Annotated in this window: 38 protein-coding genes (2 of these 38 only partly in view); 17 read left to right on the top strand and 21 right to left on the bottom strand. The window is 71.2% G+C overall.

The window, feature by feature from the left end:
• Positions 1-923, bottom strand: partial view of a vitamin B12-dependent ribonucleotide reductase gene (locus WME95_RS02105; RefSeq protein ID WP_437906782.1) — the 5' end (the start) only. 2,488 nt of this gene lie to the left of the window's left edge; 923 of the gene's 3,411 nt are visible here — the first part of the coding sequence; the start codon lies at positions 921-923; the stop codon falls past the left edge of the window.
• A gap of 518 nt (positions 924-1,441) precedes the next feature.
• Entirely contained in the window at positions 1,442-3,250 is a 1,809-nt protein-coding gene (gene sppA / locus WME95_RS02100; RefSeq protein WP_437549066.1) for a signal peptide peptidase SppA, read from the bottom strand.
• Between the two features lie 360 nt (positions 3,251-3,610).
• Here sppA and WME95_RS02095 point away from each other — a divergent pair, with 360 nt between their 5' ends.
• From WME95_RS02095 to WME95_RS02085, 3 genes are all read left to right on the top strand, one after another.
• Positions 3,611-5,302 carry a ribonuclease J gene (locus WME95_RS02095; protein ID WP_437549065.1) on the top strand — a complete coding sequence of 564 codons (1,692 nt, stop codon included), beginning with the start codon at positions 3,611-3,613 and terminating at the stop codon, positions 5,300-5,302.
• Positions 5,299-6,387: a CHAD domain-containing protein gene (locus WME95_RS02090; RefSeq protein WP_437906781.1), complete on the top strand. Its 1,089-nt coding sequence runs from the start codon at positions 5,299-5,301 to the stop codon at positions 6,385-6,387. The genes WME95_RS02095 and WME95_RS02090 overlap by 4 nt, the downstream gene beginning before the upstream one ends.
• Before the next feature lie 171 nt (positions 6,388-6,558).
• The gene (locus WME95_RS02085; RefSeq protein ID WP_437906780.1) at positions 6,559-7,659 is read left to right on the top strand and encodes a hypothetical protein; all 1,101 of its coding nucleotides are present in this window, start codon (positions 6,559-6,561) and stop codon (positions 7,657-7,659) included.
• Positions 7,660-7,720: 61 nt separating this feature from the next.
• On the opposite strand, the gene WME95_RS02080 is transcribed toward WME95_RS02085, so the two are convergent.
• The 4 genes from WME95_RS02080 to WME95_RS02065 form a co-directional block, all read right to left on the bottom strand.
• The gene (locus WME95_RS02080; protein ID WP_437549059.1) at positions 7,721-8,290 is read right to left on the bottom strand and encodes a peptidylprolyl isomerase; all 570 of its coding nucleotides are present in this window, start codon (positions 8,288-8,290) and stop codon (positions 7,721-7,723) included.
• A 160-nt stretch (positions 8,291-8,450) separates the two neighbouring features.
• Complete coding sequence (locus WME95_RS02075) at positions 8,451-9,662, bottom strand: thiolase family protein (protein ID WP_437549057.1); 1,212 nt, start codon at positions 9,660-9,662, stop codon at positions 8,451-8,453.
• A gap of 218 nt (positions 9,663-9,880) precedes the next feature.
• The gene (locus tag WME95_RS02070; protein ID WP_437906779.1) at positions 9,881-10,669 is read right to left on the bottom strand and encodes a TPM domain-containing protein; all 789 of its coding nucleotides are present in this window, start codon (positions 10,667-10,669) and stop codon (positions 9,881-9,883) included.
• Between the two features lie 14 nt (positions 10,670-10,683).
• Positions 10,684-11,310 (bottom strand): LemA family protein, encoded by a 627-nt coding sequence (locus tag WME95_RS02065; protein WP_437906778.1) that lies wholly within the window; start codon positions 11,308-11,310, stop codon positions 10,684-10,686.
• Positions 11,311-11,524: 214 nt separating this feature from the next.
• Between WME95_RS02065 and WME95_RS02060 the strand changes: the two genes are divergently transcribed.
• From WME95_RS02060 to WME95_RS02040, 5 genes are all read left to right on the top strand, one after another.
• Positions 11,525-12,061 carry an ureidoglycolate lyase gene (locus tag WME95_RS02060; protein WP_437906777.1) on the top strand — a complete coding sequence of 179 codons (537 nt, stop codon included), beginning with the start codon at positions 11,525-11,527 and terminating at the stop codon, positions 12,059-12,061.
• Between the two features lie 14 nt (positions 12,062-12,075).
• Positions 12,076-12,912: a TrmH family RNA methyltransferase gene (locus tag WME95_RS02055; RefSeq protein WP_437906776.1), complete on the top strand. Its 837-nt coding sequence runs from the start codon at positions 12,076-12,078 to the stop codon at positions 12,910-12,912.
• A gap of 13 nt (positions 12,913-12,925) precedes the next feature.
• On the top strand, positions 12,926-13,612 hold the full coding sequence (locus WME95_RS02050) for a hypothetical protein (protein ID WP_437906775.1): 687 nt from the start codon (positions 12,926-12,928) through the stop codon (positions 13,610-13,612).
• A 191-nt stretch (positions 13,613-13,803) separates the two neighbouring features.
• Complete coding sequence (locus tag WME95_RS02045) at positions 13,804-16,185, top strand: (Fe-S)-binding protein (protein ID WP_437906774.1); 2,382 nt, start codon at positions 13,804-13,806, stop codon at positions 16,183-16,185.
• Positions 16,186-16,564: 379 nt separating this feature from the next.
• Complete coding sequence (locus WME95_RS02040) at positions 16,565-16,720, top strand: hypothetical protein (protein ID WP_437531283.1); 156 nt, start codon at positions 16,565-16,567, stop codon at positions 16,718-16,720.
• A gap of 70 nt (positions 16,721-16,790) precedes the next feature.
• On the opposite strand, the gene WME95_RS02035 is transcribed toward WME95_RS02040, so the two are convergent.
• The gene (locus WME95_RS02035) at positions 16,791-19,154 is read right to left on the bottom strand and encodes an autotransporter assembly complex protein TamA (RefSeq protein ID WP_437906773.1); all 2,364 of its coding nucleotides are present in this window, start codon (positions 19,152-19,154) and stop codon (positions 16,791-16,793) included.
• A gap of 245 nt (positions 19,155-19,399) precedes the next feature.
• Here WME95_RS02035 and WME95_RS02030 point away from each other — a divergent pair, with 245 nt between their 5' ends.
• The 3 genes from WME95_RS02030 (at position 19,400) to gspC (ending at position 23,052) form a co-directional block, all read left to right on the top strand.
• Positions 19,400-19,987 (top strand): ubiquinol-cytochrome c reductase iron-sulfur subunit, encoded by a 588-nt coding sequence (locus tag WME95_RS02030; protein WP_437906772.1) that lies wholly within the window; start codon positions 19,400-19,402, stop codon positions 19,985-19,987.
• Positions 19,984-21,777: a cytochrome b N-terminal domain-containing protein gene (locus WME95_RS02025; protein WP_437906771.1), complete on the top strand. Its 1,794-nt coding sequence runs from the start codon at positions 19,984-19,986 to the stop codon at positions 21,775-21,777. Before WME95_RS02030 ends, WME95_RS02025 begins: the two co-directional genes overlap by 4 nt.
• Before the next feature lie 315 nt (positions 21,778-22,092).
• A complete protein-coding gene (gene gspC / locus WME95_RS02020; protein WP_437906770.1) occupies positions 22,093-23,052 on the top strand; it encodes a type II secretion system protein GspC in 960 nt (319 codons plus the stop codon).
• A 26-nt stretch (positions 23,053-23,078) separates the two neighbouring features.
• On the opposite strand, the gene WME95_RS02015 is transcribed toward gspC, so the two are convergent.
• Both WME95_RS02015 and WME95_RS02010 read right to left on the bottom strand, forming a co-directional pair.
• Positions 23,079-24,680, bottom strand: a complete 1,602-nt coding sequence (locus WME95_RS02015; protein ID WP_437906769.1) for a serine/threonine-protein kinase — start codon at positions 24,678-24,680, stop codon at positions 23,079-23,081.
• Positions 24,681-24,848: 168 nt separating this feature from the next.
• Positions 24,849-25,451 (bottom strand): hypothetical protein, encoded by a 603-nt coding sequence (locus tag WME95_RS02010; RefSeq protein ID WP_012232997.1) that lies wholly within the window; start codon positions 25,449-25,451, stop codon positions 24,849-24,851.
• Between the two features lie 457 nt (positions 25,452-25,908).
• Between WME95_RS02010 and treS the strand changes: the two genes are divergently transcribed.
• Positions 25,909-29,304 (top strand): maltose alpha-D-glucosyltransferase, encoded by a 3,396-nt coding sequence (gene treS, locus WME95_RS02005; protein WP_437906768.1) that lies wholly within the window; start codon positions 25,909-25,911, stop codon positions 29,302-29,304.
• Between the two features lie 16 nt (positions 29,305-29,320).
• Positions 29,321-29,899 (top strand): hypothetical protein, encoded by a 579-nt coding sequence (locus WME95_RS02000; RefSeq protein ID WP_437910941.1) that lies wholly within the window; start codon positions 29,321-29,323, stop codon positions 29,897-29,899.
• A gap of 48 nt (positions 29,900-29,947) precedes the next feature.
• Here the strand turns inward: WME95_RS02000 and WME95_RS01995 are convergent, their stop codons facing one another.
• From WME95_RS01995 to WME95_RS01960, 8 genes are all read right to left on the bottom strand, one after another.
• Positions 29,948-31,579 carry a protein kinase domain-containing protein gene (locus WME95_RS01995; protein ID WP_437906767.1) on the bottom strand — a complete coding sequence of 544 codons (1,632 nt, stop codon included), beginning with the start codon at positions 31,577-31,579 and terminating at the stop codon, positions 29,948-29,950.
• A 576-nt stretch (positions 31,580-32,155) separates the two neighbouring features.
• Complete coding sequence (locus WME95_RS01990) at positions 32,156-33,082, bottom strand: alpha/beta fold hydrolase (RefSeq protein ID WP_437906766.1); 927 nt, start codon at positions 33,080-33,082, stop codon at positions 32,156-32,158.
• A gap of 14 nt (positions 33,083-33,096) precedes the next feature.
• Positions 33,097-33,303 (bottom strand): hypothetical protein, encoded by a 207-nt coding sequence (locus WME95_RS01985; RefSeq protein ID WP_437906765.1) that lies wholly within the window; start codon positions 33,301-33,303, stop codon positions 33,097-33,099.
• A 494-nt stretch (positions 33,304-33,797) separates the two neighbouring features.
• On the bottom strand, positions 33,798-35,444 hold the full coding sequence (locus WME95_RS01980) for a fumarate hydratase (RefSeq protein ID WP_012232992.1): 1,647 nt from the start codon (positions 35,442-35,444) through the stop codon (positions 33,798-33,800).
• 132 nt (positions 35,445-35,576) lie between these two features.
• Entirely contained in the window at positions 35,577-36,350 is a 774-nt protein-coding gene (locus WME95_RS01975) for a thioesterase II family protein (protein ID WP_437906764.1), read from the bottom strand.
• 42 nt (positions 36,351-36,392) lie between these two features.
• Entirely contained in the window at positions 36,393-37,343 is a 951-nt protein-coding gene (locus WME95_RS01970; RefSeq protein ID WP_437906763.1) for a hypothetical protein, read from the bottom strand.
• A gap of 187 nt (positions 37,344-37,530) precedes the next feature.
• Positions 37,531-38,523 carry a PEGA domain-containing protein gene (locus tag WME95_RS01965; RefSeq protein WP_437906762.1) on the bottom strand — a complete coding sequence of 331 codons (993 nt, stop codon included), beginning with the start codon at positions 38,521-38,523 and terminating at the stop codon, positions 37,531-37,533.
• The gene (locus WME95_RS01960; protein WP_437906761.1) at positions 38,520-40,214 is read right to left on the bottom strand and encodes a serine/threonine protein kinase; all 1,695 of its coding nucleotides are present in this window, start codon (positions 40,212-40,214) and stop codon (positions 38,520-38,522) included. Before WME95_RS01960 ends, WME95_RS01965 begins: the two co-directional genes overlap by 4 nt.
• A gap of 199 nt (positions 40,215-40,413) precedes the next feature.
• On the opposite strand from WME95_RS01960, the gene WME95_RS01955 reads away from it, so the two are divergent.
• Positions 40,414-41,910, top strand: coding sequence for a hypothetical protein (locus WME95_RS01955; protein ID WP_437906760.1), 1,497 nt, complete (start codon positions 40,414-40,416; stop codon positions 41,908-41,910).
• A gap of 171 nt (positions 41,911-42,081) precedes the next feature.
• Here WME95_RS01955 and WME95_RS01950 read toward each other — a convergent pair whose 3' ends face one another.
• The 4 genes from WME95_RS01950 to WME95_RS01935 form a co-directional block, all read right to left on the bottom strand.
• Complete coding sequence (locus WME95_RS01950) at positions 42,082-44,040, bottom strand: 4-alpha-glucanotransferase (protein WP_437906759.1); 1,959 nt, start codon at positions 44,038-44,040, stop codon at positions 42,082-42,084.
• A 112-nt stretch (positions 44,041-44,152) separates the two neighbouring features.
• Positions 44,153-46,024, bottom strand: a complete 1,872-nt coding sequence (locus WME95_RS01945; protein ID WP_437906758.1) for an ATP-binding protein — start codon at positions 46,022-46,024, stop codon at positions 44,153-44,155.
• A 25-nt stretch (positions 46,025-46,049) separates the two neighbouring features.
• Positions 46,050-47,138, bottom strand: coding sequence for an FIST signal transduction protein (locus WME95_RS01940; RefSeq protein ID WP_437549013.1), 1,089 nt, complete (start codon positions 47,136-47,138; stop codon positions 46,050-46,052).
• Between the two features lie 624 nt (positions 47,139-47,762).
• Positions 47,763-48,845, bottom strand: coding sequence for a hypothetical protein (locus WME95_RS01935; RefSeq protein ID WP_437906757.1), 1,083 nt, complete (start codon positions 48,843-48,845; stop codon positions 47,763-47,765).
• Positions 48,846-48,875: 30 nt separating this feature from the next.
• Here WME95_RS01935 and WME95_RS01930 point away from each other — a divergent pair, with 30 nt between their 5' ends.
• From WME95_RS01930 to WME95_RS01920, 3 genes are all read left to right on the top strand, one after another.
• The gene (locus tag WME95_RS01930; protein ID WP_437906756.1) at positions 48,876-50,117 is read left to right on the top strand and encodes a class I SAM-dependent rRNA methyltransferase; all 1,242 of its coding nucleotides are present in this window, start codon (positions 48,876-48,878) and stop codon (positions 50,115-50,117) included.
• 642 nt (positions 50,118-50,759) lie between these two features.
• Entirely contained in the window at positions 50,760-51,341 is a 582-nt protein-coding gene (locus tag WME95_RS01925; RefSeq protein WP_437549007.1) for a cupin domain-containing protein, read from the top strand.
• A 548-nt stretch (positions 51,342-51,889) separates the two neighbouring features.
• A protein-coding gene (locus WME95_RS01920) for an amino acid adenylation domain-containing protein (protein ID WP_437906755.1) crosses the window boundary here: on the top strand, positions 51,890-57,671 show its start. 5,783 nt of this gene lie beyond the right edge of the window; only the first 5,782 of its 11,565 coding nucleotides appear in the window; it begins with the start codon at positions 51,890-51,892; its stop codon lies off the right edge, out of view.

Raw genomic sequence — 57,671 nt, 5'->3', positions numbered from 1 at the left:
AGGAAGCTCATGAGCCCCGAGCTCGTCCCGCCGCCCGAGAGCTTCTCCTGCTTCCCGCGGATCGCGCTGAAGTTCGTCCCCGTCCCGGACCCGTACTTGAACAGCCGGGCCTCGCTCTTCACGAGGTCGTAGATGCTCATCAGGTCGTCCTGGACCGCCTGGATGAAGCACGCGGAGCACTGCGGCCGCTCGTAGGCGTTCCGGGTCTCGACGATGTCGTCGACCGCGCCCGCCCCGTTCGTTCGAGGCGCCGACGCCTTCCCGTTGGCGCTCCCGTTCCCCGCGTCGGCCGAGGCCTCGTTCCAGGCGTAGTTGCCGCCCGACCCCTCGATACCGTACCGGTGATAGAGCCCGCAGTTGAACCAGACGGGCGAGTTGAACGCGCCGTACTGGTGGACGAGCAAGTAGGCGAGCTCCGCCTCGAAGGTGTCCGCGTCCTTCGCCGAGGCGAAGTAGCCACCGAAGTGCTCACCCGCCTCGCGGATGGTGCGCGCCAGCCGGTGGACGACCTGGCGGACGCTGGTCTCGCCTAGCTCCTTCTTGCCGTGGATCCCCGCCTTGCGGAAGTACTTGGAGACGACGATGTCGGTCGCTAGTTGCGACCAGCCGGCGGGGATCTCGGCCCCTTCCATCTTGAAGACGACCGAGCCGTCGGGGTTGGTGATGACGCTCGATCGGCGCTCCCAGGTGACCTCATCGAGCGGATCCGCGGCCCGGTGCGTGAACCGCCGGTCGAACCCGAGCCCGCGGGCGCGCGAGGCCCCTTTCTTGGCGCCCTTCTTCGAGGCTGCGCCGTCGACCTGCGCCTTGGCGGCCCCCCCGGTCACCGGACGAGCCCCCCCCTCTTCCTTCGTCCGTGCCGTCATCTTGCCGTTCCCGGCGGGGAGCTTACCGCCGTCACCCACAACTGCCGACTGGGCCATTTCCAAGTCCTCCTGTGAACCACCGCACCTGGCGGTGACCCGGGTCCTACCGAAAGCACAAAGAGTTCCCTGGAGAACGACGAGGCCTCATCGCCTCGATCTCCACAGGTCTCGTCGCTTCTCCCCTACTACCTGCTCAAACGTTCCGTCTTCAGACCAGTGAGCATAGTTTCAGGTGCCATGCCTGAAAGGCGTGCGCCGACATGCGGGAGCGCCTGACCGCTTGCTATCCAAACTCGCGAACGGTCCGTGCGTCAAGGAGAACCGCTACATGTTGGGATCTCCCTCCGAACAGGGCCCACATATAGGGCCTCTCTGTCCGGTACGGGATTCCTAGCGATCCGTGATCAGTTCTGAACAGGTGCTACCCACCGCGCGCACAGATTACGCACAGCTTCTCCCGCGAGAAAATCCGTCTCTTCCCGGGAATGCGCCTAACCAACCACCGGCTCCTCCATCGAGCCAGGCGTGGCATGGGCGCGCGCCGGGCGCGCTGGGGCCCCGCCGGCCGTCGCCGTCTAGTCGAGATCGTCGGCCTCAGCGCAGTACGCGAGCACCCGCTCCCCCTCGCAGTGGATGGCGAGCGCCACCTCCTGGGCGATCCCGCGGAGCCCGACGAGCTCGAGCAGCGTGGGCACCGGCGCCGGCAGCAGCGGTGGAGGTGGGATGTACCGCGACGCGCGCACGATGGCGGGCTCGATGGCGGCCGCCTTGGGCCCGATCATCTGGCGCAGCTCGTGGAGCGCCCGCTCGAACCCGCCGAGCATGTCGACGAGGCCGCGCGCCTGCGCGTCGGCGCCGCTGTAGACGCGCCCCTGCGCGAGCGGCTCGATCTCCTCGACCGGGCGGCGGCGGCCGCGGGCGACGACGCGGAGGAACGCCGCGTAGATCGCGTCGAGCTCGCGCTCCACCACCGCCCGCTCCCCCGCGTCGAGCTTGCGCGACGGCGAGAACAGATCGGCCCGCGCGCCGCGCTTCACGACGTCGGTCGAGATGCCGAGGCGCTCGAGCAGCGGACCGAGCGCGAAGCGCGCCGAGACCACGCCGATGCTCCCCGTGATCGTCTGCGGCTGCGCGACGATCGCGTGCGCGGCCGCCGCCACGTAGTAGCCGCCGCTCGCCGCCACGTTCGACAGGCACGCGACGACGGGCTTCACCTCGGCGAGGCGGGTGACCTCGTGGTGGATCCTGTCGGACGCGAGCGCGGAGCCGCCCGGCGAGTCGACGTGGAGGATGACCCCCTGGACGCGCGGGTTCTGCCGCGCCGCGCGCAGGCTCGCGACGAGCCGCTCCTCGCTGGCCAGGGAGGCGCCCCGGAAGCGGGCGCGGCTGACGATCGCGCCGTGCACCTCGATGACGCCGAGGACGGGCCGAGGCCACACCGGCGTCATCGAGAGGGCGCGCCGCGCGCCCAGGTAGCGGCCCGCCGACACGAGGCGCTTCTTCGAATGCCGCGCGGCATCAAGAGCTCCTGCGCCTCCGCCGCCCGATGCGCGGTCCGCGTTCTCCGCGCCGATCTCGGCGCGGCGCGGCGCCGCTGTCGCGCAGGGGAGCGACCCCGCCGCGAGCATGTGCTCGAGCTCGTCCTCGTACGCGACCGCGTCGACGATGCCTCGCGCGACGGCCTGCACCGCGCCGAAGGGCGCCTCGTCGATCCACAGCGCGGCCGTCTCGCGATCGACGCGGCGCCCCTGGGCGAGCGCCGCGGTCAGGTCCCCGAGGCGCCCGTCGAGCAGGGCGCCCACCTGCTCGCGCTGCGCGGCGCTCATCGTGTCCCGCACGAGCACCTCGCCGGCGTTCTTGTACATCCCCTTCGCGAACACCTCGGGCTCGACGCCGACCTGCTCCAGCGCGCGGCGCACGTAGCGGCCCTCCACCGCGAACCCGAGCGGCGACACCATCGTCTCGGGCCCGACGACGATGGCCCGCGCGGCCGAGGCGAGCAGGAGCATCGTGGTGTCGGCGCCCATCGGCAGGTAGGCGACGATGTCCTTGCCCCCGGCCCGGATCTCGAGGAGCGCGTCCCGCAGCGAGGCCGCCACCGCCGGCCCCGCGTGCACCGACCGCATCCGGAGGAGCAGCCCCGCCGGGCGCGGATCCTTCATCAGGTGCTTGCCGAGCTCGCGGACGCGCTCCACCGAGAGCGGAGCCCTCTTCCTCCGACGCCACGGGAGCGCGAGGCGGACCCGGGGGGGCTGCAGGTCGACCACGCGGCCATCGATTTCGAGGACGACGTACCCGCCCCGGGGTGCAGCAAACGCCCAGCGGAGCGCGCTGACGGGGAGCAGCAGCAGGCGGAGGAGATTGACGAGCAGGGCAGCGATCACCGGAGGCTCCTCGGAATCAGGGGATGGGCGACGGAAAGGCGGCTCGGCGTCCGCCGGCGGTCACGATGGGGTGGGGGGAGACGGGGGTGGGGGGAAACAGGGTGTGCAGGAACCGGTCCGCGCGGCACGAGATCCGGTGGTGAGGTCGGCGCCGCCTGGCCCCGGCGCTGGAACTGGAAAGAGAGAGCGTGACGCAAGGGGCCACCCTGTGGCTACACTGTCGCTCCAAGTTTCGAAGGGGACGGCGAGCCGATGTGGGTTACGTCTTGAAGCAGTCGTCCTCTCTCTTTCAGACCAGCTCAGCAAGCCGCGGGCCGTAGGCCCCCCGGCGCCCTGGGTGGCAGACCCCCTCCATCGAACGTGCATCCCGAGCAGAGCGCCCCCGCCCCGAGCCAGCTCCCCCCGCCAGCGCCGTCCACCCTGCGGCTCGTGCCCCTCGGCGGGCTCGGCGAGGTGGGGATGAACTGCCTCGCGCTCCAGCAGGCCGATGGGCTGCTGCTCATCGACTGCGGGGTGACGTTCCCGAGCACGGACCTCGGCGTCGACGTGTATCACCCGCGCTTCGATCACGTGCTCGCGCTCCGTGATCAGGTGCGCGGCATCGTGCTGACGCACGGCCACGAGGATCACATCGGCGGGCTGCCGTTCCTCCTGCGTCACCTCGACGTCCCGGTCTGGGGCCCGCCGCACGCGCTGGAGCTCGTGCGCTACCGGCTCGCGGAGCACGCGCTCGAGGACAAGGTGCGCCTGCTGCCCACGCAGGTCGGGCGCGAGGTCGCGATCGGCGGCTTCGTCGTGGAGCCGCTCCGGGTGACGCACTCGATCGTCGACGCGACGGCGCTCGCGATCCACACGGCCGCGGGGCTCGTCGTCCATACCGGGGACTTCAAGCTGGACCCGACGCCGCTCGACGGCGAGCCGACCGACGAGGCCCGCTTCCGCGCGCTCGGCGACGCCGGCGTCCGGCTGCTCCTGTCCGACAGCACCAACGTGGACTCGCCCGGCGAGGCGGGGAGCGAGCGCGCCGTCGCCCACGCGCTGGCGGAGCTCGTCGAGACCGCGCCGGCGCGCGTCGTTGTCGGCGTCTTCGCCTCGAACGTCCAGCGCCTCCTCGCCCTCGGTCAGGCCGCGGTCCGCGCGCGCCGCAAGATCTGCCTGCTCGGCCGCAGCGTGCAGACGCACGTGCGGGCCGCGCAGACCGTGGGGAGGCTACCGTGGCCGAGCGACCTGCTCGTCCCGCCCGAGGTCGCCTCCTCGATGCCGCGCGAGCGGCTCCTCGTCATCGCGAGCGGCACGCAGGCCGAGCGGGCCTCCACGCTGACGCGGTTCGCCTCGGGGACGCACCCGCTCCTGCGCCTCGAAGAGGGGGATCGGGTCGTGCTCTCGAGCCGCGTCATCCCGGGCAACGACCGCCCGGTCGTCGACATGATGGCCGGGCTGCTCCGCCTCGGCGTCGAGCTCGTGACGTGGTCGACGGATCGGCGCGTCCACGCGAGCGGGCACGCGCACCGGACGGAGCAGGCGCGCATGATCGACCTCACCCAGCCGCGCAGCTTCCTCCCCGTGCACGGCGCGCTGCACCACCTGACGCGGCACGCTGAGCTCGCGCGGGAGCGCGGCGTGTCCGAGGTGCTCGTCGCCGAGAACGGCCACGTCGTCGAGATCGGCAAGACGCAGCCGCTCGGCCGGAGCGGCCGGGCCGTCACCGGCCGGGTGGCGACGGCGGGCGGCGAGGAGCTCGGGGAGGAGGTCCTCCGGGAGCGAGCGAACCTCGGTCGCTCCGGGGTGGCCTTCGTGTCGCTGGTCGTCGATGTGCACGGCGCCCTCGCGGCGCCGCCGCAGGTCCTCGCCCGCGGGGTCACCGGGGAGCTCGAGGGCGGCGCGCTGAGGGCCGCGGCGCGCGCGGTCGCGCAGGCGGTGAACGACTGCGAGCCGCGCGCGCGGCGCCGCGACAACGACATCATCGAGATCGCCCGGCTCGCGGCGCGCCGGACGCTCGAGGCGAAGCTCGGGAGGCGCCCGCTGGTGACGGTGGCGCTCACGCGCCTGTGACGGCGCTCGAGGGGAGCCCCCCGCCCTCGGGCGGCGATGGCGCCGGAGCCAGCGACGGCGGCGGCGGCGCGAGGCTCTCCGCGCGAGATTTCCTGGGTCCGGTGCTGCTCTCCCACATCGAGCGCGTCCGCGCCGATGCGCGGCGCGTCGTCGCCGCGAGCGAGCAGGGCGAGAGCGCGGAGCCGGACGCGGAGGCTGTGCACGACTTCCGGGTCTCGCTTCGCCGGCTCCGGACGCTGCTCAAGCCGGCGCGACGTATCTACGGCAGGAGGCGGCTCCGCCCCGTGGCCGAAGGGCTCCGCGAGTTCGCCCGGGCGACCGGCGCGCTGCGCGACGAGGAGGTGCTGCGCGAGACGCTCACCGCGCTCGATCTGGACGAGGCGGCCCGGGCAGCGGTCGCAGGATGGGTCGCGCAGCGCGCGCGCCGCGAGCGCGAGGCGAGGGCCCACATCGTCGAGCTGCTCCGGCAGGATCGCCCGGACGACGCGGGCGCGAGGCGGGCCGACGCGCCGGCCGCGGGCGACGCGGGCGCGACGCAGGTCGAGGCGCCGGCCGCGGGCGAAACGGGCGCGACGCAGGTCGACGCGCCGGCCGCGGGCGAGCGGCTCCGGCTGGAGCCTCACCTCGCGCGCCTCGAGCGGCGCATCTCGCGCCGGAAAGCGAGGAAGCGCGGCGCCGAGGCGCTCGCGAGGCGAGCGATCGGTGATGCCCTGGACGACGTGAGCGCGCTCGCCGCGAGCGACCCGGGCGACGGCGCGGCCATGCACGCGCTCCGGATCCGCTTCAAACGGCTGCGCTACTCCGCGGAGACGTTCTCGCCGCTCTTCGGAGAGCGCGCCGAGCGCACCGCGAAATCCGCGTCACGGATGCAGCGCCGCCTCGGCCAGCTGCACGACGCCGACGAGGCGCTCGCGCAGATAAGGAGCGCTGAGGAGCTGCCGCCCGGCGCGCTCGCTGCCGTCATCGAGGCGCTCGCCGCAGAGCGGGCGCGGCTCGCTCACAAGGCGACGGAGGAGCTCGCGCGGGAGCTCGAGACGCTCACATCGCTCTGGTCGGGCGATCCCCGCGCGCTCCCGAGCGGATGACGCAGCGCACGGGGCGCGGTGCAGCAAGGAGCGCCGCAGCAGGCGCGCTTCTCACGGGGCGAATGGTCACCGGGATAGCCGGCTGCGGAGCTCGCCGTGCGGGCAGGCGCTTCGTGATACCGTCGGTCGGGCTCCTTCGAACCGAGGCGAAGCCCGCCGATCCCGGAGGTCGTGTTGCGCCGCTCTGCGTTCCAAAGCGTCACCGCGCTCGTCGCTCTCCTCGCGGCGAGCGCCTGCACCCAGGACTTCGACCAGTTCGAGCCCGAGCTCTTCCCGGGACCGTCCGGGAGCGGCTCCGGCGGGGCCAGCAGCTCCGGCGGAGCTGGAGGAGGCCAGACATCGGCTGGGAGCACCACGAGCAGCGGCGGCGCCGACGGCGGCGAGCAGTGCACCAACGGCGATGATGACGACGGCGATGGCACCGTCGACTGCGCCGACGACGACTGCGGAGGGTTCGCCTGCGTCGCCGTGCCCGAGGACTGGCAAGGGCCCGGCCTCCTGTACCAGGGCCCCGAGGCCGCGGACGTCGCCTGCCCCGAGGGCTTCTCCGAGCGGGTGGACGTGGGCGGCCGCGATCCCCTCGACACGCCCGCGACCTGCAGCCCGTGCGCGTGCGGCGCGCCGACCGTGGAGTGCGAGACGCCCGCGGTCACGGTGTACACGCGTGGCGCGTGTGGCGGGGGAGGCGCGACGCTGCCGGTGCAGACGACGGAGGACTGCATCAACATCGGCGGCATCGAGGCCGGCAGCTACAGCGGCGAAGCGCCCGGCGTGGATTCGGCGGCGTGCGCCGCGTCGGGTGGCGACGCGATGTTGCCGCCGCCGCGCTTCGGTATCGAGGGGCTCGTGTGCGCCCCTGGGTCGGACGCCGGCGGATGTGAGGCCGGCGAGGCCTGCGCCCCGCGAGAGATCGATGCGCCGTTCGAGCAGGGCGCCTGCGTCTGGCGCGACGGCGAGCGGAGCTGCCCCGAGGGGTTCGGCGAACGACACGTGTTCGCGAGCTCGCTGGTCGACAACCGCGGCTGCACGCGGTGCACGTGCGACACGGACGGCGTGCGCTGCGGGGCGACGCTGACGCTCTTCGAGCAGAGCCGCTGCCGGGGGCCCGGTGAGACCGTGCCGTTCAACGGGGCCTGCGTCGACGATCCGCCCCCCGCCGCCTCGGTGACGATCGAGGTGACCGTAAGCGGCAGCTGCCAGCCGCGCGGCGGCGACCCCACAGGCGAGGTCGAGGAGGGCGACGACAGGATCACCGTCTGCTGCGCCCGCTGAACGAGCGAGGCATCGCGCTGGCCGCGCGGCGCTGAACGGCGCCGCGCGGCGCGCAGCGCGCCTACTGCCGGAAGATCTCGACGCGCTCGAGGACGACGTCCTGGTTGGGCCGATCGCGCGTGGTCGCCACGTTGGCGATGCGGTTCACGATGTCCTGCCCGCTCACGACCTTGCCGAACACCGTGTGGCGGTTGTCGAGGTGCGGCGTCGGCCCGTCGGTGATGAACCACTGCGCGCCGTTCGTGTTCTTGCCGGCGTTGGCCATGGAGAGCACGCCGGCGCCCTCGTGCCTCAGCGAGGGGTTGAACTCGTCGGCGAACTTGTACCCGGGGCCGCCCGTGCCCCAGAGCTGCGCCTTGTCCGGGTAGCGCGAGAGCGGGTCACCGCACTGGATCATGAACCCCGAGATCACGCGGTGAAAGCGGACGCCGTCGTAACAGGGAGTCCCCTGCATCCCCTGCCCGGTCTTCGGATCGGTCCAGTTGATGGCGCCCGTGGCGAGGCCGACGAAGTTCTTGACCGTGTTGGGGGCGCCCTCCTCCTCGAGCCGGACCGTGATGTCACCGAGCGAGGTCTTGAGCCGAGCGTGAAGCTTGCCGGTGCCGGGCACGTTGATCGGGGGGAATTCCATCAGGCCTTCTCCTTTTCTTGGCCGCCGAGGCGGCGCCGTCAGTTCTTGGCCGCCGAGGCGGCGGCGTCAGCCGAGGGAGGTGAGCCGCGGGCCCCCCTTCCTGCGTCCTGCTGCGGCGGTCTTATCTCATCTGGCGCCGCGAACGAGCGGTGAAATGACCTCACGCACGCTCGAAGAGCGTCGCGATGCCCTGGCCGACGCCGATGCACAGCGAGGCGACCCCGACCTTGGCGCCGCGCGCGCGCATCGCATGCACGAGGGTGCACGCGATGCGCGCGCCCGAGCAGCCGATCGGGTGCCCGAGCGCGATCGCTCCGCCGCGGACGTTGACGCGCGCCGGGTCGAGCTCGAGCGCGCGCGAGCACGCGAGCGCCTGCGCCGCGAACGCCTCGTTGAGCTCGAAGAGGTCCACGTTGGGGACGCGCAGCCCGGTCCGCTGGAGGAGCTTCTTCACGGCCGGGATCGGCCCCTCCCCCATGAGGTTGGGATCCACCCCGGCGGTCGCCGTCGCGATCACCCGCGCGCGCGGCGTCGCGCCGGCGGCCTGCACGGCGTCGCCGGAGGCGAGCAGGAGAGCCGCGGCGCCGTCGTTGAGGGGCGACGAGTTGCCCGCCGTGACGGTCCCGCCCTCGCGGAAGGCGGGCTTGAGCTTCGACAGCGCCTCGAGCGAGGCGTCGGCGCGCACGCCCTCGTCGCGCTCGAACAGGACGGGATCGCCCTTCTTCTGGGGGACGAGCACGGGGACCACCTCGGCGGCGAAGCCCCCCGACTCCCAGGCGAGCGTCGCGCGCTCGTGGGAGAGGAGCGCGAACCGATCCTGGTCGTCGCGGCTGATGCCGTGCTTCTTGGCCACGTTCTCGGCCGTCTCCCCCATCGACTGGAGCTCGAACCGCGCGGCCATCCGCGCGTTCGGATAGCGCCAGCCGAGGGTCGTATCGTAGACGGTCGGCGCGCTCCGATCGAAGCGCTCGGCCTGCTTGGGCATCGTGAACGGCGCGCGCGTCATGCTCTCGACGCCCCCCGCGATCGCGCAGTCGGTCTCCCCGGTGGCGATCATCCGCGCGGCGTCGGCCACCGCCTCGAGCCCCGAGCCGCAGAGGCGATTCACCGTGACGCCCGGGACCTCGTAAGGGAGGCCGGCGAGCAGCGCGGCCATGCGCGCGACGTTGCGGTTGTCCTCTCCGGCCTGGTTCGTCGCGCCGAGGACCACGTGATCGAGGCGCGGCGCAAGCGAAGGATTGCGACGCACGAGCGCGTCGAGGACGTGCGCCGCGAGGTCGTCGGGGCGGACCGTCGCCAGGGCGCCGGCGTAACGGGCGATCGGGGTCCGGACAGCGTCGACGACGAAGACAGGGCGCAGGGCAGCAGCCATGACGAGAGCGTAGCGTCGCCTGGTCAGCGCGCAGCGGGAGATCGCGCGCGCCCTGGAATCTCCGCTCGGTTCGACGCGCGCCGCGTCGGCGTCGATGTCGTGTGTGCCCGCCCGGTCACGCCAGGGGTGAGCCCAGCGGTCGATCGAAAGGCCGGCGCGGACGCCGATCGATCGGCCGGATCCGTCCTGCACAGGGTGAAGAGGCGGCGCGCAGCGGCTCAGTAGCTATCGCTGGATCCGCCCCCGCCGGAGCGACCGCCGCCGCCGCCACCGAACCCGGATCCGCCGCCGCTGCGGCCACCGCCGCCGCCTCGGAAGAGGAGCGCCTGGAGGACGAGCCACAGGAACCAGCGGAAGGAGGGTGAAATCAGCGCGAGCACGAGCGCCGCCACGATGGCGATGACCGTCACGCCGACCTTGATCGGCGAGACCGGAGCGGGCGCCGGCCGGGCGTCGGGCGCCGGGCGCCGTTCCTCCTCGGGTGTCCCGGCGACGAGCGTCCTGGCGATCTCTGCCGTTCCCTGGTCGATGGCGTCGCGGAATCGATCCTGCCTGAGCAGCGGGTTGATGGTCTGCCGGATGATGTCGTTCGACTGGAGATCCGTGAGCGCTCCCCCCACGCCCTTGCCCGTCTCGATCCGGACGCGCCGCTCGTTCGGGGCGATCACGAGGAGAACGCCGTTGTCGGCCCCGCGCTGGCCGAGCTGCCAGGTGTTGAAGGCCTCGTAGGCGACGTCCTCGATCGTCTCGCCTTCGAGGGATCCGGCCACGAAGGCGACGATCTCGAACCCTGTCTCGCGGCGGATGCGATCGAGCTTCGCGTCGAGAGCGCGGAGGTCGGGCGGCTCGAGCCGCCCAGCGGTGTCGACGACGTGCCCCGTGAGCGCCGGCGGCGTGAAGTCGGCCAGGGCCGGCCGCGCGACGAGCGCGCAGACCAGCGCGAACGCGGCCGCGACGGCCCTGGCCACGGCCCGCAGCCGCGCCCCGCTCGTGCCGACCCGTCGCATCGCCGCGCACCTCATCAGAACGAGACCTTCGGCGCCGACTGGACCTCGGGAGAGGCGGTGAAATAGACGCGCGGCTTGAACGGCTGGCCCGTCGCCTTGTTCACCACCTGGCCCCGGATCTTCAGGAGCTCCGCGTTGTACTCGCGCGCCGCCTGGTTGTACTCCTGGCGCGCTCGGAGGATCCGGTTCTCGATCCCCTCCAGCTGGACCTGGAGGCTGTGGAAGCCCTGGTTCGCCTTGAGATCAGGGTATTGCTCCTGCACCACGAGGAGCCGCGAGAGCGAGCCGCTGAGCTGCTCCTGCGCCTTCTGGAAGGCCTGCACCTTCTCCGGATCCGTCAGATCGTCGGCCTTGAGCTGGACGCTGGTCGCGCGGGCGCGCGCCTCGGCGACGCTCGCCAGCGTCTCCTCTTCGTGCTTGGCCGACCCCTTCACGACCGCCACCAGGTTCGGCACCAGGTCGTAGCGCCGCTGGAGATCCGCCTCGAGATCGGACCATTTCTGGGCCGCGATCTGATCTTTCTCGACCAGCACGTCGTAGCGCTGGCAGCCGACGACGGACGTCATGACGGCGAGCACCGCCAGGAACAAGAAGGCCACCGCGAGGCGCTTCCGAAATGTCGATTTGTGAACAATCCGCATGACTGGCTCCAGGGTCGCTTGCATTACCCGTCGGGGTTGCGTCGCGAGGCCCCTTGCAAAACCCGGCCCCATGGCGCTCGCGGCGAGCTGGCGTCCTGCGGCGCGCCCGCGACGTGATACCCTTTCCCTGTCGTGCCCTCGGCCGGCGCGCTCCATGCGCCGCGCAGGAGAGCCTCAGGGAAGTCCCACGCGTGGCACACCGCCACAGTCGCCCATGACGATGAGCCACCGCCCGCGCATCGCAGCCCATTCGCTCAGCCCCGCAGCTTATGCGCCGTATGGCGACATCCTCATGGCCTCGCCGCACGGCGAGCCCGGCAGGCCTGCCAACCAGGGAACGGCGCGGCGCTTCGATCACCTCGCCGCGATCGAGAACCTCCGCCCCGGGCACGCCTCGCTGAACGTCTCGGTGTTCCGCTGCGCCCCGCGCTCGAGCTTCCCGCTCCCGATCGCCCTGCTCGAGAAGCACCCCGGCTCGACCCAGGCGTTCGTGCCGATGAGCGCGCGGCGCTACCTCGTCGTCGTGGCCCTCGGCGGCGACAGGCCCGAGCTCACGACGCTCGGCGCCTTCATCGCCCACGGCGCCCAGGGCATCACGTATCGCCCCGGCGTGTGGCACCACCCCATGATCGCGCTCGACGCCGAGGCCGACTTCGTCTGCCTGTCCTGGGAGGACGGCTCTCCCGGCGACTGCGCCGTTGTCGAGTACGCAGACAGCGAGCGGATCGCGGTCGCGATCGACCTGCTATAGAGGCGCCCCTCGCCATGCGCCGCTCGACCCCCAATTGCTCGTTCGTCGCGCAGGAGCAGCGAAGGCTGCTCGCCGCGCTCGACTCCCTCGACGTCGCCGACGTCGCCCGCATCCTCGAGGAGTTCGTGACGAACGAGCGCAGGGCCCGGCTGCGCGGCGTCATCGCGGCGCGGCTCGACGCCGTCACCGTGGCCATGGATGCGCCGCACGATCCGCACAACGGGGCCGCCGTGCTCCGCTCCTGCGACGCGTTCGGCTTGCAGCGCCTGCACATCATCGAGCGGGCCGAGCAGTTCCTCGTCTCGAACACGGTCTCGCGCGGCTCCGAGCGCTGGGTCGACGTGCGCACGCACGCGACCACCGAGGCCGCGATCGCCGCGCTCCGCGCCTCGGGGCACGAGCTCGTTGCGACGCACCCGGAGGGCGAGCTCACCCCGCGCGACCTCTCGAGCATCCCCCGCCTCGCGCTGGTGCTCGGCAACGAGCGCGACGGCATCCGCCCCGACCTGGCCGCCGCCTGCGCCCGCGCCGTGCGCGTCCCCATGCGCGGCTTCGCGGAGAGCCTCAACGTGAGCGTCACCGCGGCGATCCTGCTCGAGCACGCGACGAACGGCCGTCCCGGCGACCTGCCGGAGCCCTACCAGATCACGCTCTACGCGCGCGCGCTCGTGCTCACCGTCCCCCACGCGGCGGAGATCCTGGCCGCGCGGGGCATGCACCTGCCCCTGCCCCTCGGAGGAACGCCGCCCCCTCCCCCGATGCCGCGCGGCCCCAAGCCGCGGAAGCCGCCCGCGCCGCCCGTGCTCGAGGCGCGCAGCGCCGGCGCCCCGCGGGAGCCCGAAGGCGGATAACATGCAGCCCCCCATGCGAAGCCCCGGTCCCCCGCGGCGCTCGCCGCGCGCTCGCCTCGCCGCGCCGCGCCTGCCGGCGTCTCACGGCCTCCGCGCGCGCCTCGCCGGCGCGGCGATCGACGTCACGCGCGCCGCCGCCCTCGCCCTGCTCCTCGCCGGCTGCATCGAGGTGCCGCCGCCCCCACCTAGGCCGCCCCTCCAGCCGAAGGACATCAAGGTCTCCGAGGGCGTCGGGCTCGAGATCGCCTGCACACCGACGGGCGTCGAGCTCTGCTTCGACGCCCGCGACAACAACTGCAACGGCGTGATCGACGAGGGCTGCGGGCTCCACACAGGGATCCTCCAGTTCACGATCGCGTGGGAGGAGCCCGAGGCCGACGTCGATCTCAACGTCTATGACCCGGCGGGAGAGCTCGCGCGCGTCGGAGAGCCCACGGCGAGCGGCCTCATGAAGGACCGCGACTGCCCGCGCGTGAGCGGCGAATGCCAGGAGCAGAACGTGGAGAACGTCTTCCTCACCGAGGGCGAGCCGGCGCGGGGCCGCTACCGCGTCGTCGTGCGGCTCGACAAGCTGAACGACGCGACGGCCCCCATCCGCGTCCGCCTGAGCGCGCGGGTCGGCCAGCGCTCGTACAGCATGGCGCTCGATCTGTCCCCCTCCGCCGCGACCGAAGAGAAGAGCGTCGAGTTCACGCTCTGAGCCGCTCGCGCGGCGCACGCCCGCGCCCGCGCCGCGCGAGGAGCCCCCAGCGCGCACCGACGTATCCGCCCTTGCAAGAATAGAAATCCGGCGAAGAAGCCCCGCGCGTTCCCTCGCCGCCGCGCGGTTGACGTCCGGCAGCCGCCCACCTTAAAAGATATGGCCATTTACCACCTGGAGACGCCCCGCGAATGAATCCCACGTGGATGCTCACATTGCTCGTCGGCCTCTTCGCCGCCTTTGCGTGGAGCGCCAACCGGCGTTGGCAGCTCCTCAAGGTCGGGCGCGGGGAAGACCGGCTCGACCGGATCGCAGAGCGCCTCAAAGGCACCTGGGAGTACGCCTTCCGGCAACGGAAGATGGGTTACTACCCGCTCGCCGGGCTGGCGCATAAGCTCATCTTCTTCGGATTCCTGGTTCTCCTGCTCCGGACGCTGATGCTGTGGGGGCGCGGCATCGACCCGTCGTTCGATCTGTGGATCCTGGGGCACGAGCCGGTGCGGCTTCCGGGCGTCGGCGCGGTGCCGCTCGGCGGAATCTACGAGTTCGTGAAGGACGTCATGGCCACGCTGGTCGTGACCGGCGCGCTCGTGTTCATCTACTACCGGGCGATCAAGCGCGAGCGGCGCATGACCCTGTCCGGCGAGGGGCTCCTCATCCTCGGCATCATCGTCACGATGATGGTGAGCGACATGCTCTATGACGGCGCCGCGCTGGTGCTCCACCACCGCTGGTCCACGGCGGCGTGCGGCCCCGCGGACCCGGCGCTCTGCGAGCGCGTCGCCACCGTGACGGCCCCGTTCGCGGGCGTCCCCGCGGACCCGGCGGCGCTCCGCTGGCACCTGTTCCCGGCCCCGGCGGGCTCGCTGTTCGCCGTCCTCCTGAGCGGCGCCAGCCCGGGGACGCTCGTCGTGCTCGCGCACATCGGGTTCTGGACGCACGTCACGCTGGTGCTCGTGTTCCTGAACCTGCTCCCGCACTCGAAGCACTTCCACATCATCACGTCGATCCCGAACGTCTTCACGCGCAACATCGAGGCGCGCGGCCGGCTGCCGCTCGTCGCGGGCAGCGCCGAGGCGATCGGCGAGATGGTCATGAAGGCGGCCGAGGAGCCGGAGAAGGCCGCCCCGGTCGGCGTCGCGCGCATCGAGGACTTCACCTGGAAGGCGATCCTCGACTTCTACACGTGCACCGAGTGCGGCCGCTGCAGCGACAACTGCCCGGCCCACAAGACGGGCAAGATCCTGAGCCCCAAGCAGCTCACCCTCGACCTGCGCGATCACCTGTACGGCCGAGAGGGGGAGTTCATCAACAGGCCGGGCGGCCCGCGGGGCGACGGCCACGCGGCCCAGGCGAACGGGCAGGCCTCCGACGGGGCGGCGGCGCAGGACGGCCAGGCGGCGGAGACGCAGGAACGCGCCGAGCACGCGGAGCAGGCGGCCCCGGAGAACCCGGTGCCGGTCCCCGAGGTCGCGTACAAGCCGGTCGACCTCGTGGCGAACGTCGTCCATCCGGACGTGCTCTGGGCCTGCACGACGTGCCGGGCCTGCGAGGAGCAGTGCCCGGTGATGATCAGCTACGTCGACAAGATCGTCTCCATGCGCCGCCACCTGGTCCTCGTGAAGGGCGAGTTCCCGGCGGAGCTCGGGAATCCGTTCAACGCGATGGAGGTCAACGGCAACCCCTGGAACCTCGCGCGCATCGACCGCGGCAACTGGGCCGAGGGGCTCGAGATCCCGACCATGGCCGAGAAGCCGCAGGCCCCGGTGCTCTACTGGGTCGGCTGCGCGGCGAGCTACGACGACCGCGCGAAGAAGATCGCCCGCGCGACCGCCAGGCTCCTGAAGGCCGCCGGCGTCGATTTCGCCATCCTCGGCCAGGAGGAGACCTGCACCGGCGATCCGGCGCGCCGCGCGGGCAACGAGTACCTCTTCGCGATGCTCGCCGAGCAGAACGCGGCGACCCTGAACGGCTACAAGGAGCAGGGCGGCGTCCGGAAGATCGTCACGACCTGCCCCCACTGCTTCAACACGCTCGCGAACGAGTACCCCGACTTCGGCGCGAAGTTCGAGGTCGTGCACCACACCGACTTCCTGCTCGGCCTTGTCGCCGAGAAGAAGCTCGTCCCCAGCAAGCCGGTCGAGGGGAAGGTGGTCTTCCACGACTCCTGCTACCTGGGCCGCTACAACGACGTGTACGAGCAGCCGCGCGACATCCTGAAGCGCATCCCCGGGCTGCAGCTCGTCGAGGCCGAGGGGTGGAACCGGCAGAAGGGGCTCTGCTGCGGCGCCGGCGGCGCGCAGATGTGGATGGAGGAGCAGAACAAGGACCGCGTGAACGTCAAGCGGACACTGCAGCTGCTCCAGACGGAGGCGAAGACCATCGCGACCGCCTGCCCGTTCTGCCAGACGATGATCACCGACGGCCTCAAGGATCAGTCCAAGGAGGAGTCGATCCGCCAGCTCGACGTCGTCGAGCTGCTCGAAGAGAGCTGCGCTCTCGACCGCTCGGCCGGCAGCCGCTCGGCCGCCGCCCAGGACGTCGCCGAGACGGCCGCGTCCGCCAGCGCCTGATCCCGCCAAATTCCGCTGCTATTGCGCACCAAAGCGGCACGTCATGCAGGCCATGACGCGCCGCTCCAGCGTGTTCGCCTACATGCGCGCCCTGGAGCAGGCCTGATGGTGTTCAGGCACAGCCTTCTCGTGCGTCCCGTCTCGGCCTGAGCTAGATTCGGCCCTGCCGCCGGAGGTGGATGTGATTGAAGGCGCTCTGAAGGGGACCGCGAACCTGGACCCCTGCCCTACGCCGGAAGGGACCGCAAATGCGGATTACCGGCTCACAGGGATACTGGACCATCCGATTTGCGTCTCGGTCGACGCGATCGCCGACCATGCGCTGCGCGCGCGTCAAGCAGCCTCAGGCGCAACCGAGCTCCGCTGCGACGTGTGCAACGTGGCCATCACGGGGGAGCCCCACGGACGCGGCCTCTACGTATGGTCGCGCGGCGACGAGCTCCGCTTCGAGGAGCCTGCCCTCTGCTGCCTCTGCTCGGTCGCCATCGGGATGACCGCGCTGTCCGCCTGGAACGTCGAAGAAGAAGAGGGCTGATCGCCCGCGGCCTGCCCGAAGGCGCGGGCCCTCACCGCCCTCCGGCGCCCGCCGGAGGGATCACCCCACGTCAGAACGCCTCGCCGATCGCCAGGTTAACGGCGATGGGCAGCACATCGAACAGCTTGCCCGGGGGCCGCTCGTCCTCGGGCCAGCCTGCTGCTTTTGTCTCCTTGCAGACGCCGAGCACCTGCAAGCAGGGGATGCGGTAGCCGACGTCGAAGCGCAGCGGTCCGACCGGCGTGACGTAGCGCAGCCCGAAGCCCGCCGAGACGTGCAGGCGCTGCGCTCCCGAGCGGAACAGCCGGTGCTCCCGGGTGACATCGCCGGCGTCGGCGAAGATCACCGTACCGAAGCTCTCGCCGAGCGGTATCCGCAGCTCCAGGCTCGTCTCCCACAGCAGACGGCCTCCGATGGGGACCAGCGGGGCGTTCTCCTCGTGGGCGCTGTCGCCGGCTGTCAGGCTCGGCACGCGGGCGTGCGGGCCGACCTCGTTGTACCCGTATCCGCGGTTGCTGGTCGCGCCGCCGCTGAAGAACCCGCGGAACTGCATCAGCTGAAGGTCGGCCCCCACGTCTCTCCGGCAACGGTCCCTGTCCACGCCCGCGAGGGCGTCGCACTGGGCAAGATCCACGGAGGCGTCGCCGTAGTCGCCCGTGAACAGCCACCCGGTCATCAGGCGGAAACCCAGCGTCCATGTCCTCGAAACAGGGAAGTAGGCGCGAAACTCGGGCTGAAGACGGATGTCGCGCGCGGAGTGAAACCGCCTGTCCCGCGGGTCCCGCGCCTTCTCGCCGACCAGGGCCTCGGCGATCGCTGTGTCGAACGCCAGGTAGCCGGCCAGCTGCGTGTCCAGCGCGATGTAATAGCCGTGATGGGGGGTGACCCGATCGGGCTTCCCCGCCTCGTTCAGCCGGCGGTCATAGGACACAAGCGCCTGGAGGTAAGGGATGAAGAGGGTCCCGAACCCGGAGGGCAGCGGCGCCGAATTGTAGGTGAACGGGCTGTTCAGCTGGACGTTGTAGAGGAGGGCCGCGTTCAGGTCCGATTTCAGGAAGGGCCGCTCGACTCCGATGGAACCGACGTACTCGCGGTAGCCGACGATCGCGTGCTCCGGAGCCCCCTGGGCAGCATCTGGTGCAGCTCCTGACTCCCCCTCGCCGGCGCCCTGCTTGTCCGGCTTGGTGCAGAACTCACCCGTCTGGGGGCAGTAGAGCTTGAACGAGCCGCGCAGCACCGCGGCCGTGCGCCGCTCGATCGCCCCGGGCTGGCGGAGCTCGGACCGGAGCTGGATCTCCGGCAGGAGGCGGAAGGTGTCCCCGAGCTCCTTGCCGAGCAGGTTCGAGAACTCCACCGGGTAAAAGACGAGCCCCGGCCGGGCCTCGACGCTGAAGCGGCGCAGCCCCCCGAGGAAGTTGCGATCTTCCCAACCGGCGACGAGGTGCGCCTCGACGCGCGAGCCGACCTCGGCGCCTCCGCCGAGCTTCACGGCGCGGAGCGCGGACGGCTGCACGGAGAAGGTCACGGGGACGACCGGGTTCCTGGGCTGTCCGGGCGGCGCGAGCTCGGGCTTCACGGCGACGGAGCCGAACACGCCGAAGTCGGCGAGCGCCTGCTCTGCGTCCGCCAGCTCCGCGGTCGAGAAGCGCTCGCCCTCCTCGATGCCGATCGCCGTCCTGACGGGCCCCTCGGGCAGCTCGCCGAGCCCCTCGAGCTTCACCTTGCCGAACCTGCACTCGGGGCCGAGCTCGATCGTGTAGCGGACCCGCGCCTCGTTCTTCACGAGGTCGACGTCCACGTGCCCCTCCACGTTCGCGTAGGCGAAGCCGCGATCCGTGAGGACCCGGAGCAGGCTCTTCTTGAGCTCCTCGTACCGAGCCTCGTCCAGGCGCTCGCCGACCTTGAGCTCGTCCTTCGCCTCGGTCACCGGCCGGCCGATGTCCCTGCCCTTCTCCAGGGTCCAGTCCCGCCACGCGAGATCCACCGACGCGATCTTCACCGGCGCGCCCTCGGAGACGACGATGCGCACCCGCACGCGCCCCTCCTTGCCGGGGCCGCCGAAGCGCTGCACCCGCGCCGCCCGCACCCGCGCCCCGTAAAACCCGCGCGCGCGGTAGTACCGCTCGATGCGGGCCAGGTCCCGCTCGAGGACGAACCGGTCGAAGCGCTCGTACTCGACCGTGAGCGCGTCCCAGACGCTCAGGATCGGCACGGGCTCGAACGCGCCGCCGAGGAGGCGCGAGCTCTCGGCCGTCGCGATCCGCGCGGCGAGCTCGTCGCCGCTGATCACGTCGTCGCCATCGAACGAGACGTCCTCGATGGCGCACCCGCTGAGGTCGGGACGCGTACACGCCGGCGGTTGACGCGAAGCGGCACACGCGGAGGCCCCCAGCACGGCGAACATCACGAGCGCTGCGGCGACGGGACGAGGCATCGGGACCCGGACAACTGAAAGAGAACTTTCGGCTGTGCCGGCCGAAGCGCAATCGCCCCGATGTGCGCGATGGCGAGGATTCAACGTTACGCCTGTGTTTTCGATATGCTGCGTCCGCTTCGGCCGCCGGTGGCCCCGCTCCAGTCTGGGCGGCCTTCGGAGAGCGGCGCGAGCGAGGGAGAGCCTACGAGATGGCAGAGCCGACGCAAAAGGAACCTGGTGCCGGTGGGTACCTCGGACATGGATTGCCGCACGAACCTGGGCCTCACGGGGTCCCCGCGAGCGCCGGCGCGCCGTCCGCGGGCCCGGCCCCCGAGGAGCGGCGTGGCGCCCTGAAGGCGCTCGTGGCGATCGGCGGTCTGGCCTGCGCCGGCGCGATCGCCGTACCGGCGGCGAGCTTCATCGCGGCTCCGGCCGCAGGCAGCGCCGGCGCCGCTGGCGGGCGCGAGCGCTGGGTCCGGGTCGGGCGCCTCGCGGACCTCCCGCCGAGCGAGCCGCGGCGGCTCAAGGTGATCGGCGAGGAGCGCGACGCCTTCACGGTCGCGAAGGACCAGATGCTCGGCGCGATCTGGGTCATCCGGGAGGGCGAGAAGATCCGCGCGATGAGCGCCACGTGCCCCCACCTCGGCTGCGGGATCGAGCTCAACGACGACAAGAAGAGCTTCAACTGCCCGTGCCACGCGTCGCGCTTCGGCCTGTCGGGTGCGCCTGAGACGGGGCCGTCCCCTCGCGCCATGGATCCGCTCGCGACGCGGGTCGTCGATGGATGGCTCGAGGTGGACTTCCGGCGCTACCGTGACGGGGTCGCCGAGCTCCAGGAGATCGCAGGATGAGCCTCGGCGACTGGCTGAACGAGCGCATCGGGCACCGCGAGCCGCTGCGCCGGTTCCTCGACGCGCCCATCCCCGGCGGCGCGCGCATCGGTTACGTGTGGGGGGGCGCGCTCGCGCTGCTGCTCCTCGTCGAGGTCGTCACGGGCGCGCTGCTCATGTCGGCGTACGCCCCGAGCGCGACCACGGCGTGGGCGAGCGTCGCGCACATCAATTTCACCCTGCGCGCGGGGTGGCTCATCCGAGGCCTCCACTACTTCGGCGCGCAGGCGCTCGTCATCCTGGTCGCGATCCACGTGGCGCGGATCGCGCTCCACGGGGCGTACCGCGCGCCGCGGGAGATCGGCTGGTTTTTGACCCTCGGCCTGCTCGGCGTGATCCTCGGTTTCACCTTCACGGGCAACCCGCTCCCGTGGGACCAGGACGGCTACTGGGGCGCGCGCGTCGAGACGGGCATCATGGGCTCGGTCCCGGTGGTCGGGTCGTTCACGCAGCAGCTCGTCATCGGCGGGAGCTCGCTCGGCCACCTGACGCTGACGCGGCTCTACAGCCTGCATGTCTTCGTGCTGCCGGCGGTCATGGCCTTGCTGCTCGCCGCGAGCTTCGCGCAGTTCCGCAGGCACGGCTTCGGCACGCCGCACGGCGCCGACCTCGGCAAGGCGGATCGGTTCTACCCGAAGCAGCTCGGCCTGATCCTGCTGGCCGTGGCGCTCGTGCTGGTCGTCGTGTTCGATCTCGCGGCCATGGAGCACGGCGCCCCGCTCGAGGCGCCGGCGGATCCCGTCAGCGACTACAACGCCCGCCCCGCCTGGTACTTCCGCCCGCTCTTCGAGCTGCGCAAGTACTTCCCTGGCTCGCTCGAGCTCATCGCGACCGTCGGCCTGCCGGGGGTGGTCGGGCTGTACCTTGCCCTGCTGCCGTTCATCGACAGGAAGCCCGGCCCGCTCCGGGCGCGGCTGCCGGCGCTCGCGCCGCTGTTCTTGATCGGCCTCGGGGCCGTCGGCCTGCTGGGGAAGTCGTTCGTCAAGGACGCGAAGGACGAGGGCTTCCAGCGCTCGGAGGCGCAGAGCGCCGCGCGGACCGCGCGCGCGATAGCGCTGTTCAAGCAAGGCGTCCCGCCCGAGGGAGCGCTCGCGATGCTCCGGAACGACCCGGAGACGCGCGGCGAGGACCTCTACAAGAAGGAGTGCGCGAGCTGCCACCGGCTCAACGATCTCGGCCCGCCCAAGGACAAGCAGACGGCGCCGGACCTCACCGGGTTCGGGACGAAGGCCTGGGCGCTCGAGGTGCTGAGGGATCCCGACGCCGACCACCTCTTCGGCAAGACGGCGTTCAAGGAGATGATGCCGTCGGCGGTGAAGCCGCCCGCGGATCCCGAGGCGGCGAAGGTGTTCACGCCGATGAGCGCGGCCGACCAGGAGACGATCGCCGCGTTCCTCGAGGGGCAGGCGCGCGGGGAGCCCGGCGCCGGGACGCCCGGAGAGAAGATGGTCCGGCAGCGGTGCACGAGCTGCCACCGGCTCGACGGCAAGACCGACGACGAGGAGTCGGCCGCCCCCGAGCTGCGCGGCTGGGCCTCGATCGCGTGGATCGAGGCGCAGATCACGAACCCCGGCAGCGGCAAGGCCTACCCGCCGGCCGCGATGGCGAAGGACCTGGAAGGCCACATGCCGGCGTTCGAGGAGAAGCTCTCCGCGAACGACCGGAAGGTCCTCGCCGCCTGGGTGTACCGCCGCGGCCGCGGTGAGCCCGGAACGACGGTCGCCGCCAAGGCGCCCGACAAGAAGCCCTGAGCGAGCCGCCCGCCGGCGCTCGCTGCCCCACCCTCTCCTCCTCCCGATCCCCCTCTCGATGAGCGCCGCCGCGGCGCGCGCGGCTCGTGGACGCTCGCGCGGCTCGTGGACGCGCGCCGATCCGTTCGGGTCAAGGCGCGCGCTCTGACAGGCGCTCGCGCGGGCGCTCCGGCGCGACGGGCCGGCACGCGCGGTGCTGCGCGTCCCGAGAGGGAGGTCGGTGGCGACATTGTGCACGGTCGCCTCCACGCCGGCGTGCGCGCGGCGCTCGCCCCGCGCGCGGGCAGCGATCGAGCCCCAGAAAGAGCAGGACCCGTGGACCTGGATGCGGCTGTGAAGCACCACTTCCTGTGGATCGCGGGCACGATGATCGCGTCCGCCGCCTACTTTCAGGCGTCGGGGGTGTCTCACTTGATCGGGAGGACGATCATCCCGGACAGAGCCACGAGGCTCTCTTCCACGCCCCCTGCGTCCCACCGCGCGTTGCGCGACGGCCTCCACGCGACGAGCGCTGAAGTGATCCTCCGGCGCAACCCGTTCGACTCGGCGACGGGGCCGCTCCTCCCGCCCCCGGGCGGCGCTCCCGAGGAGCGCGCGCCCGCGACGCACGGCGATCCGTGGAGCGATCCGACCTGCGACGCCGGACGCGTGGTGCTCATCGCGGCGTCGCAGGACGCCGCGTGGTCGTTCGCGGCCATCGAGGGCCCCGACGGGCAGACGCAGCTCCGCCGGCTCGGCGGCGACGCGGCGGGAGGCACGCTCACGCGCATCGCATGGGACCGCGTCTGGATCACCGCGGGGGGCGCCCGCTGTCAGATGCAGCTCGGGAAGCTCGGGAAGAGCGCGCGCGAGGAGGCGCCCGCGCCGCAGCCCCGGCCTCAGGCGAGGCCGGTCGGGAGCGACAACAACCTGAACTCGATCCCGCCGGAGATCGCCGCCCGCATCCAGCGGGTGAGCGCCACGGAGTTCAACGTCGACCGCGCTGCGGTCGATCAGATCCTCGAGCAGCAGGCGCTCCTCATGCGCTCCGCCCGGGTGACCCCGGAGCGACGAGGAGACCAGGTCGTCGGGCTGAAGCTCAGGATCAGGCGAGGCTCGCTGCTGGAGACGCTCGGGCTGGAGAGCGGAGACACCCTGAGGTCGATCAACGGCTTCGACGTCACCGATCCCCAGAAGGCGCTGGAGGCCTACGCGCGGCTCCGGACCGCGAACCGCCTGTCCGTCGCGATCGAGCGCGGCGGACAGCTGATGACGGTCGACTTCAACATCCGCTGAGGACCCGGGACGGGCGCGCGCGGAGCTCAGCCGAAGGCGTCGACGGCCGCCCTGGCCGCCTGGCCCGAGAGCGACGGCGGCGCGACCGCCTCCCACCACGCCGCCGCGTGCTGCTCGGTCCAGTCGGCGTCCATGCGGAGCGCGGCGAGCCGCTCGGACAGCTCGCGCGCCGACTGCGGCCGCCGCGCGGGATCCTTCTCGAGGCAGTCGAGCACGAGGCGGTCGAGCGCGGGCGGGATCGCGCGCGCCGCGCGCTTCGAAGGCGCGACGGGCGCCTCCGTCGCGTGGAGCAACATCGTCTTCATCGCCGTCTCGGCGTCGAACACGAGGGCGCCCGTGAGCAGCCAGTAGGCGACGCACCCGAGCGCGTAGATGTCGGTCCGGCCGTCGATCGGGTGGTCGCCCATCACCACCTCCGGAGCCATGAATGCGGGCGTGCCGGTGATCGCGTTGTCCGCCGTCAGCTTGGAGGGATCCGCGTCTTTCCTGCGCTGGGCCACCAGCCCGAAGTCGAGCACCTTCAAGAAGTCGAGATCTGCGCCGTAGCGGCACAGGAAGAGGTTGGCGGGCTTGATGTCGCGGTGCACGAAGAAGGCCTTGTGCGCCTCGTGGAGCGAGTGGCAGGCCTGCCGGAGCAGGTGGACCACGCGCGCGGGCGGCTGCGGGCCGTCCAGCTTGACGAGGGTCTCGAGGTCCATGCCGTCGAGCAGCTCCATCACGTAGTAGAACGAGCCGTCGCGGGCGACGCCGAAGTCGAAGATCCCGATCGTGTGCGGCGATCGGAGCGCGGCGGTCGCCTGCGCCTCGCGCTCGAACCGCGCCTTCGCGTTGCCGTTGCTCGATGGCTCGCCCTGGAACGCCTCGGGCCGGATCAGCTTCACGGCCGCGGGGCGGGCGAGCATCCGGTGCTTCGCTCGCCACACCTCGCCCATGCCGCCGCCGCCGAGCCGCTCGACGAGCCGGTAGCTGCCGAGCTCCCGCGCCGCGTCGAGCTTGCGCCCGAGCCCGAAGACGACGCGCGACACGAGCACGGAGAGCGCGAGCGCGATGACGCTCGGGAAGAAGCGGCGGAGCATCGCCTCGTACGAGGGCGGCTCCATGAAGCCCGAGCGGACGAGCACCCAGAGGCAGGCCGGATCGGTGAGGATCGCCAGCGTCGAGGTGAACAGCGTGCGCACGCTCGGGGCGGGGACGATGATGGGAAACATGAGCACCCAGACGGCCACCGGCGGCCATCCCGGCAACACCGGCCCCTCCGGCCACGGCTGCGCGTTGGAGATGACCGAGAGCAGCGCGGCGCCCAGGATCTTGTAGGCGAACGAGAGATCGACGATCCGCGGCGGCGACAGGAGCCCCTTCCGCGCGATGACGAAGAGCGCGGCCGAGACCAGCATGAACGGCAGGAAGACCGCGACGCGGATCGGGTACGGGCCGAGCTCGAGGCCCGGGAAGATCTCCGACACGAGGAAGCCGAGGGAGCCCGCCACGATCGTGCAGAGCGCCATCCACGCGACGCGCCTCGTCGCCTCCTGCTCGAGGTCCGGGGGGAGGCGCGGCGACAGCCACTCCCAGCGCGGCCTCGCGCAGGTCTTGCTGGCGTCGGGGCCGAGGAAGACGGTCTCGCTCATGGAGTCGCGCGCGCGGCCCACGGCCGCGTCGGTCTGCTCTAGGGGAGGAGGAAGGCGGCGGGAATAGAAGAGTCGCGCGCGAGGCGCGCGCCTCTCGGCACGCGCACGGTCGGGCGTCTTCGCGTGCGGGCGGACTCGGCCAGCCCGCGCGGGGGAGCGATACTCGCGTTACTTGATGAAGACCTGCGCGGCCGCGATCCCCGCGCCCTTCGTCGCCTTGAGGATCACCTTGCCCGGACCGCCGATCGGCAGGGGGTTCTTCCAGCAGCCGGAGGCCTTGCCGCCGAGCGTCGCCGCGGCGCCGGTGGTGCTGTCCTGCGCGAGCACGACGGGCGGCAGCGCGGGCGCGGGCTGCGAGACGAGCTGGATGTCGAGCTCCTGGACCCCGAGGCCGATGCCGACGACCGTGTAGCACTTGCCGGGCGAGATGTTGATCTGCTGCTCGAGCGCCTGGCCCTCCTGGAACTGCCCCGCGAACGGCCCGCCGTCCGGCTTCATCCCCGGGGCCTCCGTCGTGCCCATCCCCTGCAGGATCGGCGTCGCGGCCACCGCGGCGACCGGCGGGATCGGCGTGGCGGCGGAGCCCGCGGGCGCGGCGGTGGTGGTGGGCGTGGGCACCGCCGTCGCCGGCGTGGTCGGCACGGCCGAGGCGCACCACTGGCCCGGAGGGCACGGGTTGTTCGGGTCGATCGTCGGCTCGGGGGTCGACGAGCACGCGAGCGCTCCGAGCGCGGCGAGGGAGAGCGGGAGTACGTGGAAGACACGCATCATGAGAATGCTCCTTCGATGGGCATGAGCTCGCCCGATCGCAGAACGAGTGCCAGCGCTTCTTACACCGGCTGCGGTTCGACGTGTGGGCCGAGCTCACGAAGCAGCGATCTCGACAGCGCGCGGGGTGCAACCCGAGCGCAACCCGAGCGCAAACGAGCGCAACCGGACGCAAGCCGAACGCAAGCCCAACGCAACCGCGCCGCTTTGCGCCCGGCGCGTGGCGTGCTACCGAAGTCGGGCACGCGTGGTCTTGCAATCCCGAGTAGTTAAACTATACACGTGATCCGCGTCATCTGCGTGGGGACGGCAGTGCGCGCCCAGTGGCGGACTCCGCAGCGTGCCTTGCCTCCTGGCCACCTCTGGCCCGGGCGGCGTGCTCACGCCGCACAGGGCCCGAGCCGCTGTATCCTGTGCGCCCGGCGTCGTCGCGCGGACAACGCGCATCGCCGGAGCAGCCATGAGCCAGGATCAAAAGCCCCCTCCCGCCGAAGGCAGCGCCCTCTGGTACAAGGACGCTATCATCTACGAGGTCCATGTCCGCGCGTTCAGCGACTCGAACGCGGACGGCATCGGCGACTTCGAGGGGCTCGTCGACAAGCTCGATTACCTCCAGGATCTCGGCGTCACCGCGATCTGGCTCCTGCCCTTCTACCCCTCGCCGCTGCGCGACGGCGGATACGACATCGCGGACTACGCCAACATCAACCCGTCTTACGGGACCCGGCGCGAATTCGCCCGCCTCCTGCGCGAGGCGCACCGCCGCGACATCCGCGTCATCACCGAGCTCGTCCTGAACCACACCTCGAACGAGCATGAGTGGTTCCAGCGCGCGCGGACCTCGCCCAAGGGCTCGCGCTGGCGCGATTTCTACGTGTGGAGCGACACGCCGCACCGCTACAAGGACGCCCGGATCATCTTCAAGGACTTCGAGACATCGAACTGGGCCTGGGATCCGGTCGCCAACGCCTATTACTGGCACCGCTTCTACTCCCACCAGCCCGATCTCAACTTCGAGAACCCGGACGTCCACGCCGCCGTCTTCAAGGTGGTCGACTTCTGGCTGGAGATGGGCGTCGACGGGCTCCGGCTCGACGCCGTGCCGTACCTCTACGAGCGCGAGGGGACGAACTGCGAGAACCTGCCGGAGACGCACGAGTTCTTGCGGAAGCTCCGGCGCCACATCGACGCGAATTTCGCCGATCGCATGCTCCTCGCGGAGGCCAATCAGTGGCCCGCCGACGCCGCGGCGTACTTCGGGAGCGGCGACGAGTGCCACATGAACTTCCACTTCCCGCTCATGCCCAGGATGTTCATGGCGGTCGAGCTCGAGGACAGCTTCCCGATCGTCAACATCCTGAAGCAGACGCCCGTGGTCCACGAGACCTGCCAGTGGGCGACGTTCCTCCGGAACCACGACGAGCTGACGCTCGAGATGGTGACCGACGAGGACCGGGACTACATGTACCGCGTCTACGCGCAGGAGCACACGGCGCGGATCAACCTGGGCATCCGCCGGCGGCTCGCCCCGCTCATGAAGACGCGGCGCAGGATCGAGCTGATGAACGCGCTGCTCTTCTCGCTGCCGGGGACCCCCGTCCTCTACTACGGCGACGAGATCGGGATGGGCGACAACATCTATCTCGGCGATCGCGACGGGGTGCGCACGCCGATGCAGTGGAGCGCCGATCGGAACGCCGGATTCTCCAGGGCGAACCCGCAGAAGCTCTATCTGCCGATCATCATCGACCCCGAGTACCACTACGAGGCGATCAACGTCGAGGCGCAGCAGCAGAACCCGGCTTCGCTCCTCTGGTGGATGAAGCGGCTCATCACCCTGCGCAAGCAGAACAAGGTGCTCGGCCGCGGGACGATCGAGTTTTTGCACCCGGACAACAGCAAGGTGCTCGCGTTCATCCGCGCGCACGCGGACGAGCGGCTGCTCATCGTCGCGAACCTCTCTCGGTACGCGCAGCACGTCGAGCTCGATCTCGCGCGCTTCGAGGGCATGGTGCCTGTCGAGCTGTTCGGCAGGAGCCGCTTCCCGGAGATCACGAGCCGCGGTTACTCCCTGTCGCTCGGTCCGCACGACTTCTTCTGGTTCGCGCTCGAGCCGGCGACGCCGGCGATCTCCGCGGGCGACGCCGAGGCGGCGCCCGCGATCGCGACGAAGGGCTCGTGGCGGACGCTCCTCTCCCCCGAGGGGCGCAAGGTGCTCGAGCCCGCGCTCGGCAAGTTCATCGCGGCGCGGCGCTGGTTCCGCGGCAAGGCGCGCACGCGGCGCGCCACGACCCTCGCGGACGTCATCCCGATCCTGCGCGGCGAGCAGACCGCGGCGGAGCACTACCTCCTGCTCGCGCGCGTCGAGTACACGGACGGCTCGCCGGAGACGTATGTCGTGCCGATCGGCTTCGCCACCGGCGACTACGCGCGGACGCTCGCGACGCGCGCGCGCCACGCGGTGATCGCGGACGTCACGATCCGCGATCCCGAGCCGGAGAGCGCGGCGGCGCCGGAGGGCGTCCTCTACGACGCGCTGGCGACCCCGGAGTTCGCCGCGCTCGTCCTCGCCGCGATCCGGGCGCAGGGGGTCGCGACGGGCTCGTTCGGCGAGCTCCACGCGCTGCCGCTCGGGACGACGCTCGAGACGCTCGGCGCCGAGAGAGAGCTCCCGGCGCGCATCTCCGAGAGCGAGCAGAGCAACACGACCATCATCTACGGCGACAAGCTCCTCCTCAAGATCTTCCGGCAGGTCGAGGAGGGCATCAACCCGGAGCTCGAGATCGGCCGGTACCTGACGGAGCACCAGTTCCCTTCCACGGCGCGGCTCGCCGGGGCGATCGAGTACCAGGCCCGCGGTCGCGAGGCGACCACGGTGGCGATGCTCCAGGAGTACGTGCAGAGCCAGAGCGACGCGTGGACGAGCACGCTCGAGGCGCTGAACCGCTTCTTCGAGCGGGTGCTCGCCGACGAGGAGACGGCGAAGGGGGGCGCGCCGCCGATGCCGGCCGGCACGCTGGTCGACGCGTCGCGCGCGACGCCGCCGCCGCTCGTGAACCAGCTCATGGGGACCGAGCTCGTGAGGATGCGGCTGCTCGGCGAGCGCACCGCGCAGCTCCACCTCACGCTCGGCAAGCCCAGCAAGGACCCCGCGTTCGGGCAGCAGTCGTTCTCGACGCTGCACCAGCAGTCGATCTTCCAGTCGGCGCACGGCATGCTCTCGCGCACCTTCGCGCTGCTGAGGAAGCGCGAGCGCTCGCTCCCCGAGAACGTGCGGGAGCAGGTGTCGGCGATGCTGCCGCGCGAGGCCGAGATCAACGCGAAGCTCCAGCAGATCGTGTCGAGGAAGTTCGACATCCCCCGCATCCGGACGCACGGCGACTTCCACCTCGGCCAGGTGCTCTCGACGGGCGACGACTTCATCCTGATCGATTTCGAGGGCGAGCCGGCGAGGCCGCTGAACGAGCGCCGCTACAAGCGCGGCCCGCTCCGGGACGTGGGCGGGATGCTGCGCTCGTTCGACTACGCCGGCGCCTCGGCGCTCCGGGACGCTCGCCTCCGGCCCGAGGACGTCGCCGTCCTCAAGCCGTGGACCGACGCCTGGGTGGCGTGGATCTCCGCGAGCTACCTCGCGGGATACATGGAGACGGTCGCGCGCGCTCAGGCGGCCGCCGAGCCGCGGACCGACGAGACGGCGCCGTACGTGCCCGCGGGCGACGCGGACACGGTGCTCCTGATCGACTTCTACATGCTCGAGAAGTGCATTTACGAGGTCGGCTACGAGCTCAACAACCGGCCTGACTGGCTGGACATCCCGCTGCGCGGGCTGGAGCGTCTGATCACGCCCAGAGCATAGGAGCGCTGGTGGCGTGATGATCCGGCTGGAGCTCGCGGGCATGCATACGCGGTTGCACTCGACGTTGTGCGGCTCGTGCCCGCAGGGCCCGACGGGTTGCTGCGCCAGCCCGCCCGGGGTCGAGTGGTCGGACATCGGGCGGATCGTCTCGCTCGGCGGCGCTGGCTGGCTGCTCGAGCAGATGGCCGCGGGCACCCTGCGCCCGGGCCAGCGCGGCCTGCTCATCCTGCGGGTCGAGCCCCAGGGCAGCGATGGCAGAGCGCTCCCCAAGAGGTGCGCTTTCCACGGTCATGAGGGCTGCACCATCCCCCCCGAGCGGCGCGCGGCGACGTGCAACTACTATGTTTGCGATGACGCCTTCGCGCACGGAGGCGAGCCTCGCGGGGCCCCTGAAGCGCTGGCCGGCCGCAAGGCGCATGACGCGCTCGTGGATCTCTACGGGAGCTGGGATCTCGAGCTCGCCGACCGCATACGCGAGCGCTGGCCCGACGGGCCTCCGTGGAACCTCGATTTCCTCGACTGGCTCGGTCGAGAAGTCCGCCGCCTCGCCGCCAAGGCAGGTTCCTCCATGCGCGTCCTCCGGGCCGGCACCTGAAGTATCCCCTCGAATTTATCGGGGGAATTCACAGGGAGACGGGGAGATCTAATTGGAGGGTATCGTGCTGACGTCCTGACGCCGGAGCGCGACGGTGCGCTCGACGACGTCCGACGCGGAGAGCTGCAGGAAGATCGACACGTCGACCCAACCGGCCCTGGACACAACGACGACCTGCATCCCTTGAGGCAGCTCGACGCTGAGGGGCGTCTTGCCGAGCATGGTCCCGTTCCAGCTCACGTTCGCGTCCGCGGGCTCGCTCTTGATCGTGACCTTGGCCTTCATCAGGCCCGGTTCGAGCGCCGTCGCAGCCGTGGACACCGCAGCAGGCTGCTCCGACGCGACGGGCTCCACCGAGCGGTCGCGGAACATCACGAAGGCCCCCGCGGCGAGCAGCGCGACCACCCCGAGCACAGAGGCGAGATACCCACGCTGCCGCCAGGACGAGGCGCGCCCCACCGTCGCGCCCAGGCTGCCGGGATCCACAGCCGGGGGCTCGTGATGATGGTGGGCGGGGAAGCTGTGGCTTTGATCGCTGAGGAGGGGTAGACCGGCCGCGGTCGCGGAGGGCCACATCGAGCGGTTCATCCCCATGACCATCGAGGCGCGGGGGAACTCTCCGACCATCGAGGCGCGCTGGATGTCGCCCGCGACATCCAGCGAGCTCAGGTACTCGAACTGCGCGGTGACCTGCTGGCGCACGAGCGCTCGGCTCTCCGCGAACATCTCGAGCACGTGCGCGCCGAGCTGCTCCGTGCGGACGTCCTCACCCGAGCCCCGCAGGTAACTCTCCAGCGCGTCGCCCATCTCCTGCGCGGTGGCGAACCGTCGATCGGGATCCCGCTGGAGGGCCCTCGCCACGATCTCATCGAGCGCCGGGTCGATGTCCGGCACGACGGTGGAGAGCCGCGGGATGTCCCGCGTGAGCAGCTGGTGCATCACGGCGACGTGGTCGCCATCGAACAGCCGCCGCATCGCCAGGAGCTCCCAGAGCACGATGCCGATGGCGAAGAGATCGGCCCGCCGATCGACGTCGGCGCTCGCCATCGCCTGCTCGGGCGCGGCGTAGGCCATCTTGCCCTTGAAGGTTCCGCTCTCGGTGTGCGCATCGTTGAGGGCCGCCTTCGCGACGCCGAAATCAACGATCTTCACAGCTCCGTCGTACGTGATGAAGATGTTGTGCGGCGAGACGTCGCGGTGTACGACGCCGAGCAGACCGCCATCGAAGTCCGCGAGCTCATGCGCGTAGTGCAACCCGCGCAGCGCCTCGACGATCGTCCTGACCCACGCCCCCCGCGTGAAGCTCGCGGCGCCAGGACAGCCGCTCACCACCGCCCTCACGACGTCCTTGAGCGGCTGGCCCTCGAGGTACTCCATCACGATGAAGTACCCGCCGCTCTCGCCCCCGATCTCGTAGGTCTGAACGACGTTGGGGTGATTGAGCCGGGCCGAGAGCTTGGCCTCGTCCAGGAACATCAGGACGTAGCGCGGGTCATCCGCCATCCCGACGCGGAGACACTTCACAACAACGAGCTTGTTGAACGACCCGGGCCCCCGGGAGACGGCCAGAAATACATCGGCCATCCCACCACGACCCAATTTTGCAATCAGGCGGTATCGACCAAGCAAGCTGTTGCTCGCTTGCTGGGTCGAAGAGATGGTTTGGCCGCCTGAATTCACGACATCCCCCGCTATAAGAGCTTAATTAGCCCGTTGACCTGGAGTTTGCAAAGACTTTTACGCCTGGAAACAATCCGCGCCCCCTGTAGACGCATGCCGCGTTGCTCCATCGCCTGACCATCCATCGTGATGTCTTGGCGCAGCGCTCCATCGCCGGATTGCTGCGCAAGGACACCCCTCCCGCGCCGCAGATGTCATGGTCCTAACGAAATGGCCCCGCTCGAAGCGGTACGCACGTGACCACACACACCGGGTGCTCCTGTCGGCACACCCGGTGTTCCACCACCGCTCCATTGTACACCAGGTGCTTCAGGAGCGGTGGAACTGGATGCGTGTCGCAGGTCGATCCCTGAGACCCCCCTCGGCGTCGCACGAGACCGGCGGAGCACAGGCCCGCTGGCACGAGAAGGGGCCAATCAGTAATGGCGCATACATGATCGGCGTCGAGGGCGACGGCTCCTGAGCGGACCGGACGACCTCGGCTTCCCTGCGGAGCCTGGGGGCTCCGCAGGAAATCGACGTCCGCCCTGCGCGGAGCTCCCTACCAGGCTGTCCTGGTCGTTCTGTGGAGGAGAGCTACCAAGGGTCCTGCGCCCAGAACCTGCGCACCACATCGAGCGTGGCGTCGAGCTGCTCGAAGTGCGGGAGACCCAGCGTCGGCGCGACGCGGGCGGCCTCCACGCGCGGGTTCTGCTGCATGAGCTCGGCGAGGCGGTCGAAGCGCGAATACGGGTCACGGTCGTGGAGGATCAGCGTGGCGACGGGCAGACGCGCATAGATGCGCTGGAGAGCGTCGTCCGTGAACAGGGCACCGGCGATGAACGCGAGGGGGGCCCGGTGGGCAAAAGGCTCCTTCGACGCGCGGATGGCATAGTCGACGAGGCCTGGATCCGGCGCGCCGACGAAGCTCTTCTTCAGGAACCAGCGAATGCTGGGCGGCGCGGCCAGCACGCGATAGAGCGCCTCGGCGGCGTACGGGACGCGCGAGACAGCCCGGAGGAGGGCGCTCGCGCCGGGAGGCTCACGGCCGAGCCCCGTCGGGGAGATGAGCACGAGGCTGTGAACAATGCTCATCTCCTCGCAGGCGACGGCGGCGGCGAACTCCGAGGAGAGGGAGAGCGCGATGACGTCGGCGCCGCCCGGCGCGCGGACCACGTCCGTGAGGAAGCGGCGCAGCGCGGCGCGGTAGAGCTCGCGATCGTACACGCGGTCCGCCCGCTCCGAGAGGCCGAAGCCGGGAAGATCGAGCGCGTAGACCGGCCGCTCGCCGCGGAGCGCATCGAACAGGGGCGCCATCTCCCTGGACGAGGCGGCCGCGTCGACCCCGTGCACGAGCACCACGGGGCGCCCCGCAGCGCGGGCGTCCACGTAATAGGCGAGGCGCCCCGCGCTCCACGTATCGACGTGCCGCACCTCCGCGTCGAGCGCAGGGGCGAGGGGCGCGCGCTCCGCGGGGCGGAGCGCGCTCGGCACGAGCCGATCGACGAGCCCATCGAGGCTCATCGCGCGTGCGCTCATCACGTCTCCCCCGGCGGCAGCATCCCCTCGTTGTCCGCGCGCTCGAGGTCGGCGATGCTCGGGTTCCTCGGCGCCGGACGCGACTTGACGCCGCCGTCGCCGGGCCTCGCCTCCTGGCCCGCGTCGCTGCGCTGCTCGCGCTCTCGACGCTCTGCTTGACCAGCGATCTCCTGCGCTGCGCGCACCAGTCGGTCCAGACGATCCACCTCCAGCTGATGGCGAGATCCATGGGGACCACCGTGCCGATCCTCGAAACGGTGGTGCCCAGCGTCAGCGCGGCCATGAGACACCGTGCGATCAGATCGAACTGTCATGCTCAGCTCCTTCCGCACGAGGTCAAAGCACGGACCGTGCCCCCGCGGGCCGCGGCCCCAGCAGCGCTCGTCGAGCCGACACCGGGCTGAACAGGCGCCAAGACGCCTCGAATGTGACCATTTGCCTCGGTCACGCTCGTCGATTCCGGTGACGGAAGCAGGGAAAGCTGGTGTCGAGCCGTATCACGAACGGATGGAACCGGGTCCTCGACGCCGATCCGGAGGGGACATCGTCGCCAGTCAACCTCGCTGTCGCTCCGCCACCGACGCGAAGTTTGCGCAGGTCCTGGAAGGTCTGGCACGGATGGAGAGGGCGGCCGGCGCCGCCGCGCCGGCGCCGGAGGCAGAGGGGGAGCTGCCCGGCCGCGATTCCCGGGCTCCGGACGTCAGCCGGCGACTTCGAGCTTCCGGCCGGCCGGCTTGTTGATGTCGGCGAAGAAGTCGTTGCCCTTGTCGTCCACCACGATGAAGGCGGGGAAATCCTCGACCTCGATCTTCCAGACCGCTTCCATGCCGAGCTCGGGGTACTCGAGCACCTCGACCTTCTTGATGCAGTCCTTCGCGAGGCGCGCGGCCGGACCGCCGATCGAGCCCAGGTAGAAGCCGCCGTGCTTCTTGCACGCCGCGGTGACGGCGGGCGAGCGGTTGCCCTTCGCGAGCATGACATAGCTGCCGCCGTTCGCCTGGAAGAGGTCGACGTACGCGTCCATCCGGCCAGCCGTGGTGGGGCCGAACGAGCCGGAGGCGTAGCCCGCGGGCGTCTTGGCGGGCCCGGCGTAGTAGACCATGAACTCCTGCAGGTAGCTCGGCATGCCGTCGCCGCGATCGAGGCGCTCCTTGATCTTCGCGTGCGCGATGTCTCGCGCGACGATCATCGGGCCGCTCAGCGAGAGCCGCGTGCGGATGGGGTACTTCGAGAGCTCCGCGCGGATCTCGCTCATGGGACGGCGGAGGTCGAGCTTCACGACCTCGCCCTCGAGATCCGCGTCCGTGGTGTCGGGCAGGTACTTCGCGGGATCGGCCTCGAGCTGCTCGAGGAAGATGCCCTCGCGCGTGATCTTGCCGAGCGCCTGACGATCCGCAGAGCACGAGACGGCGATGCCGACAGGGCACGAGGCGCCGTGGCGCGGCAGGCGGATGACCCGGACGTCGTGGCAGAAGTACTTGCCCCCGAACTGCGCCCCGATCCCCGTCCGCTGCGCGAGCTCGAGCACCTTCTGCTCGAGCTCGCGGTCGCGGAAGCCGCGCCCGCGCGCGTTGCCGTCGGCCGGGAGCGTGTCGAGGTAGCGCGCGGAGGCGAGCTTCGCGACCTTGAGCGTGTACTCGGCCGACGTACCGCCGACGACGATGGCGAGGTGGTACGGCGGGCACGCCGCGGTGCCGAGCGCGCGGATCTTCGCCTCGACGAAGGAGAGCAGGCTCTCCGGGTTCAGGAGCGCCTTGGTCTCCTGGTAAAGATAGCTTTTGTTCGCGGAGCCGCCGCCCTTCGCCATGAACAGGAGCTTGTAGGCGTCGCCGTCCGTCGCGAAGATCTCGATCTGCGCAGGGAGGTTGTCGTTCGTGTTGACCTCCCGGTACATGTCGAGCGGCGCGAGCTGCGAATAGCGCAGGTTCTGCGCCCGGTAGGTCTCGAAGACGCCGCGCGCGATCGCCGCCTCGTCGCCGCCGCCCGTGAAGACGAGCTGGCCCTTCTTGCCCATGACGACGGCCGTGCCGGTGTCCTGGCACGACGGGAGCACGCCCCCCGCGGCGATGCTCGCGTTCTTGAGGAGCTCGAGGGCGACGAAGCGATCGTTCGAGGAGGCCTCGGGATCGCCGAGGATCCGCGCGAGCTGCGCGAGGTGACCGGGCCGGAGGAGGTGGGCGATGTCGCGCATCGCCTCGCGCGCGAGCAGGGTGAGCCCCTCCGGCTCGACCTTGAGGAACGTCGAGCCGGCGGCCTCGAAGGTCGAGACATGGTCGCGGCTGACGAGGCGGTACGGGGTCTCGTCATGGCCGAGGGGGAGCATGTCCTGGTACTGGAAATCGGTCATCGTTCGGGTCTCCGGGGAAGCAGAGAAGCAGAGGAGCAGAGAGGAAGAGGGGCAGAGGGGCAGAGGGGCTGCGGGTCCCTCCTTCTTTGCATGGCTCCCGCCCCGGGCTCAACACCCACCCAGCGCCGGCCGTCACGCGGGGAGCGCGCGCTCGACGTCGCCGAGGACGGCCGAGATCTGCCGCAGGAGCGGCTCCCGGGCGCTCCGCAGGAAGAAGTGTCCGCCGGGGAACATCTCGACCCGGAAGGCCCCGCGCGTGTGATGGCGCCAGCCTTCGAGATCGGCGCGGTCCGCGCGCTCGTCGTCGAGGCCCCCGAACGCGGAGATCGGACAATCGAGCGGGGTCCCCGGGACGAACGGCTCGGCCTCGTTGACCGCGAAATCTGCGCGCAGGACAGGCAGGAAGAGCGCCAGGAGCTCCGGGTCGCGCAGCACCTCGTCGGGCGTGCCCCCCATGCGGCGGATCCGCTCCAGAAACTCGGGCTCGGGCAGGCCGTGGAGCGGATCCGAGCCGCGAACGTGAGGCGGGCGCCGGCCCGACACGAAGAGGTGGCGCGGCAGCGGTGCTCCCCGGCGGCGGAGCTCGCGCGCGAGCTCGAAGCAGACGAGCGCGCCGAGGCTGTGGCCATACAGCGCGAACGGCTTCGTGAGCCACGGCTCGAGCGCGGTGGCGAGGGCCTGGACGAGCGGCGTCAGGCGCTCGAACGGCGGCTCGCTCATGCGCGCCTCCCGGCCGGGGAGCCTGAGCGCGCAGAGCTCCGTGTGCGCGGGGAGCGCGCGCCACCAGGCGCTGTAGATCGACGAGCCGCCGCCCGCATAGGGCGCACAGAAGAGTCGAAGCCGGGCAGCAGGGTTCGGCCTCGGCACGCCGACCCAGGGGTCGCGGCTCGGGCTGGGGGTCGTCATCACGGAGCGCTCAGCGTAGCTCGCCCCCGCGGCGCTCGCTCCCTACCATTTGCTGCCCAGAGCGACGCGGATGGTGGCGACCTTCCCCTGATCGAGGCCGAAGCCGAGGTCGTCGTCGAGCGCGACGAGCGCGCCGACGCGGGTGAAAGAGCCCTTCACGAGCGGCTCCCAGCCGACGAACGGCTCCGCCGCGAGCTGGGCCGAGTTGCTCGAGGAGAGAGGGAACGCCGCCTGAAGGCGCATGCCGATGCCAAAGTTCCCGAACGGGCGGAACTCGATCTCGTTTCCCTGCTCGATCACGGTCTTCGTCTCCTCCCCGTCGCGGGTCGGAAAGAAGACCTGACTCGCGAGATCGTGGGTGAAGAACAGGACCTTGCCGACGTTGATCTCGGTCCCGACGCGCGCCCGGAAGGCCCAGTGAGCGAGCAGCACGCGCTGCGCATCGAAGTAAGCCCGCGCGGGGAAGTTCGCCACCGACGCGACCTGGAGCTCCGTCCCCGGGTGCGGGTGGAGCGGGATCGTCAAGCTCATGCCGCCGAAGAGCGCGAGGATGGGCAGGGCGTTGGCAGCGTAGTGGAGGCCGAACGTGGGATTGCCGATGAAGAACTGGCTGTATCCTGCGTTGCTCGTGAACCGCCTGCCGAACAGGTCTGTCGACTGGGGGCCCGAGACGTCGCCGTAGACGAACGGGATCTCCGCGTCGAGGTGGAGACCCGCGAACAGCTTGTACTGGGTGGCGGCGGTGATGGTGACGCCGAGCCGCGACGACTCCTCGACGGAGGCCTCTTCGCCGGCAGCCGCCGCGATCTCCCGCTGGTAAGACGAGCTGAGGACGTCGATCTCGAAGCCGAACCGGCCTCCCTGGCTCTTCGCCCAACGCTCCTTCGTCTTGTCGGTGACGGGCTGCCGAGGCGCCGCCTCTTGCGCGAGCGCAGGCGCGGCCAGGGAGAGCATGAGGAACAGGGTCCCAAGAGACGCTTTGGTCGTGCTCACCTGGTGTCTCCCATCTCGTTCTCAACTCGCGGGCAGCGCGGGCGATTGACCACCTTGTCGCACCGTCGCCGCGGCGTCGTACGGGAGAGGCCCCCATGACCACGGCGATCGCCCGGATCAATGCAGCTCCAGCGCGCTGGATGCAAGCGTTTTGACCGTCGCGACCCTGCGACGCTCTGCGTCGGTCCTAGAAAGAGCCCGCGATCTCGAGAGACGCCGGCGCGATCGTGAGCCTCACGGGAGGAGATGACGCGCGCTCTCCGTCGGCGCGCTCCGGGCCTGCGCCAGCGACAGTGAGGTAGATCGAGATGCCGCCGGCGAGCACGGCGGCGCCCGCGAGCAGGTCGGTGGTGAGCGCGAGCGCCTCGCTCCTCGCCCGCGCTCGCTCGACGGCGCGGGCGTCGCCGGGATACCGATCGAGCTCCGCGTCGAGATCCCCGGAAGCGCCGAGCGCCAGGAGCCCGGTGGCGGCCGCGCCCACGGCGAGCGCGCCGGTCGCGAGCCAGGGCAACACGGGCACGCTCCGCTGCTGGCGAGGCGCGCGGTCCATCCGCAGCGCGCCCGGCGGCGCCGGCGCGCCGCCCGCGCCCTCGCCGGGGCCGTGCAGGGCTCGCGCCTCGGGGAGCTGGATCTTGAGCCGAACGTGATCGCCGCCGGCCACGTCGACGACCCTCAACACGGCCGGGCGGCCCGGCGCCTCGGCGACGATGCGGCGGCGCCCGGCGCTCATCAGAAGGGGCTCAGCGAGCGGCGTCTTGCCCGCCGGCACGCCGTCCACGGAGATCTCGACGTCCGGCGCCGAGGTCGAGATCTCCACCGTCGCGACGCGGCTCCGCAGGATGGCGATGTCCCGCTCCACCTCGGCCCGCCGCCCGCCCGGGAGCTGCTCGCCACCGTCGGCGAGGTACCTCTCGAAGGCGCGCAGCGCGCAGGCGTAGTCCTTGAGCTGATAACACGTACCCGCGATGTTGTAGAGCACCTGATATGCGGGCGCGAGGTCGTAGGCGCGGCGAAACTCGGTGAGCGCAGCGCCATAATCCACCTCGTTGTAGAGCTCGACGCCTCGCCGGAAGCGGGCGTCGGCCTCCTCGGTCTTGTTACCGGCAGGCTGAGCGAACGCGCCGAGCGGGGCGCTGAGCACGATCGCGGCGCAGAGGGCGAGCGCTCTCGGGGTCTTCATCGGGCGTACGGGCTCTCCAGATCGATCCCCCGCTTCGGCTTCTGCTCGGCAGGCGGCGTCGCGGGCGCGCTCGACGGCGGCGCGGCGGACGCAGGCGGCGCCGTGGCGACGCTCGCCGGGGCGCTCCGACCGATGGCGGCGAGCCTCCCCGGCTGCGCTTCCGGTGCGCTCTTCAACGCGAGGCTCAAGAAGAGATCGTTGCTCGCCGTGACCTCCTCTTCCTGCGCGAGGAAACCCGGCGCCTCCGCGCGGATGACGTGCGCGCGGCCATCCCTGGCGAGGCGGCCCTCGTAGGCGCCGGTCGACATCGGCGAGCCGTCGATGGAGACCTTCGCGTCGGCCGGCGAGACGCGGACGACGAGGCGGATGGCCTCTTCCTGCTTCGGAGAGGGCTCCGCCGCAGGCTGCGCGGCGACCTGCGCCTCCTGGTGATCGCTCGCGGCGATCCGCCATGGCTGCGCGCGCAAGACCCCGACGCTCACGGCTCCGCCGATGGCGACGAAGGTGACCGCGATCACGACTATCGTGCGGTTCGGGCGCGCGGGGCGCTCCTTCGCGCCGGTCATGCTGACCGAGGGCAGCATCGAGCTCCCGTCCGAGGAGGCGCTGACCGCCGCGGGCGCGGTCAAGGTCGGCGTCATCGACATCGGACCGGCGCTCAGCTTCGGCAGGTCGGGCGCCGGCGTGACCCTCGGATAGCTCCCGGTCCAGCGCACGCCGCGCAGCTGCTCCTCCACGACTTGCTTGATCCGCGCCCTGTCGTCGGCAAACTGGCCGGCCACGATCTCGCCGACCTCCCGCGCGGACATGCCCCGGTGGCGCTCGCCGAGCCAGCGCTCGAGATCCGCCTGCAGCTCGGCCGCGGAGGCATGACGGTCCTCGAGCGCGGGCGCGAGCGCCTTCTGGCAGATCCGCTCGATCTCGGGGTCGAGCTCGACCCTGGACGCCTCTTCCGCGAGCCGCGGGACCTCGCCGATGGCGAGCCGCCCGAGGATCGCGAGGTCGTTGAAGCCCTTCCACATGCGCCTCCGGGCGATCGCCTCCCAGAGGATCACCCCCACCGAGAAGACGTCGGAGCGCCGGTCGACGCGCTCTCCGCGCGCTTGCTCCGGCGACATGTACGAGACCTTGCCCTTGAGCGTTCCGGTGCGCGTCTCCGTCAGCGAGTCGGCCGCCTTGGCGATACCGAAGTCGACAACCTTGATCACGCCATCATAGGTGACGAAGATGTTCTGGGGGCTCACGTCGCGGTGGACGACGTGGATCGGTGTTCCGTCGAAATCGCGCAGGTTGTGCGCGTAATGGAGCCCGGCCAGCGCGTCGCACAGGACGCGAACCTGGAGCGGGAGCGGCACCTTGTCGTGCCCCATGCGGGAGCGAATGCTGCCGAGCGGCTGGCCGTCGAGGTACTCCATGGCGATGAAGAAGCGCGCTCCCTCGTCGCCGACCTCGTACGTCTGAACGACGTTCGGATGATTCAATCGGGCCGCGAGCCGCGCCTCGTCGAGGAACATGGCAAGGATATCGGCGTCCTCCACGAGCTCGGGCCGCACGCGCTTCAGCACGACGAGCTTGTTGAATCCCACGGGGCCCTGGGCGACCGCGAGGCAGACGTCGGCCATACCTCCCCTGCCGATCTCGGCGATCGGGCGATATTTCCGCCAACCATTGGGATCGCTGGGAGCGCTCATTCGACCTGTGCCGGATCGATCCCCAGAGGGAGGCCAGCCCGGCCCGGAGAATGCCCGCGACCTGTTACCTCGAAGCGGCCGTCATGTGACGTTCTCGCGAATGCGATGGCCTGTCAGCGACGGTGTCGCCACGTCCCGGTCGGCCGGACAGCGCGGTCCTGCCTGACAGAGACGTTTCCCTTGCCATCGGGTGATTGCAATGAACCACGAGCGCAGCCCCGTCGATTCACCACTTGCCGCCACCCTCGCGCTGGCCATGGGCGCGCTCGCCACGAGCGCCCTCGCGTGCTCGCTCATCATCGAGCAGCGGGACGTGCAATGCACTTCCGACGCGGACTGCGCGCAGTTCGACGGCGCCATCTGCGATCGCACGGACAGCACCTGCGTCCCCTCGTCGAGCGGCTCAGCCGGCGGCGAGGGCGACGACCCGACAGGCGGGTGCGCGGCGGCCGACAAGCCGACCGTCGAGATCACCGGGGATATCACGGAGGATTTCACGCTCAGATGTGACAAGAAGTACATCCTCAAGGGCCAGGTGAACGTCTCGGCCGGGGCGACGCTGACCATCGAGAAGGGCACGACCGTGCTCGGCGAGACGAACCCGCAGGTCCCCGCGACGCTCGTCGTGCACCCCGGATCCAAGCTCATCGCCGTGGGCACCCGGGATGAGCCCATCGTGTTCACGAGCAGCAAGGCCCCGGAGGATCGCAGGGCCGGCGACTGGGGCGGCGTCATCCTCCTCGGCAACGCGCCGACCAACCACGTGGACGCGAACGGCGCACGCACCCCGGGCCAGATCGAGGGGTTGACGAACAACGGGCGATACGGGGGCATCGACGAGAACGACTCGAGCGGCACGCTCAAATACGTGCGCATCGAGTACTCCGGCGTGAAGCTCGCGCCGAACAACGAGATCAACGGGCTCACCCTCGGCGGGGTCGGCAGGGGGACGATCATCGATTTCGTCCAGGTGAGGCACGTGTCCGACGACTGCTTCGAGTTCTTCGGGGGCACGGTGAACGCAAAGCACCTCGCCTGCCAGTACAGCGGCGACGACGCCTTCGACTGGGACCAGGGGTATCGCGGAAAGCTCCAGTTCCTCGTGGCGCAGCAGGACCCGAACGTCGCGGAGGAGACGAACGGGTTCGAGGGGGACAACGACCCGCTCGCGCTCACGCCGGCGCTCGAGCCCCGGAGCGAGCCGACGATCTACAACGCGACGCTCTGCGGGAAAGGCGTGGACGTGGGCAAGGAGCAGTACGGCATCCTGCTCCGCCGGTCGACGAAGGTGAACATCGCCAACACGATCGTCACGGGCTTCGAGTCGGGCCTCGACGTGCGCGACCCGGATCCCGAGCAGAACATAGCGAGCTCGATCTTCTTCAATCTGGTGAATGACCTCGCCTACGCCGAGACGACCGACGGGACAGGCATCCTCCAGGACGACGACGGCGGCTTCGATGAGATCGCGTTCCTGAGCGAGCCCGATCGGAAGAATCGGCAGGAGGACCCGGGTATCCAGGGCTGCTTCGACCCGTCCGCGCCGGTGTTCGGCCCCGCGGCGTCCCTGACCAAAGACGCGGTCGTGCCGCCGGACGGGTTCTTCGACGCGAGCGCCGCGTTCATCGGGGCGTTCAAGGATGCGAGCGACACATGGGCCACCTCGGGGAAGTGGGCGGTGTGGAGCCCGAACTGAAGTACCTCCCCGGATTTTTCGGGGGAATTCTCAGTACGAGCGTCGCAGAGCGGCGGTCACCCGCACAGGAGACGGGTCCAGATCGGCGTTTTCGGCGCGGAAGCGCACTCCAGTGCGCTGAGCACCGAAAACGTCGAGATGGGCCCGTATCCGAAGCGGGTGACCGCCGCTCTAGCGCGGGCAGCGCTCCAGCCGCCGGGCGAGATTCCCGCGCTCCGCCGACTCCGCGCCTCCCCGCGCGCGCAGCGCGAGCGCGAGCGCGCGCGGGAGATCGAGGGCCGCGCCGCGCGCGCGCATCTCCAGATAGGACCGCTCGTAATCGCGAGGGACCCGCAGCGACCAGTTGTGGTCGCCCACCGTCCCGGGCGTGTTGTAGATCTCCTTCATCCCGAGCAGATCGGCGAAGAAGACCATCACGTTCGACGCCGGGCTGGCGAACAGGTCGGCGAGCTTGGCCAGCGCCAGCGCGCGAGGGTCGGACGCGAGCGCGCGCGCCATCGCGCCCTCCTCGGCCGGCGAGGGCGCGAGGCGCGTCGCCAGATACGCCGCCTGCCGCCCCAGCGCGGAGGCGCGCTCCCAGGTGTCGAGGAGCCTCCAGAGCGGCGGCGTGTCGTGGGTCCCCACCATGATCCAGTCGGCGGGCGCGGCGTTCTCGCTGCGATAGACGTCCTTCGGGTTGTCGAGATCGGCCTTCTGCGTGACCCGGAAGCGCCCCAGCCCGTGCCGATCAAGGACGGCCCCGAGCGGGTACGGGAGCGTGCTCAGGACCTCGCACACGACGTCGGAGATGGCGCGCCCGCGGGCCTCCGCGCAGCGCGCGATCGTGTCGAAGATGACGCTGTAGCGCCCGACCTGCTCCGGAGACAGCGAGGTGACCCAGTCGTCGGCATACCGGGGCACGGCGCGGTTCAGCTGCCCGGGAGAGACGATGGCGTACCGCGCGAGCAACGGGTGCTCCGGCAGGTCGGGCGACGAGAAGAGCCGCGCCCCGCCCTGGACGGCGCGGAGCGGATCGGGGGCGTCGGCCGCATAGACCCAGGGGCAGACGAGCCCGTGCGGGTGATCGAGGCGCACCCCGTCGAACTCGTCGAACATCTTGTCCATCCGCGCCCGGACGAGCGCGAGCCCGCCGGACGACGCATCCGCGTACTGCGCGGGATCCAGGACAGGGTAGCTCCACACCTGGCCCTCCGGGTTGGTCCGGCTCGGCGGGGCCCCCATCAGATACCCCCTGAGGAAGACCGATTGATAGGCCCAGGCATCCTGAGGCGAGTAACCTATCTGCAGATCGCCGTAGAGCTTGAGCCCGAGATCGGCCGTCACCGTCCGGAGCGCCGCGTGCTGCTCGTGCGCGAGGAGCTGGCAGAAGGCGTAGAAGCGGAGCTCGTCGCGGTACCTGTCGAGGAGCGCTCTCCTGCGCTCCCCGCACGCGACCACCTCGCCAGGGCCAGGCGCGTAGAGGCGCCGGTCGAGATCGGGCTCGCCAGACCAGCCGTGAAACCAGCCGCTCCGGTGCTCGGCGCAGAGCGGGCCGTAGAGCCCGTCCCTCTCGAGCCACACGGCGTTCCGCCGCGTAAAGGCGTCGAGGCGGCGCTCGAGGTCGCCAAGATCGCCGAGATCGCCGCGCCTCCGCCGGCCCTCGAACGACGCGTACGCCTCGCGGAGCGCGGCGCGCTGCGCGCGGTAGGCATGGCCGTGCTGCGCGCGCGCCTCGCTGCCAGGAGGCCGCCCGGCGACGATCTCCCGGAGCGACTCGGGGCGGAGGAGCGCGCCAGAGGGGCCGTCCTCGACCAGCCCGGCGAGCGCGATCGACAGCGTGCTCCGCGAGAAGATGGTGCCGTCATAGGGAGACGCGTTGTCGGCAGAGGTCTCCCCCTGCGGCCCCAGCTGGACGCCGTTGAAGCCGAGATCCCGCGCGAACCGGAGGAATCGGCGCCCCCCCTCGGTGTTCGGGGACCCGCGCCCGATGTCCTCCGCGTCGTCCGAGGGAAAGCTCGGATCGTGGATCGCGAGCACGAGGTTGCGGATGCCCAGCAGCCCGAGCGCGGCCTCGACGAGCCCCCGCTCGTCATCGCCCCATCGAGCCTCGGCCGGCGCCGTTTCGCCCCTGTCGTTCCCGACGTCCTTCATCGAGGCAAGGTATAGCGATGAACGGATCGGACCGCCAACGCGCAAGGCGAAGAGACCCTCCTGCCTCGGAGATGTGATTACACCGCTGTACGGCAAACCCCGAATGCGGCTGTCAGGCCCCGAGGCGCGTGCCTGCCGCGACTCCCGAGGTCGCGCTCGTGGCCTCCACCATCGGCAGCGTGAAGAAGAACGTGCTGCCCTCGCCCACCTTGCTCTCGACCCAGATCCGCCCGCCGTGCACCTCGACGAGCGCCTTCGCGATCGAGAGGCCGAGCCCGGTGCCCTTGTGGGCCGTCTCCTTCGCCTGCCAGTAGCGCTCGAAGATCCGCGCCCGCTGGTCCTCCGGGATGCCCGGGCCGGTGTCCCGCACCGAGAGGCGCACCTCCCGGCCCCACGGCTCGGCCCGGATCGCGACCTCGCCGCCGGCCGACGTGAACTTGATCGCATTGCCGACGAGGTTGGCGATCACCTGCAGGATCCGCTCGCGATCGCAGAGCGCCCGATCGACGCCGAGCTCGACGCTCTGCTCGAGGCGCAGCGACTTCTCCGCCGCCTCCTCCCGCAAGAGCTCGATGGCGTCTCCGAGCAGGCCAGCGACGTCGTGGGGCACCGGCTGGATCGAGATGTGGCCGCCGTCGAGCTTCGCCAGGTCGAGCAGATCGCGGATGAGGCGGTTCATGCGATCGGCCGCCTTCTGGATGCGCTCGACAGGGCGCCGCACGTCGACCGCCTCGTCCGCGCCCGGCAGCTTCCGGCGCAGGAGGCTCGTGTTCATGACGATGGTGGCGAGCGGGCTCTTGAGATCGTGCGACACCACCGCGACGAGCTCCTCCCGGGCCCGGATCGCCCGCTGCGCGCTCTCGTACAGCCGCGCGTTGTCGATCGCCAGCGCGGCCCTGCGCCCGAGATCCTCGGCGAGCGCCCGGTCCTCCACGCCGTACATCAGATCGTCGCGGCCGGACGCGATGGTGAGCACGCCGAGCATCGTGCCGCGCGTGACGAGCGGCACGGAGATGTAACGCCGGAGCCCGAGCTCCATGAGGAGCGCCTCGCTCGCCGACACCGGCGGCTCGCTGTCGTACGAGCCGCGCTCGCTCGCCGGGGCGAGGGGCGCGCCGGCGACCTCGCAGAGCGCCGCCTCGCCCGTCTCCAGCACGCTGGCGACGCCGGACGGGAGGACCGAGTCCATCGGCGTCTGGCCCTGCAGGAGGCGCGCGAGCTCGCTCTTCTGCGGATCGGCGTGGACGACGACCGCGCGCCGGAGCATCGCCTCGCGCTCGATGATGTCGACCATGCACCAGTCCGCGACGAACGGGACCGGCAGGCGCGCGACGCGCACCAGCGTCGCCTCGTAATTGAGCGAGCTCGAGAGCAGCCGGCTCGCCTCCGAGAGGAAGGCCGCGCGCCGCTGCGCCGCCTCCGCCGCCGCGCGCCCCGCCTCCGCGGCGGCGAGGTTCCGCGCCCGCTCGCGCTCGTTCTCGATCATGCGGGCGTAGAGCAGGCGGTGCACGAGCGCCGTGCGGAAGGTCGCCGTGAGCCGGCGCATCATGCCCCGGTACCGGGGCGCGAACGGGGGCTCGCTCTCGAAGCAGAGGAGGAGGCTGGACGCGCCGCTGTCGCCCTGCCCCTCCAGCGAGAAGTGCCACGTCACGAGCCCGGGCCGCGCGAGCTCGGGGTACGGCAAGGAGAGGCCCGCGCCCCCGCCGTTGGGCTCGCCCGGCGCGGCGGGCGAGCGCGGCGGGATGGGCAGCGCGCGCGAGCTCGCCGACAGGCCGGCGGCGTCGAGGAGCCGCGGGGCCCGCGGGGCCGGCTCGACGAGCACGAGCACGGCGATGCAGCTCAGGCGCTCGGCGAGCCGCTCCAGGAAGACCGCCATCGACTGGTGCGGATCGAAGAGGTCGAGCGCCGCGACCGTGAGCTCCTGGAGGACGCTGAGGAGCGCCAGCCGTTCCTCCTGGATCTCGTGCTCTTCGCCGCTCGCCATGACAGGGCTCCAACCGCTCCCGCGCTCAGGCCCCCAGGGCGAGCACGACAGCGGTCTTGTTGTGAAACTGCGGTACTCCTCGGCCCAGCGTACCGACTTCTCCAAACGTCAGACATCCCATCACCGGGACGCTCTCGCCGAGCTCGCTCTCGAAGGTGGTCAGCTCGTCGCGCACCGTGTCGCCGAGCATCATGCACCGCGAGATGCAGTCGAACACGAACGCGCCGGCGATGGGCCCGGCCACCGCCTCGCGCGCCGTGGTCGCGGCCTCGCGCGCGGCGCCGACGAGGCCGATGGGGTCGCCCTCCATGACGCGGATGAGGCACCCGTCCGGGACCTCGCCGACGCAGTAGAGCCCCCCCGGCGAGACGACGCGCAGCGGATCGCGGATGACGTGCTCGCCGTCGGCCTGCGGGATGCCGAGCGGGTGGGTCATGGCGAACGTGGCGAAGCCGTCGATGTTCACCTGATCCCCCCTCGCCCGCGCGGTGCGCTGGTAGACCGAGAAGGCGCCCTCGTACTCGAGCTCGGCGAGGACCGTGCCCTCGGCGCGGGTGACCATCGTGGGCGGGCCATACGGCCGGAAGCCGTGGCGGATGCCGGTCGCCATGCGCGCCGGCGAGTCGATCGCGACGACGACCACGCTGTCCGAGTAAGCGCTGCCGCCAGCGAACTGCGCGGTGCGCACGAAGCGGAGGTTGTCGCCCGCGCCGCCGCCGGCCCAGACGACGCCCGTCCCGCCGACCTCGACCGCGCCGCGCACCACGTCGGCGGCGTTGCCCGTGACCGCGTCCGGCAGCACGATGAGCGCGCGGCTCCACCCGGGAGCGACGGACGACGGGAACGCCTCGAGGGCGCGCGAGGCGGCGAGCACGCCGGCGCGCCGCCCGTCCTGGCTCACCGGCTGCGCGACCCCGACGCCGACACGCACGGTCTCCGAGGCGACGAGCCCCACCACGAGCCCCTGCCGGAGCAGCCGGCTGCCGGCGAAGACCCCGGCCGTGCAGCACCCCGCCCAGGGGACGCCCGGCAGCTGGCTCGTCACGGCCGCGGCGAGCGCGTCGGCGTCGTACTGGTCCGTCGATAAGACGAGGGCGAATGCCGGTCGCGCCACATGCTCCGTGCGGGAAGCCCCGCGGAGCGCCGTCGCCACGGCCTCTGAAGCAGCCTCTCTCGGATCCGCCGCGGAGCTCGCCCCGACAAATACCTGTGTCGCCATGTTCCCTCCCCCCATCGGAATTTCGGCACTCGCGTTATACTGGAGATTCATCCGATCGTCACGGCGGGTGATTGTCCCGTGATGTCATCCGTACAGGGCGCTCCCGTTCGTCGAGCGACTCACGATTTTCCCGGCGCGACGCTCCTCGCCGAAGAGCCAGGCAGAGCCGTGAGGAGGCCCGCGGAGCGCTGATCTGCGAGGAGAGAGGGAGGCGCCTGACACCAAGGGGGCAGGACCCTCATCCTCCAATAAGACAACGCGCGCTGCAAGCTCGGCAGACACGCCGGACACACTCGAGTCGGCCGTACAGGAGCAATCAGGGTCTTGCGCAAAACCTGGACAACACGGCATCACACGGCAGGATCGTGGCATTGCGAACCGCGCTCGATGGGGCCTTGATGCCCGAGGCGGAATCAAGGCGAGTCCACGGCGCGCTGCCAGGCGAGGCGTGGTCGTTCCGTCCGACGAGAGACGGTGAACCCGGAACCTCGCCGGTCATGGGATGTTTCGGGAACAAGCTCAGGGATTCGCCCGCAAGAGCGAGTACGTCAGGGGGTGCCAGAACCCGCCCTGTTTCGCCCCCGGAGCGGCCCCGACGGCGACAAGCACGAACCCCTGACCGTCCCCGATGTCGGCGGCCGGCACGTCGCTGCTCGCCAGGATCTCGCGCATCGGCACCGACGACGTCACCGTCCCCTCGATGGGATCGCGGGTCTCGATCGCGACCTCGTCGAGCGCGCCGAGGTCGCTCACCGAGAGCCCGGTGGACGGCGGGAACGGCGCGATCGCGCCGTAGGAGAGGTCCTGCGCGAGCGTCACCCCGGTCGCGTCGTCGCGCCCGGGCGTCAGGTCCACATGGACCACCGGCGTCGCCGCGCTCGCGTGCGCGACCTGCAGGCTCAGCTTGCCGAACGTCGTCCGCCGCGACATGGCGACCGCGACGAGGCCGGCGGTCGGCGTGTCGATCGTGTAGGCGTCGCCGCAGCCTTCCTTCTCGCTCTCGTGCGTGTGCCCCTCGCCGCCGAGGCATCCGGTGGCGACCAGGAGGAGGCTCTTCTCCTCGGCGAACACGGGCGCCGGCAGCACGGGGAGCCCCGCGGCCACGATCGGGGCCGCGGGGCTCCCCGTGCCGCCCGCGAGCGCGAGGATCTCCGCGCAGTCGAGCCCCTCCGTCGCGCGGAGGTCGCCGGCGATCACGTGCGCGCGCAGGCTCGTCCCCTCGGGGATCGCCGCGCCGAGCGGCTCGACCTCCTGGGCCTGGGCGAACGCGAGGCCCGCGGCGGCGCCCGGCCAGGGGTCCACGCCGGCGCCCGTCCCGTCGGGGTACGCGAGGAAGCAGAAGCGGACCGCGTCGTGATCGCTGATGCCGTTCACCACCGTGAGCCTCGTCGGCCCCGGCGGCTCGACCGCGCCGCCGCCCGCGCCCGTGGTCGTCGTCGCGCCGCTCGTCGTCGCTCCCGGGCCGCCGCCGGCGCCGGAGGTGGCCGCCCCGCTCGATGGATCCCGGCCGAGGACGCGGTGGTCCTGCGTGCAGGCTGCCGCGACGGCAAGCGAGATCCCCCCGAGGCAGGCCCATCCGGACGAACGAACTCGGTGCAGCACGCTGCGAGCTTACCGTGCTAGGCGGGGTCGATGCGGGTCCATCTCACCGCGCCGGCCGCCGCCGCCGTCCGCCGCGGCCACCCATGGGTCTACCGAGACGGCATCGCGGACGGCGGCGGGCACGGGAGCAAGCGCGGCGAGGGCAAGCGCGGGGAGCGCGCGCACCGCGGCGGCGCCGCGGCGTCGGGCGACGTCGTCGAGCTGTCGGCCGAGGGGGCGCCGTTCCTCGGGCGAGGGCTCTGGGACGCGGACTCGGCGATCGCCGTCCGCGTCTTCCAGCGCACGCAGGCGCCGCAGCTCGACGAGCGGGCCATCGCGGAGCGGCTCGATCGCGCCTTCGCCCTGCGCGACGGCTGGTTCGACGGCCGCGACACGACGGCCTACCGGCTGTGCAACGGCGAGGGGGACCGGGTGCCGTCGCTCGTCATCGATCGGTACGACCGCGCCGCGGTGATCCGCCTCGACGGCGACATACTGGCGCCCTGGCTCGATCGCCTGCTCCCGCACCTCGCGCGCGCGCTGGGCGCCCGCGGCGTGCGCTCGATCGGCCTGCGCGCGCGCGCGTCGGCGGCGGGCGAGGACGCGGACGGGAAGAAGCTCGCGCACCTGCACGGGCCGCCGCTGCCGGATCGCCTCTTCGTGAGGGAGACGGGGGTCGCGATGGAGGTCGATCTCGCGCGCGGGCAGAAGACGGGGGCGTTCCTCGACCAGCGCGACAACCGCGCCCGCGTGCGCGCGCTCGCGGCCGGGCGCCGGCGCGTGCTGAACCTGTTCAGCTATGCGGGGGGCTTCTCGGTGGCCGCGGCGCTCGGCGGCGCGGGCCGGGTCACCTCCGTCGACGCGGCGTCGGCCGCTCACGCGTCAGCGCAGCGCACGTTCCGCGAGAACGGCGTGGATCCGGCGGCCCACGAGTTCGTGACGGCGGACGCGTTCGACTTCCTCGAGAAGGCCCGCGCGCGCGGCGACCGGTACGATCTCATCCTCTGCGACCCGCCGAGCTTCGCGCCGAGCGAGCGCGCCAAGCCGCGCGCGCTCGGCGCCTACCGGCGCCTGCACGCCGCGGTCGCGCGCGTGCTGGATCGAGGTGGCCTGTTGTGCGCGGCGTCGTGCTCGAGCCACATCACGGCGGAAGACTTCCTGGCGACGCTGGACGACGCCACGCTGGAGCGGGACGACCTGCGGATCCGGGCGATCCACGGGCAGCCGGAGGACCACCCGACGCTGCCGGCGTGGTGGGAGGGGCGGTATCTGAAGTTCGTGGTGCTGGAGTGACGCGCTGACGCGCCCGCCGGATTCGCCGCGCGTTCAGGGGTGCGCGCCCGGACGGGCCACGGCGCAGCAGAGGTGGCCGGAGCCGGCCGCCGCGAGACCTCCGCCGGAGATCACCTGCGGGTCGAGGCGATTGACCACCGGACAGCCAGTGACGCAGGCGCTGCCGGCATAGCGGAAACGGCTGTCCGTGGAATTCGCTAATGACCCCTGCGCTGCGGGCCTGGCGGAAACGGCTGTCCGTGGAATTCGCCAATGACCCCTGCGCTGCGGGCCTGGCGGAAACGGCTGTCCGTGGAATTCAATGTCGTTCACAAAGGCATGACCGACACGCGCCGCGGCCGTATCGGCTTCACCGTCCGGCGCTCCGCGGGATCGGCAGCATCACGCCTCGACGTCTCCGAGCGCCTCCAGAGATCGGCCTTCCCGGGCCACGCTACTACACTGGCCCAGTATTGTCCATTGCTCAGCCAACACACGGCTCACGCGTGACGCGCGACGCGCGACGCGCGACGATAGCGAGCGATAAAGTCGATTCGAAGCAGGGAATCGATCGAGCGCACCGCCATAGCCCGCGGTATCTTTGGAGAAGAGCCGCGCCGAGCGGTCCATGAGCTCGGACGCGGTAGACAAGGGGGATCTATCATGACGACGCTGAAGATCACCCCGGAGCAGATGCGCTCGCGCATCGCGCGGTTCGGCGAGCTCCGGGCTTACGTGAATCACACCGTTGACACCAGCATCCCACAGGAGGCGTTCGACGCCGTGAACCCTCCTCTGTATCTCCTGATGGCGCACGCGGCGGGGGACGCGCGCGAGGGGACGGCGCCGGCCATCGTCGGCCCCAAAGGCATGAGCGTGGGCATCGTCAGCTGCAGGCCTGGCGACAAGGTCCCTCTGCACGCACACCGTCGCTCGAGGGAGGTATTTCTGTGCCTCGCTGGACGCTTCGCGCTGCGCTGGAACGAGGGCGCCACGGACGAGACGACGCTCGAGCCCTTCGATATGATCGACGTGCCCGTGGGCGTCTACCGGCAGTTCGAGAACGTCGGCCAGGAGCCCGGGCTGCTCCTCGCCATCATCACGGACGAGCGCGAAGACGAGCCGGGCGACATCGTCATCGCGCCCGAGGACAGGGCGCGCTTCGCCGAGCGCTTCGGGCCCGCAGTCCTGGAGAAGCTCACGGCGACGACTGGTATGCTCTTCACCGATCCTCCCACAGAGTAGCGCCTGCCCTCGCGGTCCATCCGCGGACAGCCCCCGCCGAGCCACGGCGGCGCCGGCTGTTCAGGGCCAAGCCCCGTCCCCTGCCGGCGCCGCGCCGCGCCGACAGCGCAGGGCGCGGCACGGATGAACGGATGAACTGGCTCGGGCAGGAGCTCGGACATGATCGAGATGTGCCTTGCGCTCATCGCACGAACGATTTTGATCATTCCGCTTGGCAATATTTCGATAAAGGATCATTATTAATTCCGTAGACCAAGGAAACGTGTCGCCGGGGGAGGCGAAGACGTCGAGTTCTCGCGTGATGGTTCCGTGACAGGCGTACGCCTGATGCGCGCTCGGGGATGAATTGCGCGCTCGGGACGAGGAGCGCCATGTCACCGAGGACATCGCTGAGCCGACAGCCGGCGCGCGAGCGAATGGAGTGCCTGACGACCTGCATGGGTGCCGCCTACACGGCGCGCGTGAGCCCATTGCGAGGGCCTCTCCGAACGCTCGGAGCGGGAGGAGGGAGGTGCTCTCTGACATCAACGGACAGGAGGGCATGCGCCATGGTTGAGCTGACTTACGCGCCACTTTCCTTCGAGCAAGAGACGAAATGGCTCCTCGCTCGAGTCCATGGTCCCGCGCCGTTCATCCATGAAGGCGGCGCGGCCTGGCTCGACGGGGATCTCGATGTACCCAGGCTGCGCCGCGCCATCGAGGCGATATCGGCGCGCCACGAGCCGCTCAGGACCTCCTTTGTCGAGCGCGAGGGAGAGCCGGCGCAGGTCGTCAGGCCCGCGGTGGCGATCGACCTCAGAGAGGTGCACCTGGCCCCGGACCTACAGCCCACCTCGGACGAGGCGGCGCTCGCGGCCGCCCGCGAGGAGGCCGCTCGCCCCTTCGATCTCGAGCGTGCCCCGCTCTGGCGGGTGACGCTCATCCGGGCGCATCCGCGCCGCCACCTGGTCGCGCTGTCCCTGCACGGCCTCGTCTGCGACGGCGCCTCCAGCGTGGGGCTGTTCTTCTCGGAGCTCTGCGCCCTCTACCATTCCATGACGCCTCCGGCGCTGCCCATGCTTTATCAGGACCACGTCCGGCGGCAGCTCGACCGCGCCGCCGGCGATCGCCTCGACGCGCGGCTCGACCACTGGACACGGGAGCTCGCCGGCGCGCCGACTGCCCTGGATCTCCCGACGGACCGGCCGCGGCCCGCCGTGCCTGCCTTCGACGGAGGGTCGGTCGAGCGCGCGCTCGATCGATCGCTCCTCCTGCGCCTCGAAGCGGCGGCCCGGGACGAAGGAGCGGGCCTGTTCACCGCGCTGCTCGCGGGGATGCTGGCTGTCCTGCACCGGATCACCGGTGAGGAGGATGTCTTGATCGGCACGCCCCTGCCCGGGCGCGATACGCCGGACATCCGGGAGCTCATCGGCCTCTTCGGCGGCCCGGTGATCGTGCGGGGCAGGTTCGGCGCACAGCCCTCGTTCCGACAGCTCCTGCGCCAGGTACACCGCTCCATCGAGGAGGGCAGAGCGAACAGCGAGGTCCCCGCCAGGGCGCTGCTGGAGAAGCTCGCCGCGCCGCGCGACCCGGGCCGCACGCCGATCGTCCAGGTCCTCTTCGCGGCGACGCCCCCGAGCCCCCCGCCGTGCAATGGGCCGCTGCTGGCGCTGACCCGAACGGACCTCGCTCTGCCGTACGTCGCTCATGATCTCGTGGTGAGCGTCGAGGACGCCGCCGAACGGGTCGTCGCGAGGCTCGATTACCGCCGCGATCTCTTCGAGCAGGCGACGGCGGTCAGGGTGCTCGAGCACTGGCAGGCGCTGCTCTGCGGCGCTGCCGAGGGCCCTGATCAGCGGATCTCGGATCTGCCTCTCCTGTCGGCCGACGCGCGGCGGCAGCTCCTCGTCGACTGGAGCAGCGGCGCGGCGACGGCCCCGCCGCGCGAGCTGGTCCACGAGCAGGTCGAGGAGCAGGCGCGCCGCGCCCCTTCCGCCGCCGCGGTGGCGTTCGAGGGCGAGCGGCTCACGTATGCCGAGCTGGATCGGCGGAGCAACCAGATCGCCCACCTCCTCAGGAAGAGCGGCGCCGGGCCCGGCGCGCTCGTCGGCATCTGCCTGGAGCGCTCGCCGGACATGATCGTTGCCGCGCTCGGCGTGCTCAAGGCGGGGGGCGCGTACGTCCCGCTCGACCCCGCCTATCCGCCGGCTCGGCTCGCGTTCATGCTGGAGGACGCGAAGGTGTCGGCGCTCCTGACCAGCGACGACCTCGTCAGCCGCGTGCCGAGCCGCGGGCTCAGCGTCGTTCGCCTCGACGCGGATCGGGCGATGCTCGATCGCGAGCCCGTGGACAAGGTGCCTCCGGCCGCTGGCCAGGCGCCGGACGACCTGGCGTATGTCATCTACACGTCGGGCTCGACGGGCCGCCCGAAAGGCGTGCTCGTGGAGCACCGCGGGCTCACCAACCTGGTCGCCTGGCACAGGCGGCGGTTCGCCCTGTCCAGCGCCGATCGAACCACCCTCATCGCCAGCCCGGGCTTCGACGCCTCGGTCTGGGAGATGTGGCCCTCGCTCTGCTCCGGCGCCTGCCTCTACATCCCCTCCGAGCCCCTCCGCCGCTCGCCCCTGGAGCTCCAGCAGTGGCTGCTGGAACAGCACATCTCCGTCTCCTTCGTCCCCACCCCCATCGCCGAGGAGCTGCTGCGCCTCGACTGGCCCGCTCGCTGCTCCCTGCGCGCCCTGCTCACCGGCGGCGACAGGCTACGGCGCTGGCCTCACCGCGCCATCCCCTTCGAGGTCGTCAACAACTACGGCCCCACCGAGGCCACCGTCGTCACCACCTCCTGCGCCCTCCCCAGGGACGCTCACGGCGACCGCGGCCCCTCACGCGAGCCGCCCATCGGCAAACCCATCGACAACGTCGGCGTCTACGTCCTCGATCCCCGACGCCAGCCCGTCCCCATCGGCGTCCCCGGCGAGCTCTACATCGCCGGCGACGGCCTCGCCCGCGGCTACCTCCACGACCCGCAGCTCACAGAGGACCGCTTCCTCCCCGACCCCTTCTCCTCCGACCCCGGCGCGCGCATGTACCGCACCGGCGACCTCGTCCGCTGGCGGCATGACGGCGACATCGAGTTCCTCGGCAGGCTCGACCACCAGGTCAAGATCCGCGGCTTCCGCCTGGAGCTCGGCGAGATCGAGGCCGCGCTCAGGCAGCATCCCGCCCTCGACGACGCCGTCGTCCTCGCGACGGACGACGCCCACGACGACAGGCGCCTCGTCGCCTACGTGGTCCCGAAGAGCGGCGGCGGAGCCTCCGCGCGAGGCATGGAGGGAGTGGAGGCGTCGCCGGCAGCGCTCCGCGCTCACCTCCAGGGCCGGCTGCCCGAGTTCATGGTGCCGTCCACCTTCGTCGCGCTCGACGCGCTGCCGATGACGGCGAACGGCAAGGTCGACCGAGCGGCGCTCCCGGCCCCCGGCCCCGCGCGGACCGCGCTGGCGCACGCCTTCGTCGCGCCTCGCTCTCCCGTCGAGCGGGCGCTCGCCGAAATCTGGCAGGAGGTGCTGCGGCAGGAGCGCGTGGGGGTGCATGACAGCTTCCTCGAGCTGGGCGGCAGCTCTGTCCATGCCGTGCGGCTGCTCTCCCGCGTGCGCAGCGCGCTCGGGGTCGAGCTCGCGTTCCAGGAGCTCTTCCGCCGCCCGACCATCGCCGAGCTCGCGCCCCTCGTGAGGCAAGAGCCCGCGGCGCGCGGGGCCGAGCGCGCGATCTCGCCCGTCCCGCGCCTCGGACCGCTGCCCCTGTCCTTCGGGCAAGAGCGCCTCTGGTTCCTCCAGCGGCTGGCGCCGGAGAGCCGGGCCTACAACTGCCTGTTCCCGTTCCGCCTGCGCGGGCGCGTCGATGTCGGAGCGCTGGACAGGAGCCTCCGCGAGCTCGCGCAGCGGCACGAGATCCTTCGGACGACCTACGCGGAGCGCGACGGGCGGCCGGTCCAGATCATCGCCCCGCACAGCGCGTCGCAGCTCAACGTGATGGATCTCCAGCACCTCTCCCCGGAAGAGCGGGAGGTCGCGGCGCACCAGCGCATCAACGCAGAGGCGCAGACCCTCTTCGACCTCGAGCGAGGCCCCCTGCTCCGGGCATGCCTGCTCAAGCTCGGGCCGGAGGACCACATCCTGTGGCTCCACCTCCATCACATCGCGACCGACGGCTGGTCCATCGAGCTCGCGTTCCGCGAGCTCGCCATCCTCTACGACGGCCACCGCCGGGGCGCCCCCGCGGCGCTGCCCGCGCTCGCGATCCAGTACGCCGACTTCGCCGCGTGGCAACGCGAGCAGATGAGGGACAGCGCCCGCGCAGAGCTGCTCGCCTGGTGGAAAGAGCGGCTGCTCCACGCGCCGCCCCTGCTCGAGCTGCCGAGCGATCATCCGCGGCCGGCGATCCAGAGCCTGCGCGGCGCCACCGTCTCCTTCCGGATCGACGCGCCGCTCGCGGAGCGCCTCGGGGAGCTCAGCGCCCGGCGGGGGATGACGGTGACGATGGTCCTCATGGCCGCCTTCGCCGTCCTGCTGCACCGCTACACGCAGCGCGACGACCTCTTGATCGGAATGCCGAGCGCCAACCGGGCGCGCATGGATCTCGAGGAGATCATGGGCTTCTTCGTGAACATCGTGCCCCTGCGCGTCGATCTGTCCGGCGACCCGAGCTTCGACGAGCTGCTCCAGCGGGTGCGGCAGCTGTGCCTGGAGGCCTACGAGCACGACATGCTGCCCTTCGATGTGCTCGTGCAGGAGCTGAGGCCCGAGCGCAGCCCGGGCTACAACCCGGTCGTGCAGATCGTCTTCGCCCCGCAGAGCCCGGCGGAGCGCGATCTCGCGCTCGCCGGGGTCGAGGTCCGTCCCATCGAGGCCGACGCCAAGAAGACGATCTTCGACCTCTCGCTGTACTCCTGGGAGGGCCCCGACGGCGTGACGGGGATGCTCGAGTACAGCACCGATCTCTTCGACCGAGCGACGATCGAGCGGATGGCGGAGCACCTGCTGACGGTGCTCTCCACCGCGGCCTCGGCGCCGGATCAGCCGGTGTCGTCGCTGCCGCTGCTCACGCGCGTCGAGCAGCGGAGGCTCGTGATCGAGATGAACGACACCGCGGTCGACCCTCCAGGAGACCGGTGCGTCCTCGACCTGTTCGAGGAGCAGGCGGCGCGCGCGCCGCATGCCCTGGCCGCGGTGGCCGAGCGCGGCTCGTTGACGTACGGCGAGCTCGATCGCCGAGCGAACCAGCTCGCCCACCGCCTGCGCGAGGCCGGCGTGGCGCCGGGGACGGCGGTCGCGATCCACGCAGAGCGGTCGCTCGCTCTCCTTGTCGGCATCGTCGGGATCCTCAAGGCTTCCGGGGCGTACGTCCCCTTCGGCCCCGAGAGCTCGAGCGAGCGGCTGGAGCTCATGCTGAACGACTCCAGGGCGCCGGTGCTCATCACCGGGGCGCGCCTCGCCGACCGCATCCCCGCGTTCGACGGCGTGGTGATCCGCCTCGACGCCGACGGGCGGGCGCTCACCGGGCAGCCTGATTCGGCGCCGCCGAGGGCCACAGGCCCCTCCGACCTGGCGTATGTCATCTACACGTCGGGCTCGACGGGCCGCCCGAAAGGCGTGCTCGTGGAGCACCGCGGGCTCACCAACCTGGTCGCCTGGCACAGGCGGCGGTTCGCCCTGTCCAGCACCGATCGAACCACCCTCATCGCCAGCCCGGGCTTCGACGCCTCGGTCTGGGAGATGTGGCCCTCGCTCTGCTCCGGCGCCTGCCTCTACATCCCCTCCGAGCCCCTCCGCCGCTCGCCCCTGGAGCTCCAGCAGTGGCTGCTGGAACAGCACATCTCCGTCTCCTTCGTCCCCACCCCCATCGCCGAGGAGCTGCTGCGCCTCGACTGGCCCGCTCGCTGCTCCCTGCGCGCCCTGCTCACCGGCGGCGACAGGCTACGGCGCTGGCCTCACCGCGCCATCCCCTTCGAGGTCGTCAACAACTACGGCCCTACCGAGGCCACTGTCGTCACCACCTCCTGCTCGCTCCTCCGGGGCGCCCCCTCCGACCGCGACGCCTCACGAAAGCCGCCCATCGGCCGGCCCATCGACAACGTGCGTGTCTACGTCCTCGACCCGCGCCGACAGCCCGTCCCCGTCGGCGTCCCCGGCGAGCTCTACATCGCCGGCCAGGGCCTCGCCCGCGGCTACCTCCACGACCCGCAGCTCACAGAGGACCGCTTCGTCCCCGACCCCTTCTCCGACGCGCCCGGCGCCCGCATGTACCGCACCGGCGACCTCGTCCGCTGGCTGCTCGACGGCGACATCGAGTTCC

It is taken from the genome of Sorangium sp. So ce327, assembly GCF_051530205.1.
Lineage (GTDB): Bacteria > Myxococcota_A > Polyangia > Polyangiales > Polyangiaceae > Sorangium > Sorangium cellulosum_B.
Note: the sequence above shows the minus strand (reverse complement) of the source record. Positions and strands in the feature narration are given on the sequence as shown.

Bases quoted from the DNA above. Each gene is read 5' to 3' on its own strand.
- WME95_RS02080 (WP_437549059.1), bottom strand. From the start codon at position 8,290: ATGGAATTCCCCCCGATCAACGTGCCCGGCACCGGCAAGCTTCACGCT.
- WME95_RS02075 (WP_437549057.1), bottom strand. From the start codon at position 9,662: ATGGCTGCTGCCCTGCGCCCTGTCTTCGTCGTCGACGCTGTCCGGACC.
- WME95_RS02070 (WP_437906779.1), bottom strand. From the start codon at position 10,669: ATGCGACGGGTCGGCACGAGCGGGGCGCGGCTGCGGGCCGTGGCCAGG.
- WME95_RS02065 (WP_437906778.1), bottom strand. From the start codon at position 11,310: ATGCGGATTGTTCACAAATCGACATTTCGGAAGCGCCTCGCGGTGGCC.
- WME95_RS02060 (WP_437906777.1), top strand. From the start codon at position 11,525: ATGACGATGAGCCACCGCCCGCGCATCGCAGCCCATTCGCTCAGCCCC.
- WME95_RS02055 (WP_437906776.1), top strand. From the start codon at position 12,076: ATGCGCCGCTCGACCCCCAATTGCTCGTTCGTCGCGCAGGAGCAGCGA.
- WME95_RS02050 (WP_437906775.1), top strand. From the start codon at position 12,926: ATGCGAAGCCCCGGTCCCCCGCGGCGCTCGCCGCGCGCTCGCCTCGCC.
- WME95_RS02045 (WP_437906774.1), top strand. From the start codon at position 13,804: ATGAATCCCACGTGGATGCTCACATTGCTCGTCGGCCTCTTCGCCGCC.
- WME95_RS02035 (WP_437906773.1), bottom strand. From the start codon at position 19,154: ATGCCTCGTCCCGTCGCCGCAGCGCTCGTGATGTTCGCCGTGCTGGGG.
- WME95_RS02025 (WP_437906771.1), top strand. From the start codon at position 19,984: ATGAGCCTCGGCGACTGGCTGAACGAGCGCATCGGGCACCGCGAGCCG.
- WME95_RS02015 (WP_437906769.1), bottom strand. From the start codon at position 24,680: ATGAGCGAGACCGTCTTCCTCGGCCCCGACGCCAGCAAGACCTGCGCG.
- WME95_RS02010 (WP_012232997.1), bottom strand. From the start codon at position 25,451: ATGATGCGTGTCTTCCACGTACTCCCGCTCTCCCTCGCCGCGCTCGGA.
- treS (WP_437906768.1), top strand. From the start codon at position 25,909: ATGAGCCAGGATCAAAAGCCCCCTCCCGCCGAAGGCAGCGCCCTCTGG.
- WME95_RS02000 (WP_437910941.1), top strand. From the start codon at position 29,321: ATGATCCGGCTGGAGCTCGCGGGCATGCATACGCGGTTGCACTCGACG.
- WME95_RS01990 (WP_437906766.1), bottom strand. From the start codon at position 33,082: ATGAGCCTCGATGGGCTCGTCGATCGGCTCGTGCCGAGCGCGCTCCGC.
- WME95_RS01980 (WP_012232992.1), bottom strand. From the start codon at position 35,444: ATGACCGATTTCCAGTACCAGGACATGCTCCCCCTCGGCCATGACGAG.
- WME95_RS01975 (WP_437906764.1), bottom strand. From the start codon at position 36,350: ATGACGACCCCCAGCCCGAGCCGCGACCCCTGGGTCGGCGTGCCGAGG.
- WME95_RS01965 (WP_437906762.1), bottom strand. From the start codon at position 38,523: ATGAAGACCCCGAGAGCGCTCGCCCTCTGCGCCGCGATCGTGCTCAGC.
- WME95_RS01960 (WP_437906761.1), bottom strand. From the start codon at position 40,214: ATGAGCGCTCCCAGCGATCCCAATGGTTGGCGGAAATATCGCCCGATC.
- WME95_RS01955 (WP_437906760.1), top strand. From the start codon at position 40,414: ATGAACCACGAGCGCAGCCCCGTCGATTCACCACTTGCCGCCACCCTC.
- WME95_RS01950 (WP_437906759.1), bottom strand. From the start codon at position 44,040: ATGAAGGACGTCGGGAACGACAGGGGCGAAACGGCGCCGGCCGAGGCT.
- WME95_RS01945 (WP_437906758.1), bottom strand. From the start codon at position 46,024: ATGGCGAGCGGCGAAGAGCACGAGATCCAGGAGGAACGGCTGGCGCTC.
- WME95_RS01930 (WP_437906756.1), top strand. From the start codon at position 48,876: ATGCGGGTCCATCTCACCGCGCCGGCCGCCGCCGCCGTCCGCCGCGGC.
- WME95_RS01925 (WP_437549007.1), top strand. From the start codon at position 50,760: ATGACGACGCTGAAGATCACCCCGGAGCAGATGCGCTCGCGCATCGCG.